The sequence below is a fragment of the Streptomyces sp. NPDC043870 genome (assembly GCF_056435785.1).
Map to the genome: position 1 here is coordinate 1 of NZ_JBWKDT010000044.1, position 52278 is coordinate 52278.

45 protein-coding genes and 4 tRNA genes are annotated in these 52278 nt (G+C 71.7%); 29 read left to right on the forward strand and 20 right to left on the reverse strand.

Going from position 1 to position 52278, the window contains the following annotated elements; all coding sequences use genetic code 11:
• Nucleotides 1-327: 327 nt before the first annotated feature.
• Both orn and AC0699_RS33420 read left to right on the forward strand, forming a co-directional pair.
• The gene (orn, locus tag AC0699_RS33415; protein ID WP_453659551.1) at nucleotides 328-930 is read left to right on the forward strand and encodes an oligoribonuclease; all 603 of its coding nucleotides are present in this window, start codon (nucleotides 328-330) and stop codon (nucleotides 928-930) included.
• A gap of 116 nt (nucleotides 931-1046) precedes the next feature.
• A tRNA-His gene (locus AC0699_RS33420) sits at nucleotides 1047-1119 on the forward strand.
• Nucleotides 1120-1520: 401 nt separating this feature from the next.
• On the opposite strand, the gene AC0699_RS33425 is transcribed toward AC0699_RS33420, so the two are convergent.
• Nucleotides 1521-2105, reverse strand: a complete 585-nt coding sequence (locus AC0699_RS33425; protein WP_478667874.1) for an HD domain-containing protein — start codon at nucleotides 2103-2105, stop codon at nucleotides 1521-1523.
• Nucleotides 2106-2118: 13 nt separating this feature from the next.
• Complete coding sequence (locus tag AC0699_RS33430; protein WP_478667875.1) at nucleotides 2119-3231, reverse strand: helix-turn-helix domain-containing protein; 1113 nt, start codon at nucleotides 3229-3231, stop codon at nucleotides 2119-2121.
• 441 nt (nucleotides 3232-3672) lie between these two features.
• On the opposite strand from AC0699_RS33430, the gene AC0699_RS33435 reads away from it, so the two are divergent.
• The 3 genes from AC0699_RS33435 (at nucleotide 3673) to AC0699_RS33445 (ending at nucleotide 5214) form a co-directional block, all read left to right on the forward strand.
• Nucleotides 3673-4011 (forward strand): DUF397 domain-containing protein, encoded by a 339-nt coding sequence (locus AC0699_RS33435; protein WP_478667876.1) that lies wholly within the window; start codon nucleotides 3673-3675, stop codon nucleotides 4009-4011.
• A 2-nt stretch (nucleotides 4012-4013) separates the two neighbouring features.
• Entirely contained in the window at nucleotides 4014-4190 is a 177-nt protein-coding gene (locus tag AC0699_RS33440) for a hypothetical protein (protein ID WP_478667877.1), read from the forward strand.
• A 295-nt stretch (nucleotides 4191-4485) separates the two neighbouring features.
• Nucleotides 4486-5214, forward strand: a complete 729-nt coding sequence (locus AC0699_RS33445) for a DUF6879 family protein (protein WP_478667878.1) — start codon at nucleotides 4486-4488, stop codon at nucleotides 5212-5214.
• Nucleotides 5215-5506: 292 nt separating this feature from the next.
• On the opposite strand, the gene AC0699_RS33450 is transcribed toward AC0699_RS33445, so the two are convergent.
• Nucleotides 5507-6622: a LacI family DNA-binding transcriptional regulator gene (locus tag AC0699_RS33450; protein ID WP_478667879.1), complete on the reverse strand. Its 1116-nt coding sequence runs from the start codon at nucleotides 6620-6622 to the stop codon at nucleotides 5507-5509.
• 223 nt (nucleotides 6623-6845) lie between these two features.
• On the opposite strand from AC0699_RS33450, the gene AC0699_RS33455 reads away from it, so the two are divergent.
• The 5 genes from AC0699_RS33455 to AC0699_RS33475 all read left to right on the forward strand — a co-directional run bounded on the left by AC0699_RS33455 (nucleotide 6846) and on the right by AC0699_RS33475 (nucleotide 12439).
• The gene (locus AC0699_RS33455) at nucleotides 6846-8159 is read left to right on the forward strand and encodes an ABC transporter substrate-binding protein (protein ID WP_478667880.1); all 1314 of its coding nucleotides are present in this window, start codon (nucleotides 6846-6848) and stop codon (nucleotides 8157-8159) included.
• 14 nt (nucleotides 8160-8173) lie between these two features.
• Nucleotides 8174-9205 (forward strand): carbohydrate ABC transporter permease, encoded by a 1032-nt coding sequence (locus tag AC0699_RS33460; protein WP_478667881.1) that lies wholly within the window; start codon nucleotides 8174-8176, stop codon nucleotides 9203-9205.
• A 69-nt stretch (nucleotides 9206-9274) separates the two neighbouring features.
• Complete coding sequence (locus AC0699_RS33465) at nucleotides 9275-10141, forward strand: carbohydrate ABC transporter permease (RefSeq protein WP_478667909.1); 867 nt, start codon at nucleotides 9275-9277, stop codon at nucleotides 10139-10141.
• 70 nt (nucleotides 10142-10211) lie between these two features.
• Nucleotides 10212-11630: a GH1 family beta-glucosidase gene (locus tag AC0699_RS33470; RefSeq protein ID WP_478667882.1), complete on the forward strand. Its 1419-nt coding sequence runs from the start codon at nucleotides 10212-10214 to the stop codon at nucleotides 11628-11630.
• Nucleotides 11615-12439: an alpha/beta fold hydrolase gene (locus AC0699_RS33475; protein WP_478667883.1), complete on the forward strand. Its 825-nt coding sequence runs from the start codon at nucleotides 11615-11617 to the stop codon at nucleotides 12437-12439. The genes AC0699_RS33470 and AC0699_RS33475 overlap by 16 nt, the downstream gene beginning before the upstream one ends.
• A 176-nt stretch (nucleotides 12440-12615) precedes the next feature.
• On the opposite strand, the gene AC0699_RS33480 is transcribed toward AC0699_RS33475, so the two are convergent.
• The 4 genes from AC0699_RS33480 to AC0699_RS33495 all read right to left on the reverse strand — a co-directional run bounded on the left by AC0699_RS33480 (nucleotide 12616) and on the right by AC0699_RS33495 (nucleotide 16474).
• Nucleotides 12616-14100, reverse strand: coding sequence for a glycoside hydrolase family 18 protein (locus tag AC0699_RS33480; RefSeq protein ID WP_478667884.1), 1485 nt, complete (start codon nucleotides 14098-14100; stop codon nucleotides 12616-12618).
• Nucleotides 14101-14238: 138 nt separating this feature from the next.
• Nucleotides 14239-15645 carry a sensor histidine kinase gene (locus AC0699_RS33485; protein WP_478667885.1) on the reverse strand — a complete coding sequence of 469 codons (1407 nt, stop codon included), beginning with the start codon at nucleotides 15643-15645 and terminating at the stop codon, nucleotides 14239-14241.
• Entirely contained in the window at nucleotides 15642-15788 is a 147-nt protein-coding gene (locus AC0699_RS33490) for a hypothetical protein (RefSeq protein WP_453659541.1), read from the reverse strand. Before AC0699_RS33490 ends, AC0699_RS33485 begins: the two co-directional genes overlap by 4 nt.
• A complete protein-coding gene (locus tag AC0699_RS33495) occupies nucleotides 15785-16474 on the reverse strand; it encodes a response regulator transcription factor (protein ID WP_469769949.1) in 690 nt (229 codons plus the stop codon). The genes AC0699_RS33490 and AC0699_RS33495 overlap by 4 nt, the downstream gene beginning before the upstream one ends.
• 69 nt (nucleotides 16475-16543) lie before the next feature.
• On the opposite strand from AC0699_RS33495, the gene AC0699_RS33500 reads away from it, so the two are divergent.
• Complete coding sequence (locus AC0699_RS33500) at nucleotides 16544-17098, forward strand: hypothetical protein (RefSeq protein WP_478667886.1); 555 nt, start codon at nucleotides 16544-16546, stop codon at nucleotides 17096-17098.
• A gap of 129 nt (nucleotides 17099-17227) precedes the next feature.
• Here AC0699_RS33500 and AC0699_RS33505 read toward each other — a convergent pair whose 3' ends face one another.
• Together AC0699_RS33505 and AC0699_RS33510 are read right to left on the reverse strand one after the other, a co-directional pair.
• A complete protein-coding gene (locus tag AC0699_RS33505) occupies nucleotides 17228-18094 on the reverse strand; it encodes a spermidine synthase (protein WP_478667887.1) in 867 nt (288 codons plus the stop codon).
• Between the two features lie 80 nt (nucleotides 18095-18174).
• Nucleotides 18175-18654, reverse strand: a complete 480-nt coding sequence (locus AC0699_RS33510; protein ID WP_478667888.1) for a hypothetical protein — start codon at nucleotides 18652-18654, stop codon at nucleotides 18175-18177.
• Between the two features lie 272 nt (nucleotides 18655-18926).
• Here AC0699_RS33510 and AC0699_RS33515 point away from each other — a divergent pair, with 272 nt between their 5' ends.
• A complete protein-coding gene (locus tag AC0699_RS33515) occupies nucleotides 18927-20375 on the forward strand; it encodes a tetratricopeptide repeat protein (RefSeq protein WP_478667889.1) in 1449 nt (482 codons plus the stop codon).
• Between the two features lie 183 nt (nucleotides 20376-20558).
• Here AC0699_RS33515 and AC0699_RS33520 read toward each other — a convergent pair whose 3' ends face one another.
• Complete coding sequence (locus tag AC0699_RS33520) at nucleotides 20559-21155, reverse strand: histidine phosphatase family protein (protein ID WP_478667890.1); 597 nt, start codon at nucleotides 21153-21155, stop codon at nucleotides 20559-20561.
• Nucleotides 21156-21284: 129 nt separating this feature from the next.
• Here AC0699_RS33520 and AC0699_RS33525 point away from each other — a divergent pair, with 129 nt between their 5' ends.
• The 7 genes from AC0699_RS33525 to AC0699_RS33555 all read left to right on the forward strand — a co-directional run bounded on the left by AC0699_RS33525 (nucleotide 21285) and on the right by AC0699_RS33555 (nucleotide 28460).
• Complete coding sequence (locus AC0699_RS33525) at nucleotides 21285-22310, forward strand: phosphatase PAP2 family protein (protein WP_478667891.1); 1026 nt, start codon at nucleotides 21285-21287, stop codon at nucleotides 22308-22310.
• Nucleotides 22240-23382 carry a hypothetical protein gene (locus AC0699_RS33530; RefSeq protein ID WP_478667892.1) on the forward strand — a complete coding sequence of 381 codons (1143 nt, stop codon included), beginning with the start codon at nucleotides 22240-22242 and terminating at the stop codon, nucleotides 23380-23382. The genes AC0699_RS33525 and AC0699_RS33530 overlap by 71 nt, the downstream gene beginning before the upstream one ends.
• A gap of 187 nt (nucleotides 23383-23569) precedes the next feature.
• Nucleotides 23570-25159, forward strand: a complete 1590-nt coding sequence (locus AC0699_RS33535; protein ID WP_478667893.1) for a hypothetical protein — start codon at nucleotides 23570-23572, stop codon at nucleotides 25157-25159.
• Nucleotides 25160-25301: 142 nt separating this feature from the next.
• On the forward strand, nucleotides 25302-26639 hold the full coding sequence (locus tag AC0699_RS33540; protein ID WP_478667910.1) for an AAA domain-containing protein: 1338 nt from the start codon (nucleotides 25302-25304) through the stop codon (nucleotides 26637-26639).
• A 213-nt stretch (nucleotides 26640-26852) separates the two neighbouring features.
• On the forward strand, nucleotides 26853-27206 hold the full coding sequence (locus AC0699_RS33545; protein ID WP_469769958.1) for a hypothetical protein: 354 nt from the start codon (nucleotides 26853-26855) through the stop codon (nucleotides 27204-27206).
• A gap of 521 nt (nucleotides 27207-27727) precedes the next feature.
• Complete coding sequence (locus AC0699_RS33550; RefSeq protein WP_478667894.1) at nucleotides 27728-28396, forward strand: bifunctional DNA primase/polymerase; 669 nt, start codon at nucleotides 27728-27730, stop codon at nucleotides 28394-28396.
• A tRNA-Lys gene (locus tag AC0699_RS33555) sits at nucleotides 28387-28460 on the forward strand. Before AC0699_RS33550 ends, AC0699_RS33555 begins: the two co-directional genes overlap by 10 nt.
• Before the next feature lie 56 nt (nucleotides 28461-28516).
• On the opposite strand, the gene AC0699_RS33560 is transcribed toward AC0699_RS33555, so the two are convergent.
• Nucleotides 28517-29776 carry a M6 family metalloprotease domain-containing protein gene (locus AC0699_RS33560; protein ID WP_478667911.1) on the reverse strand — a complete coding sequence of 420 codons (1260 nt, stop codon included), beginning with the start codon at nucleotides 29774-29776 and terminating at the stop codon, nucleotides 28517-28519.
• 315 nt (nucleotides 29777-30091) lie between these two features.
• Between AC0699_RS33560 and AC0699_RS33565 the strand changes: the two genes are divergently transcribed.
• Nucleotides 30092-32083 carry a putative bifunctional diguanylate cyclase/phosphodiesterase gene (locus tag AC0699_RS33565; RefSeq protein WP_478667895.1) on the forward strand — a complete coding sequence of 664 codons (1992 nt, stop codon included), beginning with the start codon at nucleotides 30092-30094 and terminating at the stop codon, nucleotides 32081-32083.
• 279 nt (nucleotides 32084-32362) lie between these two features.
• On the opposite strand, the gene AC0699_RS33570 is transcribed toward AC0699_RS33565, so the two are convergent.
• From AC0699_RS33570 to AC0699_RS33580, 3 genes are all read right to left on the reverse strand, one after another.
• Nucleotides 32363-33454: an LLM class flavin-dependent oxidoreductase gene (locus tag AC0699_RS33570; protein WP_478667896.1), complete on the reverse strand. Its 1092-nt coding sequence runs from the start codon at nucleotides 33452-33454 to the stop codon at nucleotides 32363-32365.
• A 104-nt stretch (nucleotides 33455-33558) separates the two neighbouring features.
• Complete coding sequence (locus AC0699_RS33575) at nucleotides 33559-34308, reverse strand: maleate cis-trans isomerase family protein (protein ID WP_478667912.1); 750 nt, start codon at nucleotides 34306-34308, stop codon at nucleotides 33559-33561.
• Nucleotides 34305-35108, reverse strand: a complete 804-nt coding sequence (locus AC0699_RS33580) for a maleate cis-trans isomerase family protein (protein ID WP_478667913.1) — start codon at nucleotides 35106-35108, stop codon at nucleotides 34305-34307. The genes AC0699_RS33575 and AC0699_RS33580 overlap by 4 nt, the downstream gene beginning before the upstream one ends.
• Before the next feature lie 102 nt (nucleotides 35109-35210).
• On the opposite strand from AC0699_RS33580, the gene AC0699_RS33585 reads away from it, so the two are divergent.
• Together AC0699_RS33585 and AC0699_RS33590 are read left to right on the forward strand one after the other, a co-directional pair.
• The gene (locus tag AC0699_RS33585; RefSeq protein ID WP_478667897.1) at nucleotides 35211-36164 is read left to right on the forward strand and encodes a D-2-hydroxyacid dehydrogenase; all 954 of its coding nucleotides are present in this window, start codon (nucleotides 35211-35213) and stop codon (nucleotides 36162-36164) included.
• Nucleotides 36154-37593 carry an amidase gene (locus AC0699_RS33590; RefSeq protein WP_478667898.1) on the forward strand — a complete coding sequence of 480 codons (1440 nt, stop codon included), beginning with the start codon at nucleotides 36154-36156 and terminating at the stop codon, nucleotides 37591-37593. Before AC0699_RS33585 ends, AC0699_RS33590 begins: the two co-directional genes overlap by 11 nt.
• A gap of 166 nt (nucleotides 37594-37759) precedes the next feature.
• Here the strand turns inward: AC0699_RS33590 and AC0699_RS33595 are convergent, their stop codons facing one another.
• On the reverse strand, nucleotides 37760-38251 hold the full coding sequence (locus AC0699_RS33595; RefSeq protein ID WP_478667899.1) for a DUF3830 family protein: 492 nt from the start codon (nucleotides 38249-38251) through the stop codon (nucleotides 37760-37762).
• A 42-nt stretch (nucleotides 38252-38293) separates the two neighbouring features.
• Between AC0699_RS33595 and ehuB the strand changes: the two genes are divergently transcribed.
• The 6 genes from ehuB (at nucleotide 38294) to AC0699_RS33625 (ending at nucleotide 42440) form a co-directional block, all read left to right on the forward strand.
• A complete protein-coding gene (gene ehuB / locus AC0699_RS33600; RefSeq protein ID WP_478667900.1) occupies nucleotides 38294-39169 on the forward strand; it encodes an ectoine/hydroxyectoine ABC transporter substrate-binding protein EhuB in 876 nt (291 codons plus the stop codon).
• On the forward strand, nucleotides 39166-39933 hold the full coding sequence (ehuC, locus tag AC0699_RS33605) for an ectoine/hydroxyectoine ABC transporter permease subunit EhuC (RefSeq protein ID WP_478667901.1): 768 nt from the start codon (nucleotides 39166-39168) through the stop codon (nucleotides 39931-39933). The genes ehuB and ehuC overlap by 4 nt, the downstream gene beginning before the upstream one ends.
• Nucleotides 39930-40580 carry an ectoine/hydroxyectoine ABC transporter permease subunit EhuD gene (gene ehuD / locus AC0699_RS33610; RefSeq protein WP_478667902.1) on the forward strand — a complete coding sequence of 217 codons (651 nt, stop codon included), beginning with the start codon at nucleotides 39930-39932 and terminating at the stop codon, nucleotides 40578-40580. Before ehuC ends, ehuD begins: the two co-directional genes overlap by 4 nt.
• Nucleotides 40570-41325, forward strand: coding sequence for an ectoine/hydroxyectoine ABC transporter ATP-binding protein EhuA (ehuA, locus tag AC0699_RS33615; protein ID WP_478667903.1), 756 nt, complete (start codon nucleotides 40570-40572; stop codon nucleotides 41323-41325). Before ehuD ends, ehuA begins: the two co-directional genes overlap by 11 nt.
• A gap of 167 nt (nucleotides 41326-41492) precedes the next feature.
• Nucleotides 41493-42251 (forward strand): IclR family transcriptional regulator, encoded by a 759-nt coding sequence (locus AC0699_RS33620; RefSeq protein ID WP_478667904.1) that lies wholly within the window; start codon nucleotides 41493-41495, stop codon nucleotides 42249-42251.
• Nucleotides 42252-42366: 115 nt separating this feature from the next.
• Nucleotides 42367-42440, forward strand: a tRNA-Lys gene (locus AC0699_RS33625).
• Between the two features lie 109 nt (nucleotides 42441-42549).
• Here AC0699_RS33625 and AC0699_RS33630 read toward each other — a convergent pair.
• The 5 genes from AC0699_RS33630 to AC0699_RS33650 form a co-directional block, all read right to left on the reverse strand.
• The gene (locus AC0699_RS33630) at nucleotides 42550-45732 is read right to left on the reverse strand and encodes an amidohydrolase family protein (protein WP_478667914.1); all 3183 of its coding nucleotides are present in this window, start codon (nucleotides 45730-45732) and stop codon (nucleotides 42550-42552) included.
• Between the two features lie 182 nt (nucleotides 45733-45914).
• Nucleotides 45915-47594: an AMP-binding protein gene (locus AC0699_RS33635; protein ID WP_478667905.1), complete on the reverse strand. Its 1680-nt coding sequence runs from the start codon at nucleotides 47592-47594 to the stop codon at nucleotides 45915-45917.
• 47 nt (nucleotides 47595-47641) lie between these two features.
• Entirely contained in the window at nucleotides 47642-48229 is a 588-nt protein-coding gene (locus tag AC0699_RS33640) for a lytic polysaccharide monooxygenase auxiliary activity family 9 protein (RefSeq protein ID WP_478667906.1), read from the reverse strand.
• 123 nt (nucleotides 48230-48352) lie between these two features.
• On the reverse strand, nucleotides 48353-50191 hold the full coding sequence (locus tag AC0699_RS33645) for an SPFH domain-containing protein (protein ID WP_478667907.1): 1839 nt from the start codon (nucleotides 50189-50191) through the stop codon (nucleotides 48353-48355).
• A gap of 44 nt (nucleotides 50192-50235) precedes the next feature.
• Nucleotides 50236-51816 carry a peptidoglycan-binding protein gene (locus AC0699_RS33650; RefSeq protein ID WP_478667908.1) on the reverse strand — a complete coding sequence of 527 codons (1581 nt, stop codon included), beginning with the start codon at nucleotides 51814-51816 and terminating at the stop codon, nucleotides 50236-50238.
• Nucleotides 51817-51969: 153 nt separating this feature from the next.
• Here AC0699_RS33650 and AC0699_RS33655 point away from each other — a divergent pair.
• Nucleotides 51970-52043 (forward strand) — tRNA-Lys (locus AC0699_RS33655).
• The last annotated feature ends 235 nt before the right edge of the window (nucleotides 52044-52278 follow it).

The window sequence follows — 52278 nt, forward strand, 5'->3', positions numbered from 1 at the left end:
CAGGAACGGAAACAACCCTCCCCCTACCCCTACCCCCACGCCCCCACCCCTCCCCCGGCCCACCTCACCCCCCCTCATTTTTGTCCTCCCTCCCCCCGCCCCCCCCCCCCCCCCCCCCCCCCCCCCCCACTTCCCGCATCACCGGACACCTCTGTGCCGGAGACCTCTGTGCCGGACACCTCCGTACCGGAGACCTCTGTGCCGGACACCACCGCACCGGACACCTCCTGGACCGGCCGACGTGGTGGATGCGAGTGAGGGAGCCGGGCGAAAGCCATCGGCACGCGACGTCACCCCCCGATCGCCGGTCGGCCTAAGGTAGGACGCATGAACGATCGCATGGTGTGGATCGACTGCGAGATGACCGGGCTCTCGCTGGCCGACGACGCACTCATCGAGGTGGCCGCGCTGGTCACCGACTCGGAGCTGAACGTGCTCGGTGAAGGGGTGGACATCGTGATCCGCCCGCCCGACGCGGCCCTGGAGACCATGCCCGAGGTGGTGCGGCAGATGCACACCACATCGGGCCTCCTCGACGAGCTCGCGGGCGGCACGACGCTCGCCGACGCCGAGGAGCAGGTCCTCGCATACGTGCGTGAACACGTCAAGGAGCCCGGCAAGGCGCCGCTGTGCGGAAACTCGGTCGGCACCGACCGGGGCTTCCTGCTCCGCGACATGCCGAAGGTGGAGGAGTACCTCCACTACCGGATCGTCGATGTCTCCTCGGTCAAGGAACTGGCCCGCCGCTGGTACCCGAGGGCGTACTTCAACAGTCCGGAGAAGAACGGCAACCACCGGGCTCTCGCCGACATCCGCGAATCCATCGCCGAGCTGCGCTACTACCGCGAGGCGATCTTCGTCCCGCAGCCCGGCCCCGACTCGGACACCGCGAAGTCGATCGCGGCGCGCCACGTCCTGCCCGCGCAGTAGGCCCGGGGCGTGCCTTGTGCGCCACGCCCGCGACAGGGGGACGTAAACGCGGGCGCGAGCACCCTCTCGGACCCTGTACACTTTTTCTCGGCCGGTCGGGAAAGCGACCGGTCATGGTGGGTGTAGCTCAGCTGGCAGAGCACCTGGTTGTGGTCCAGGATGTCGCGGGTTCAAGTCCCGTCACTCACCCTGATTGATCAGCCGGTGACCTGCGAAAGCAGATCACCGGCTGATCTTGTTTCGTTTCGGGTCGGCCATCGGCCAAACCGCCGTGTCAGAACGCGCGGAGCCCGCAGGGTAAGCCGGGGGAGCCGGGAGCGGCAGTGACGGCCACCGGACCGCAGGGCGCGCAGGAGCCGACCGGGCCGACGGGGCGGGCTGCCCGGCCGGCTACAGCGGGCACGTCCCCGCCGATGGTCCGGACGCTCTCGTGTGCCGCCGTGACGGGGCCCCGCGGCCGTCACCCGAACCCTCACAGCGTTGCGGACTGCTGACCCCAGGACTCGACCCGTACCGCCGTCAGTACCCGTGACACGATGCGCCCCCTGCCTGATCCCTTACGGGGTCGGGCAGAGGGCGTCTTCGTGCGTTCAGGCTCCCGGCTTCTCACCCAGGGCTGCACGCAACCAGTCCAGTGGCCCCTGGCTCAGCAGCTCATCCGCCAGCCGCCGGCCCGTCTCCGTGACGATGCGGCTCCGGCTGTTGTCGATCCACCTCTGGGCGCTCTCGTAGCCCTGTGCCCGGTACTCAAGGCCCTGCAGCATGCACTCCAGCTTGTCCGCATCCCGCGCGCAGATCGCCTCGGGCGATTCCTTGGCCTCGTACTCCGCGACCAACTCCCGCACTGTCGAGGCCAGCTGCTCCGGCATACCCGCCACTTGGTCCGCTGTCACCGCCTGCGGGTCCGTTTCCTCGGAGTACTTCTTCCCCAGGTGGTTGACGTCGCCCGTGCGCGTTTCCTGCGAGTCGTGCCACACCGCGAGGAAGGCGGCGCGAGCCGGGTCGGCGCCTTCCAGTCTGGCGATGATCGACGCGATCAGCGAGGTTCGCCAGGCATGCTCGGCGACGGATTCGGGGTCACGTACCCCGGCCATCCACCAGCCCGTGCGGCGCGTGTGCTTGAGCGTGCCCGCCTCGTACAGGAAGTGCGCCACCGCGGACAGGTCGTCAGCCACAGCTGCTCTCCTCTCACGCCTCGGAAAGGCGGATCGCGTACCGGATGTTCTCGAGCTCGCGGCGAGCCCTCGCCGACAGCTCGCCGCTATCCAACATCACAGGGAGTCGATCACGTAAGGCGCGCCCGGCTCCGCTGGACCGGAGGAGGTTCGACCGGGCTGCGAGAAGTGTCCACATCGTGTGGACGTTGAGGTCGAAGAACCCGTGCTCGGGGGTAAGACCGCGCACCAGGTGGTGCAGCAGCCTGTCGCCGGGCCAGTTGCGAGGATCCTCGATGGCGATGAAGTCGTCTGACAGCTGTACGTGGGGCGCCTCACCGATCCAGTACGCCCAGTAGTTGAGGTTCGCGGCCTCGCTCGCGTCGTCGCCGTCCAGGGTGCCGATGAAGTACGCCATGTGCTCACGGTCCCCTTGCCGCGCCGCGACTGCGGCCACGGAGCGGGCGTTCAGCCACTGCGTCAGCCAGTCGTCGGGCCGGTCCGTGCGCTGCTGGTGGGCAAGCCACTCGCCGGTATCTGGGGCGGAGTCGTACCCAGCCAGATAGAGAGCCTGGCGGCGGAGCAGGAACTGGTGGGGGCCGCGGGCGGTCTCGGCGGTCCGCCGCATGCGGGAGAAGAACCGACTGCGGTCGCCGACCGACAGCTCCGGGCCCTTGGGCACCGGCCCCCGGCGCGGCCGGGAGGGCTCGGGCAGGTCCCGCAGCGGGGTGGGGGTAACCCCGTTGAGGGGCCAAGTGAGGACCTCGACGAGGTCGCGCTGCATCACCCACGCGCCCAGCGGGTCCTCATCGGCCGGCGCCTCCTCGCCCAGTGCGCTCGCCAGCAGTACGTCGGCCTCCATTGCTCGTTCGAGGGCGAGGAGGAGAGTCGGCGCGGCGCCGAGCTGGAGCAGTCGATGGCGGTGGACGAGCATCTGGCCCAGGGGTACAGCGGTGAGAGGCCGGCGCCCTGACTCCCACCCGGCAACCGTGTCGGCGGCGACCCTCATGTACTCGGCGAGGCCTTCCTGGGTGAAGCCGAGTTGTTCGCGGACCAGACGCAGAACATGGCCGGAGACGATGCCGCTGCGATGGCGCGCGGCTGTTCCCTGACTGCCAGTCGGGGTGGATCGCTTACTGCCGCCCATTGCGCTCCCCTTGGCCCGTCAGCAGCGGAGGGATACCCGTACCCGCGGTCACTACTTCCGGACAGCTCCGCTTTCTACCGTCTTAGTCAGTGACAGCGAGCAACTCAGCGTAGTCGAAGGAGGGGCAGGCGTGAACGAGAAGACGCTGCCGTACACCACGGACGACCGGGTCGCCATCCCCTGCTACTGCTGGATCAAGAAGCCCCGCACATGGACCCCGCTGCACCGAGGACCCGGGCCACGACGGCGACCACTACGACTGGGCCTCTGGGCAGAGGTGGCCGAACCGCGGCCCGGAACCCCAGTGAACTCCCGCCCGCTGCCATTGCGGCGGCTTGGGCAGCGGGCGGGGCGCAAGACCCCGCCTCCGCACCCCCACCCTGGACAGGTCGAGTGCGGAGGCGGGTTTCACATCCACACCCATATCAGGAGGCACCAGCCGTGGGAACCATCAGCAACGGCCGGACGACGAAGGCCTACGAGAACCTGACCGCTCCCGGTCTGGACTGGCGCAAGGCAAGCCGGACGGACCTGGACCCGATCCTCAAGGACTGCGTCATCCTCGCCGAAGCGCCGGACGCCAAGGACCACCCGCACCCGCACATCCCGGACGGCACCCGCATGGTCGCACTGTCCGACGACAAGGACCCCGCCAGCCCGGTCCTGTACTTCACCCGCGCCGAGATCGGGAAGTTCTTCGAGGGCGTGAAGGCCGGCGAGTTCGACGACCTCATGCCGACCCACGGGGAGATGGTGCAGGCCGCCGCCGTGGCGCGCTGACCATGAACGCCCGGCAGGTCAACACGGCGTTCGCGCACGTGCAGAAGCAGTACAACCGCACCCCGTGCCGGGAATGCCGAGGCCGGAACACCGTCGCCCTGGTCTATGAGGGCGCGGTCGTCGTCTCCTGCGAGGACTGCGGCGGCGCAACGCGCAAGGGCCAGCTCGTGCACCGCTGACCCGCCCCACGAACCGCCCCACGAACCGCCCCGGCCCGCCGTCCCCCGTCGGCCGGCCGGGGCTCTTTCATCTGGCCAGAAAGTGTCGGCTCGTCGCGACGGGCGGACTGTCCTGCCGCGTAGAGCATGTGCGGCTGTCTCACGAGGTCTGCGAGCTTCAAGCTCCGGCAGAGGCGCCGCCGTCCCTCTCGCGCTGCGTGCGCGGGAGCGGACCTCTCGTGCGTTCGCGCCCTGTTGTGCGCCAGGCTCGCACGGTTACGGTGCGCCGCACACATCGACCCGCGAAGGGGGACCCATGGCCAGGCAACTGCGCAAGGTTGGCACCAACTCGGGCAACAACGGCTGCCTCACGCTGTACCGGATCGAAGGCACCGACACGTGGCTGATCCAGGGAGACCGCGTCACCGACCCCGACGAGCTCGCCCAGCTCGAGAACCTCACCGTCGAGGAGGGCGCCGCCACGGTGCCGCGTGAGCTCCTTGCCAACTTCGGCCCCAGGGAGCCCGTGCACGTGCCCGAGATGATCACCTTCGACGAGTTCGACGGCATGTTCATCGCCTTGAAGCACTCCGCGTGGCGGCTGGAGTCCCGCCGCCGCTACGCCTCCGACGAGGCCGCCGATACCTACGCCCGGTTCGCCCGGGGCGAGACGGTCGAGTGGGACCTCGCCGACCCGTGGTGCGTGGAGCGTCGTGAACAGACCGCACTCGGGAGGCGGTTCGAGCGCGTCCGGATCCTCGACGAGCCGGCCACCGAGGGGCAGCGGTACCTCCTCGACACCGCCCGCCGGAACGCGGCGGTGGGCGAGGACATCCGCACCCTGACCCGCGGGAAGGCCGAAGAGCTGCGGCTGCCCGCCGAAGACTTCTGGATCTTCGACGGTCGCGTTGTCGCGCGGCTCCACTTCGACGCCGACGACCGGATGACCGGTGTCGAGCTCATCACCAATCCGGCCGAGGTCCTGCCGTACTTGCAGGCCCGCGAGGCCGCCTGGCACTACGCCGCCCCGTACGACCAGGCGTAGCCGGTGCCGTCCGTGGGGTGAGCACCGATTGCCGGCAGTCCAGGGTGTTCCAGGGTGTAGCTCGGCGCGCGGCCAAGAGAGCTGCGCGCCGGGCTCACCGGACGGGACGCGTGCGTCGCCTGCGGCAAGCCGTTGACGCGCGGCGCCGTACCCCGAGACAAGGCCCCTCGCCGACAAGGTGCCCACGTCCTCGATGCCGAGGTGTGGGCCTGCCCGTGAACCGCGCCCGCGCGTCGGCGTCGGCGCGGGCGCGGGGCGCGTGGCGCGGGCCGCATGACGGCGCCGACCGCGTTCACGACGACTCGCGCACCACCAGCTCGGTCGGCAGAACGATCCTCGGCCGTTCCGGTCGCTCCCGCCGGTCCCGCCCGCTCCGGTCCGCTATCTCCTGGAGCAGGACGCCCGCCATCGTGCGGCCCATCTCCTCGATCGGCTGGCGCACACTGGTGAGCGCCGGGTCCATGTGGCGGGCCACGGCGGAGTCGTCGAAGCCGACCAGGGCGACGTCGTCGGGGATGCGGCGGCCCGTCTCGCGCAGGACCTGGCGGGCGCCGGCCGCCATGACGTCGGAGGCGGCGAAGACCGCGTCCAGAGCGGGCCGGCGGTCCAGCAGTTCGCGCATGGCCCGGCGGCCGCCCTCCTCGGTGAAGTCGGCGGGTGCGACTAGCTGTTCGACGGGGGCGACGCCCGCCGCGGCGAGGGCCTTCCGGTAGCCGTCGAGGCGGCACTGCGCACCGTAGACGTCGAGGCGGCCCGTGATCGTCGCGATGGTGCGGCGGCCCCGGGACAGCAGGTGTTCGACGGCCGCGCAGGCGCCCGCGGTGTTGTCGGAGTCGACGGCGGCGAGGGGTTCGTCCGCTGAGCGGCGGCCGCTGATGACGGCCGGGATCGCGAGCTGTTCGAGGAGGTCGGGCAGCGGGTCGTCGGCGTGCACGGACACCAGCAGGACGCCGTCCACGCGGTCGGCGGTCAGGTACTGGGCGAGCCTGCGGCGTCCCCGGTCCGAGCCGGCGAAGGTCAGCAGCAGCTGCATGTCGGTGTCGGCGAGGGCCGCGCCGACACCGCGCACGATGTCGGAGAAGTACGGCTCCGCGAAGAACCGTGCCTCGGGCTCGGGGACGACGAGGGCGATGGCGTCGGTGCGGTTCGCGGCGAGTGCGCGCGCCGCGCGGTTGGGCACGTATCCGAGCTCGGCGACGGCCGCCTCGACGGCGGCCCGGGTCTCGTCGCTCACCCGCGGCGAGCCGTTGATCACCCTGGAGACCGTGCCGCGGCCGACTCCGGCGCGCGCGGCGACCTCTTCGAGGGTCGGTCTGCCTCCGCTGCGGCCGGACGTCCTGGCTCCGCCGCGTGTTCCGCCGCGGGCGGCACCGGCCGCCCGGGCACCGGCGTTCCGGCGATCCACCATGATCCGCCTCCCGTGCTCCGCTGGCCGAGAACATTACGCGTCGAGTGCCTTGACACCCCTCCGGGGAGCCGCGAACCTTCAACACATCACGTATGGGAGCGCTCCCACCGTACCTGACTCATACAGAACCCGCACGTTCCCCGCCCGAGCCGCAGCTTCAACGAACGGGCGCACCACGACAGTTGGCCGGGGGGTCGGCACGTCAGGGCACAAGGAGGACGCAATGCGCAGGACCGTAATCCTCGCGGTCGTCGCCGCGCTCGGCGCCGGGCTGCTGGCCGGCTGTGCCGAGGACAGCGACGAGCCCGCCGGCGGCAGCTCGAAGGGCGGGGGCGGCGGACAGGGCAGGACCACGATCACGGTGGGGGTCTTCGGAGCCTTCGGACTCAAGGAGGCCGGGCTCTACGACGAGTACATGAAGCTCAACAAGAACGTCGAGATCAAGCAGACCTCGATCGAGCGCAACGAGAACTACTACCCGCAGCTGCTCACCCACCTGGGCAGCGGCAGCGGCCTCGCCGACATCCAGGCCGTCGAGGTCAACAACATCGCCGAGATCACCGCCACCCAGGCGGACAAGCTGGTCGACCTGGGCAAGGCGGAGGGGGTCAGCAAGGACAGCTTCCTGCCCTGGAAGTGGGCGCAGGCCACGAACAAGGACGGGAAGACGATCGGGCTCGGCACCGACATCGGCCCGCAGGGCATCTGCTACCGCAAGGACCTGTTCGCCAAGGCCGGGCTGCCCACCGACCGTGAGGCCGTCGGCAAGCTCTGGGCGGGCGACTGGAACAAGTATCTCGCGGCGGGCAAGCAGTTCAAGGCGAAGGCCCCCAAGGGCACGGCCTTCGTGGACTCCGCGACCGGCGTGATGAGCGCGATCACCGGCAGCAGCGCCAAGCGGTTCTACGACGAGAACGGCGAGGTCGTCTACAAGACCAACCCGGCCGTGAAAGAGGCCTGGGACATCGCCGCCTCCTTCGCGACCGAGGGACTGACCGGCAAGCTCCAGCAGTTCACGCCCGCCTGGGACCAGGGGTACGCCAACGGCACCTTCGCCACCGTCTCCTGTCCGGCCTGGATGCTCGGCTACATCCAGGACAAGGCGGGAGCGGCCGGAAAGGACAAGTGGGATGTCGCATCGGCGCCGAAGCCCAGCAACTGGGGCGGCTCGTTCCTGATCGTCCCCGAGGCCGGCAGGAACAAGACCGAGGCGGCCAGGCTCGCGGCCTGGCTGACCGCCCCCGAGCAGCAGGCGAAGCTCTTCGAGAAGCGCGGCAGCTTCCCGAGCGCGTCCGCCGCGTACGCGCTGCCCGCCGTGTCCGGCGCCAAGCACGAGTACTTCGCGAACGCCCCGATCGGACAGATCTTCTCGCAGGCCGCCAAGGGCATCCCGGTGACCATCGTCGGCCCGAAGGACCTGGTCATCGCCCAGAACCTGGGAGACATCGGCATGCTCCAGGTCGACCAGAAGGGCAAGTCCTCGAAGGAGGGCTGGGAGGCCGCGGTGAAGGCCATCGACAACGCACTGGACCAGTGACAGGGACCGGACCATTGACCGGTACGGCACGTGACGCCAACGCCGCCGCGCCCTCCCGGGGGGAGGAGGGCGCGGCCCGGGCGCGACGATCCCCTTCGGCAGATGCGGCGGACCCCGTCGCGGCCGAACGGCGCCGCGCGCGGCGCAGCCGCTGGTACCGGCGGGACGTGCGGTGGAGCCCGTACGCCTTCGTCGCGCCGTTCTTCGTGTTCTTCGCGGCCTTCGGGCTCTTCCCGCTGCTCTACACCGGCTGGGCCTCGTTGCACCGCGTGGAGCTGACCGCGCCGAACGACATGGAGTGGGTGGGGCTGCGCAACTTCACCCGGCTGCTGGAGGACGAGTTCTTCTGGAACGCACTGAAGAACACCTTCACCATCGGGCTGATCTCCACGGTGCCTCAGCTGCTCATGGCACTGGTCATCGCCCACCTGCTCAACTACCGGCTACGCGGCTCGATGTTCTTCCGGGTCGCGGCGCTCACTCCGTATGCCACGTCGGTGGCCGCGGCGACGCTCGTGTTCGTGCTGCTCTTCGGGCGCGACTACGGAATGGTCAACTGGGCGCTGGGCCTGGCCGGGATCGATCCCGTCGACTGGCAGAACGGCACATGGACCTCGCAGATCGCGGTCTCGACGATCGTCATCTGGCGCTGGACGGGCTACAACGCGCTGATCTATCTGGCGGCGATGCAGGCCATTCCCAACGACCTGTACGAGTCCGCCGCACTGGACGGGGCCTCGCGCCGGCAGCAGTTCGTCCATGTCACCATCCCCTCGCTGCGGCCGACCATCCTCTTCACCTGTGTCGTGTCGACGATCGGCGCGACCCAGCTCTTCGGCGAGCCGCTGCTCTTCAACGGGAGCGCGGGCGCGACGGGTGGCGCGGACCACCAGTTCCAGACGCTCGGGCTCTATCTGTACGAGCAGGGCTGGGTGAATCTGCATCTCGGCCGGGCCTCAGCGATCGCCTGGACGATGTTCCTGATCCTGCTGGTGATCGGCGCGGTGAACTGGCTGTTCGTGCGCCGGCTCCGCAAGAGCGTGTAGGGGGCTGATGTGCTGACGACGAAACGGCCGACCGTTCCGGCGACGAAGCAGCCGACGGCGGAGCAGCCGGTGGCGGAGCAGCTGGTGGCGAGGCGGACGCGACGCGGCGCCGGACGGCAGCTGCACGGCGGACGGATCACCTACGCGGTACTGGTGGTCTTCACCATCGGCTCGCTGTTCCCCCTGGTGTGGACGGCGATCGCGGCGTCCCGCAACAACACCCGGCTCGCGCAGACTCCCCCGCCCTTCTGGTTCGGCGGCAATCTCTTCAGGAATCTGGAGATCGCCTGGACCGACGCCAACATGGGCACGGCACTGCTCAACACGACCGTCGTCGCGGGCTCGATCGCGGCGGGCACGGTCGTCTTCTCCACGCTCGCCGGCTTCGCCTTCGCCAAACTCCGCTTCCGCTTCAAGAACCTCCTCCTGCTGCTGGTGATCGGCACGATGATGGTGCCGCCGCAGCTCAGCGTCGTACCGCTGTACATGCTGATCGCCGAGCTGTCCTGGACCGACCAGCTGCAGTCCGTCATCCTCCCCACGCTCGTCAGCGCCTTCGGCGTCTTCTTCATGCGGCAGTACCTGAGCGAGGCGCTGCCGACCGAGCTGATCGAGGCGGCCCGGGTGGACGGGGCGAGCAGCTGGCGCGTGGTGTGGCATGTCGTCTTCCCGGCCGCGCGGCCGGCGATGGCGGTGCTCGGCATGCTGACCTTCGTGATGGCCTGGAACGACTTCTTCTGGCCGATCATCGCGCTGACCCAGAACGGCAGCCCCACCGTGCAGGTGGCGCTGACCGGGCTCGGCCGCGGCTATATCCCCGACCAGTCGGTGATCATGGCCGGCGCGCTGCTGGGCACGCTGCCGCTGCTGCTCGCCTTCGTGATCTTCGGGAAGCAGATCGTCGGCGGCATCATGCAGGGCGCGGTCAAGGGCTGACACCTCCTCGCCTCGTCACCTCCTCGTCTCTTCGCCCCCTCTTTCGTACGCATACGTTGGGAGCTTCTCCATGTCTGTCAGCTTTCCGCCCGGATTCCTGTGGGGCACCGCCACTGCCGCGTACCAGATCGAGGGCGCCGTACGGGAGGGCGGCCGCACGCCGTCGATCTGGGACACCTTCAGCCACACGCCCGGCAAGGTGGAGAACGGGGACACGGGCGATGTGGCCGTCGACCACTTCCACCGCCGCGCCGAGGACGTCCGGCTCGTGGCGGACCTCGGCGTCAACGCGTACCGCTTCTCGGTCTCCTGGCCGCGCGTCCAGCCCACCGGCCGGGGCCCTGCCGTCCAGCGCGGCCTCGACTTCTACCGCGCCCTCGTCGACGACCTGCTGGAGCACTGCATCACGCCCCTGCTCACCCTCTACCACTGGGATCTTCCCCAGGAGCTGGAGACCACCGGGGGCTGGCCCGAGCGGGACACCGCGAGCCGCTTCGCCGACTACGCCCGTATCGTCGCGGAGGCGCTGGGTGACCGGGTGGAGCGGTGGACCACCCTCAACGAGCCCTGGTGCAGCGCCTTTCTCGGGTACGGATCCGGTGTGCACGCACCCGGCCGCACCGACCCGGTGGCCGCGCTGCGTGCGGCGCACCATCTCAATCTGGGCCACGGGCTGGCCGCCCAGGCGCTGCGCTCCACCCTGCCCGCCCGCGCCCAGGTGTCCGTGAGCATCAATCCCAGTGCCGTCAGGGCCCGTACGCGGTCGGCCGCCGATCTGGACGCCCAGCGCAGGATCGACGCGCTGGCCAACCGCATCTTCACGGACCCGATGCTGCACGGCACGTACCCCGCGGATCTCCTCACGGACACGGCGAACCTCACCGACTGGTCGTTCGTCCACAGCGACGATCCGGCCGTCATCCGGCACCCCCTCGACTCGCTCGGCATCAACTACTACTCACCCGCTGTTGTATCAGCAGCCACTGACAGTGACGGTCGGGCCGCCGAACGCAACGACGGTCATGGCGCGAGCGAGCACTCTCCCTGGCCCGGTGCCGACTCGGTTGCCTTCCACCAGCCGCCCGGCGACGTCACCGAGATGGGCTGGGCGATCGACCCGACCGGGCTCCACGACCTGCTGATGCGCTACAGCCGTGAGGCGCCACGCCTGCCGCTCGTGGTCACCGAGAACGGAGCGGCGTACCCCGACAAACCGGCCGCCGACGGCAGCGTCCACGACCCCGAGCGGATCCGCTATCTGCACGGTCATCTCTCCGCAGTGCACCGCGCGATCGCCGACGGAGCGGACGTCCGGGGCTACTTCCTGTGGTCCCTGATGGACAACTTCGAGTGGGCGTACGGTTACGGCAAGCGCTTCGGCGCCGTGTACGTCGACTACGACACTCAGGTCCGCACCCTCAAGTCCAGCGCCCGCTGGTACCGGGAGCTGGCCAGGACGGGGGTGCTACCCGATTGCTCCACCACCTGACGACGGACGACGGGGTGCGGCTGTGGGCCGAGCGGACCGGAGCGGGCGAGCCCCTGGTCCTGTGCCACGGCGGTCCCGGGCTGTGGGACATGTTCCGCGAGGTGGCCGCGGCGCTCGCCGATGACGCCGCGGTGCACCGCTGGGACCAGCGCGGCTGCGGACGGTCCGAGCGCCGCGGCCCGTATTCCCTGGCCTGTTCGGTCGCCGATCTGGAGGCCGTACGACAGCACTTCGGGCTGGAGCGGATGGCGCTGCTCGGCCACTCCTGGGGTGCGACGCTGGCCCTGCGGTACGCACTCGACCATCCGGAGCGCGTGTCGCGGCTGGTGTACGTGTCGGGGACCGGAATCGGCCCCGATTCCGAGTGGCACGCCGCGTACCGCGACAACAGGGACCGTGCGCTCGGCCCGCACCGGGCACGCTGGATGGAGCTGCGGGGGCGGGCCCGTACGGAGGCGGAGGACAGGGAGTTCTGCGTGCTGCAGTGGTCGGCGGAGTTCCCGGACCGCAACCGGGCGCTCCAGCAGGCCGCGCGCATGGCCACCCCCTGGTTCGGGGTGAACCTCGACTGCAACAGCGCCATCAACGCCGAGCTGACCGAGACCATGGGCACCGGGCGGTGGCACGCCGAGTGCGCCGCGCTGGAGGTGCCCGTCGTGATCGTGGACGGCGAGCTGGACATCCGCCCCCGTACGGCGGTCGACTCCCTGGAGCAGGCACTCCCCCAGGTCGAACGGGTCGTGCTCAAGGGCGCGGGCCATCAGCCGTGGGCCGAGGACCCCGAGGGGTTCCGGGCCGCGGTGCTGTAGCGGCCGGGCAGGCGCGTGCCCCGGCCGGGTGGGGGGAAGTCCGGCCGGGACACGCTTGTGGGGGTGGAGGGGCTGCGTACAGCCGTGGCCGGCGCCTGGCGACCGACGCCTGACGGCCGGCGGCAGCCGACGGCCGGCGGCAGCCGACGGCCGGCTCTTGCGCCGGCCGTCGGCGGCTACTTGTAGGCGGCGAACGCCTTGGTGAAGGCCAGCGGCTCCTGGAGGATCGAGCTGCAGGTCGCGTCGGCCGAGTTCTGCGCGCCGCCTGGGCACTGCTTGTCACGGGTCGAGGACCACATCGCCAGCCAGCCGATGCCCTTCGACCTCGCGAAGTCGACCAGCTGGGTCGCGTCGTCGACCTTGAAGATCTCCGTCGTGACGTCGTTGACGCCGATCATCGGGGTGACGGCGACGGTCTTCCAGGCCGCCGCGTCCGAGAGGCCGAGCACGCCCTTGATCTGCGCCTGCGTGGCGGTGGCGGCCTGGATCGCATAGGTGCCCATGTCGCCGCTGTACGCCGGTCCGTAGTCCATCGCCATGATGTTGACGGCGTCGGTCCGGACGCCGTTCTTCTTGGCGTCCGCGAGCAGATCGACACCGGGCTGCGTCAGGCCCTCCGGCATGACCGGCAGGGTGAAGGAGACGTCGAGGCCCGGGTGTTCCTTCTGGAGCTGCGCGATGGCCTGCGAGCGGCGCGTGTTGGCGGCGGTGTCCGGCAGCGCGGCGCCCTCGATGTCGAAGTCGACCTTGGTGAGCTTGTACTCGTCGATGACCTTGCCGTAGGCCTTGGCGAGATCGCCGGCCGAGGAGCAGTTGAGGGCCAGCTCGTGGCCGGCGGCGCCGCCGAAGGAGACCCGGACGTCACCGCCCTTGGCGCGCAGGGCGGATATCTGCGCGGCGACCTTGTCGTTCGCGAGGTCGGTGACACCGCCCCAGAGCGGGGCGCAACTGCCGCCGGAGGTGATGAAGGCGAGGGTGAAGTCCTTCACTCCGGTCTTCGCGGCGGTGTCGAGCATGTCGTACGCCGGGTAGAGGGACGTGTCGATGTACGGCGCGAACTTGCCGCCGCCGCCCGTCGGGGCCGTGGGCGTTGCGGTGGCGGTCGGCTGCGGGGTGGCCGTCTGGGTCGGCGTCCCTGTGGGGCCGGGGGTCGCGGTCGCCGTCGCCGTCGGCGTGGGGGTGGGCTGATCCGTCGGGCGGCCGCTCGGCTGCGGCGTGCCGCCTTCGTCGATCGAGCAGGTGACCTTGTTGATGAGACAGCCGGACGGATCGCCCGCCGCGCCGCTCGCAGAGGTCACGAAGCCGACGGTGACGGAGGCGCCGGGCGCCAGCTCCTTGTTCCAGCTCGCCGGCTTCACGGTGATGTGCTGCCCGCTGACGGTGTGGTCGCCGTTCCAGAGGGAGCCGATCTTCGTGCCGGCGGGCAGATCGAATTCGAGGGTCCAGTCCGACTGGGCCTTGCCGGTGTCGTTGGTGATGACGTATTGGCCGGTGTAGCCACCGTCCCAGGAGCTGGTCCTGGTGTACGCGGCGCCCACCGAGGCCGCCTGTGCCGTCCCGGTGAACGCGAACGCCGCGCCGCCGATGACCGCGGCGGCCACCACCGCGCCGATCGCCTTCGTCCTGCCGCTCGCCCTGCGCCGGTGCGTGCTGGTGCCCATCGCGTGCCTGCCTCTGCGTTACGGAAGTGGGGGTGCGGCAGCACGCTAGCGATACCGAAACGGACAAATAACAGGATCCGGACGCCGGTTGATGTTCTTAGGGCACGCTTAAGGACCCCATCGGGGGCGATTAATGGTTCAGACCTCTGCGCCTCTGCGGCTTCCCGGACCGCTCTTCTTGCGCCGCCCCATCCGGTGCCCGAGACGCCCCTGCGAGCGCTGGGCGCCGCCCAGCCCGATCCAGATCCGGACCTCGGTACCGCCGAGCACCGAGTGCCCGATGCGTACGTCGCCCCCGGTCGACTCGGCGACCCGGCGCACGATGTCCAGGCCGAGCCCCGTCGAACCGTCCCTGGCCCCGCTGTTGCCCCTGGCCAGCGCCGCCTCCGGGTCGGCGATCCCGGGACCCGCGTCCGACACGAGCACGATCACCGCGTCGTCGCCGTTGTGCACGTCCACCGAGAAGGCGGTGCCCTCCGGGGTGTGGCGGAAGACGTTTCCGAGCAATGCGTCCAGCGCGGCGGCCAGTTCGGGCCTGGCCACCGGAATCCGCACCGGGCGGTCCACGCCCGCGAGCCGCACCTTGCGCGCCTCGTCCTCCGCCAGCGCCGACCAGAACTCCATGCGCTCGCGCACGACTTCGGAGACGTCGCAGCCCGCACCGGGACCGGTCGCCTGCGTCTGCGGCTTCGCCTCCCGTGCCGTACGGATGATCGTGTCGACCTCGCGTTCCAGCTGCGCGACGGCGGCCCTGGTCTGATCGGCGGCGGGGCCCGTGCCCAGCGAGGCCGCGTTGAGCCGGAGCACGGTCAGCGGCGTACGCAGCCGGTGCGAGAGGTCGGCGGCCAGCTCCCGCTCATTGGCGAGCAGCTGGACCACCTGGTCCGCCATGGAGTTGAAGGCGATCGCGGCCGACCGCAGCTCCGTGGGGCCCTCCTCCGGGACCCGGGCCCCGAGCCTGCCCTCGCCGAGGTCGTGCGCGGCGCCCGCGAGCCGCTGGGCCGGCTGGATCATCCGTACGCCCAGCCGGTCGGCGACCGCGACCGAGCCGACGATCAGCGCCATGCCGACCCCCGCCAGCACCAGCCAGGCGGTGGTCACACCGTTGCTGACCTCGCCCTCCGGGACGAACACCTCGACGACCGCGATCTTCCCCGAGCTGAGCGCGGTGGGCTGGAGCAGCGCGGAGCCGTCGGTGACCTCGGTGATGGAGGCGCGGCCGATGCGCTGGGTGGTGGCGAGGTCCTTCACTGCGGCCCGCCGGGTGCCGATCTCCAGATCCTGGCCGCCGGTCTCGTCGGTCGCGGGCACGTGCACGGCCATCCGGCCCGCCGCACCGGCCTGGGTGGAGGCCACGGCCCGCTCCAACTGGCCGCGGTCGGTGGTGATGGAGAGCGTGGGGCCGATGGCGGCGGCCTGCCGTTCCGCGTTGGAGAAGGCCCGGTCCCTGGCCATCTCCTGGATGACGAGCCCGAGCGGTACGGCGAAGGCGACCACGACCATCGCCGTGACCGCCAGGCAGACCTTGACCAGCGCCCATCTCATCTTCTTCTGCTCTCCCCCAGAGCCACCGCCTGGGCGGTGCCCCCATCTCCGCCCGCGCGCCGCAGCTGTGCGGGCATCGTCGTCATCTGCAGCCCGGCGGCCGCCCCGCCGCGGTAGCGGCTGATGTCACGGCCGCCGCTCACTGCGGCGGCTCCAGTTTCACACCGACGCCCCGAAGGGTGTGCAGATAGCGGGGGCGAGCGGCGGTCTCCCCCAACTTCCGTCTCAACCAGGACAGATGCACATCAATGGTCTGGTCGTCGCCGTACGACTGCTGCCACACCTCGGCGAGCAGTTCCTTGCGCGGCACGACGACACCCGGCCGTCCGGCGAGGAAGGCGAGCAGGTCGAACTCCCGCCGGGTCAGATCGAGCCGGCTCCCGTCCAGTGCGGCCTGACGGCGCAGCGGGTCGATCGAGAGGCCGCCGACCTGGATGACCCTGCTGGGCGGCGCCTCGCCCGCCGTGGCCCGGGAACGGCGCAGTACGGCCGCCATCCGGGCGGACAGGTGCTCGACGGAGAACGGCTTGGTGAGGTAGTCGTCGGCGCCGTCGTTGAGGAGCCGCACGATCTCCGTCTCGTCGTCCCGCGCGGTCGCGATGATGACCGGTACGTCGGTGATGCCGCGCAGCATCTTCAGCGCCTCGGCCCCGTCGAGATCGGGCAGCCCGAGGTCGAGAATGACCACGTCGAAGCGGAAATGGGCCACCTCGCGCAGCGCCTCCAGGGCCGTCCCGACGCTCCGTACGGTGTGGGAGGCCTCGGTCAAGTGCCGGATGAGGGCGGAGCGCACGAACTGGTCGTCCTCGACCACGAGCACACTTGCCATGGGCGGCACCGTACGCCATCCGGAGTAGGACGGTCCCCCTCGGGACAGACGGGACACGCGTGGTGCAGTATGGCCCGGATGCGGAGAGGACTCGTACACGCCATGGCGTGGTCGCTCGCCACGGGCGCGGCGGTCACGCTCTCGTGGTGGGGTGTGCACACGGTGATGGCGGGCACGGCGTACGACCGGCCGCGCGCGCTGCCGATCACGACGGACGCGCGGACGACGCAGGGCGCCCCGCCCCAGTCGTCCTCGACCCGGCACCCCGAGTCCCCGTTGCCCTCGGCGACCTCGGGCACGAAGCCGGACAACACCCGCAAGCCCTCGGCGACATCGTCGGACGACGACGAGCCGAGCAGCGGTCCGAGCCGGACCGAGCCCCCTTCCTCGTCTCCGCCGTCGGGAAATGTGAAGAGCTACACGGTCGAGGGCGGCCGGGTCGCCTTCGACATCGGGCCCGCGTCGGCGGAGCTGGTCTCGGCGACCCCGTCCGGCAGCTGGACGATGCAGATCTGGAAGCAACCCACTTACATCCGGGTGACGTTCTCCCAGAGCGGCCGGGAGATCGACGTGTTCTGCACCTGGCACGACACGGCTCCGCGCGTCGAGATCGAAGAGCGCTGAGCGCCGACTTACGCCTGCCTGCTTACGTCTGCCTACTCTCGCTTGCTTACTTGCGCCTGCCGAGGGCCGACTGCCGACTCACGCCTGACGACTGCCGAGCGCCGACTACCGAGCGCCGGAGGCTGAGCGCTACCGGAAGGCCGACGGCGGCGGTACGGGCGAGGGCCTGGCGCTCGCGTCCGTCACCACGGCCGCGCCGCCCGTGAAGTCCGCCAGAGCCTTGCCGTGTTCGACCCGTCCGGCGTGCGGGTCGCTCGCGACCCGGCGGGTCAGTTCCGCTACGGGCAGCGGCTGATCGGAGCCCAGCAGTACGGCGTTGCCGAAACGGCGGCCGCGCAGCACGGTCGGGTCCGCGGCGAGGGCGAGTTCGGGAAAGACGGTCGCGGCGGTGGCGATCTGACCGCGCAGATGGGCGAGCGGCGGGCCGTCGGCGAGGTTGGCGGCGTAGTGACCGCCCGGCTTCAGCACCCGGCGCACCTCTGCGAGGAACTCCGTGGTGGTGAGGTGCGCCGGGGTGCGGGCGCCGCTGAAGACGTCCGCTATGACCAGGTCCGCCCAGCCGTCCGGAAGTTTGCCGAGACCGGCGCGGGCGTCGGTGGAGCGGACCCGTATCCGGGCGCCCGGGTCGAGCGGGAGGCGGGCGCGGACGAGCTGGACGAGCGGTCCGTCCACCTCGACGATCTGCTGGGTGGAGCGCGGCCGGGTCGCGGCGACGTACCTCGCGAGGGTGAATGCGCCGCCGCCGAGGTGGACGGCGTTCACCGGCCGGCCCGCGGGCGCGACGAGATCGGCGACGTGGCCGAGGCGGCGCTGGTACTCGAAGGTCAGCAGGGCGGGGTCGTCGAGGTCGACATGGGACTGGGGTGCGCCGTCGATCAGCAGCGTCCAGCCGCGGGGCCGCTCCCGGTCGGGGACGAGCTCGGCGAGCCCGCCGTCCACGGTCTCGACGACGGCCTCGGGTGCCGCGGACCGCCCGCGCTGCCTGTTCCTTGCCACCAGGCCATTATCCCGGGGCGCGACCGGCCCTGCGCCGCCCGGCACCGCCCCCCGTCGCCCCGTCGCCCCCGCGCCGGTCCTTACGGGAGCTGGATGCTGTCCGCCGCCTCGATCAGGCGGGCCGCCTCTCCGAGGGCCTCGCGGAGCACGACCGGGTCGGTGACCGGACCGGTGTCACCGGGCGGCAGCAGCCAGCCGCTGCCGCTGACCGGGGGCTCCGCCGGCACTGCCGGGGCGCCGGGCGCCCCGTGCTCGACGGGCAGGCGCAGTCCGCGGCCCGACGTCTGCGTACAGGCACTGCCGGGCATGTCCCAGCCGGCCGCCGTGCCGGGCGGCACCAGGAAGCCGAGCGTGTCGCAGCTGCCGTCGTGGAGCACGGGCCCGACGGCCGGGGCCCCGCCGCGACGCAGGATGTCCACCGCTTCCAGACCCTGCCTGGCCGGTACCGTCACCAGGTCGCAGGGCCCCTCGGGGCCCGGGGGCATCGACGCCGGTGTCGCGCTGTACTCCTCGGTGGGCAGGTGCTGAGCACTCGTCCGCGAGCCACCGCTGGTCTCCATGCCGACCTCCAACAAGGGAACCCTCCTCGCCGAGTAGGGACACGTATCGCGTCCCTGCAGGGTTCAACGCCCGCCCGCGTCAACGGCTACGGCGGCACGCCGCCGCAAAGGATGGCAGTTCATGGCGGATCGTGGGTGAGATATCCCGTTTGTAGCCAAACGCTGCGTACCCGACCCGTCACAGCAGGTACGTTCTTGCCCCGCCGGCGCAAGGAATCTCACCGTCCGAAGACCTGAGAAGGCGTCGGCTCGTACCAGGAGAGGGCTCGGCCATGGCGTCGTCACGGGCAGTTCCCAACCTCATGTTCCGGCGGCTGCGCGGACAGCGCTCACCGGGAGAGTTCGCGGCGCTCGTACGCAGGGCCGCGCGGGAGATCGGCGAGCAGGTCGCCTGTGACGCCCGCTACATCGGGCGGGTTGAGGCGGGTGAGATCCGCTGCCCCAACTACGCCTACGAACGGGTCTTTTTGCATATGTTCCCCGGTCTGACACTGGCGGATCTGGGGTTCTCGGCCCGCGAGGCGGTACGGGGCCGGGGAGCCCGGGACCGAACGCCGCGGCCCTCAGATCCGTACAACAGCAGCAACGGCACCAACGGCACCCCCAGCGCCGAGAGCACCAACTGCACTGACTGCAACGACTGCACCAACAGCACCAACAGCACCTATAGCAACGAGGAGAGCGACGTGCTGCGTCGCGCATTCATGACGAACGGCACCGTCGGCGTGGCGGCCGCAACCCTGGGCCTCGGTTCACTGCCCGGGACCGAAGCGCTCCGTTCCGACGTTCCCCGGCAGCGGATCGGCGAGTCGGAGGTGCGCGCGGTCGAGGAGGCCGTACGACAGATCCGGCTGCTCGACGACCGGCACGGCGCGGACGGGCTCTACCGGCGCGCCTCACAACCGCTGCGCACGGCGTACGCGCTGCTCGACGCCGGTGCCACGACCCGGGGTTCGACCGCCGGACGGCTCGCCGCGGGGGCGGGCGAACTGGCCATCTCGGTCGGCTGGCTGGCCCATGACTCGGGCCGCTTCGAGGACGCTCGCTCGCACTACGCGGAAGCCCTGGCGACGGCGCGGGTCGCCGGGGACCCGGGCCTCGAGGCGCACGCCTTCAGCAACACGTCGTTCCTCGCCAGGGACGCGGGCCGGCACCGGGAAGCGGTACGTGCCGCGCAGGCCGGGCAGCGCGCGGCCGGACAGCTGGCGTCGGCCAGGCTGCTGGCCCTCCTCACGCTGCGCGAGGCGGGCGGCTGGGCCGGTCTCGGCGACCGCAGTGGCTGCGAGCGGGCGCTGTACCGGGCCCATACGCTCTTCGGCCGCGGGCCCTCGGACACGGATCCGGAGTGGATGTCCTTCTTCGGCGAGCCGGAGCTCCAGGCTCTGGAGGCGCAGTGCTGGTCGGCCCTGGGCGACTGGTCCCGCGCCGCCCGTCACGCGCATCGCGCGACGGCCCTCCAGGACCCGCACTTCGCACGCAACCTCGCCCTGTACCGGGCACAGCTCGCCTCCGACCTGGCCCGCGCCGGTGCCCTCGCCGAGGCCGCCGTGGCCGGCGAGCAGGTCCTCGACCTCCTGGACGGCCAGGTCCAGTCCTCCCGTATCCGCGCGATGCTCGCCGACACCGCCCGGCTGCTCACGCCCCGTCGGCAGGCAGCCGGGGTGGCCGGGTTCCTGGACCGTTACGCGGCGACGGCGAAGGCGGCCGCGGCGGTGCACTGACGCGCACGCCGACGCGGGTACGGAGGGGTCACTGCGGCACCGCGGGTACCGCAGTGGGTCTGCGGTACCGCCGGGTGCGACGCAGGGATTACCGCGGCATCGCGGGTACGCAGGCGCTACTGCGGTACTGCGGCTACGCAGGGGCTACTGCGGTACCGCTCCACTGCGGGTACGAAGGCGCGCTCAGGTGCCCAGGTGGCCCGTGTCGTTCCACCGCTCGATCGCCGGGGCTCCATAGGCCCAGCCCAGTGCCGACAGACTGGTGGGGTCGAGCTTGATGCGGGCGGCGAAGGACACGTCCTCGCCGATCCAGCGGGCACCCAGGACACGCAGGATGTGGCCGTGCGCGAAGAACAGGCAGTCGCGGTCGGCCGAGCGCGCCCACTCGATGACCCCGTCCGCGCGGGCGGCGAGCTGGGCCTTGGTCTCCCCCTCGGGAACGCCGTCGCGCCAGATGAACCAGTCGGGGTCGACGGCGTGGATCTCAGCCTGGGTCATGCCCTCGTACGCGCCGTAGTCCCACTCCATCAGCGCGTCCCACGGCTGCGCACGGTCGGCGAATCCGGCGAGTTCGCAGGTCTCGCGGGCGCGGATCAGCGGGCTGGTGCGGATCTCCGCGTCCGGGAGGCCGTCCCAGGGCGACTTGTGCAGCCGCTCCCCCAGCAGCTTCGCGCCACGCCGCCCCTCGTCGAGGAGGGGGATGTCCGTCCGGCCGGTGTGCTTGCCGAGCAGGGACCACTCCGTCTGTCCGTGCCGGGCGAGGAATATCCGCGGTGCCATAGGTCCATCATCACCCATCTGAACGCGGCGTGAACCACGAGCAACCCCCGGCCCTCTCCACGCGTCCCGTACACCGTACAGTCTTCCGGTGGCCGACGGCCGCACCAACATCGGATGGAGAGCGTCCGGATGCCGCAGACCGCGCATACGAGCCGACACCCCCGGCTTCGCTGGTGGACCGAGCTGCCACTCGTCCTCGTGGTCTACGTCGCGTACTCGGCAGGCCGGCTGCTCGCGCGCGGCGACGAGTCGACGGCGGTCGGACACGGTCTGGGAATACTGGGCATCGAGCGGGATCTCCGGCTGAACCTGGAGCATCCGCTCAACAGACTGTTCACCAGCACCCCCGCGCTCGGCATACCCGCCGACTTCGCGTACGCCTCACTGCACTACCTCGTCACCCCGGCGATCCTGATCTGGCTGTTCCGCCGGCGCCCCGCCCACTACCGGGCGGCCAGGACCTGGCTGATGACTTCCACCCTCCTCGGGCTGATCGGCTTCACGCTCATGCCGACCTGCCCGCCCCGGCTGCTGGACGCCGGGCACGGATTCGTCGACACGATGGCGCAGTACAGCTCGTACGGCTGGTGGGGCGGCGAGGCGAGCGCACCGCGCGGTCTCGGCGGGATGACGAACCAGTTCGCCGCGATGCCGAGCCTGCACGTGGGCTGGGCGCTGTGGTGCGGGGTGATCCTGTGGCGGTACGGCCGCGGCCCGCTGGCGAAGGCGGCGGGTGTCGCGTATCCGCTGGTCACCGCGCTCGTGGTGATGGGGACGGCGAACCACTACTTCCTGGACGCGGTCGCCGGGGTCGCCGTGATGAGCGTGGGCCTGCTGCTCACGCGGCCGGCGATGCGGCTCACGGACGGGGTCAGGGCCCGCTTCGCCGGGGCCGGGGCGGGGGCCGGGGCAGGGGCCGAGGCCGGGGCCGGGGCCGGGGATGCGGTCGAGGAATCGGCCAGGGTTTCGGTCGGGGCCTCGATCGAGGAGTCGGCCGGGGAATCGGCCGGGGCTTCAGCCGGGGAAGGGGTCGGAGTGGACGACAAGTCCCCGATTGTCAGTGACGGATGCAAGACTTCCGCGGGTGAGCACATCCCTGCACAGCGGACTTCCTCCACAGGCGTCGGCGACAGCACTCCGGCAGCGACTCGCTGAGCTGCGCGGCCCGTCCACCGCGCCGCATCCGCTCGACGCCCGCGCGCTGGCGGCCCTCGCCGCCAACCCCGGGTGCAAGCGGCGCGCGCTGCTGGACGGCGCCGGGGTGGACAAGGCCGCGCTCGCACGGGCGCTGGGTTCGCCGGCTCCGTTCGGCCAGTCCCAGTTCGCCTTCATGCGGGGAAACGCGTTCGAGGCCCGGGTCAAGGCCGACGGCGGTACGGAGCTGCTGCGGCTGCTCGGCGTCGCCGACCCGCAGCAGGCACGGGTCCCCGATCTCACGGCGGCCGGCCCCCAAGGGCGTGCGGCACGCACGGCGCTGGCCCTGCGGGAGGCCACCGGCGCGGGAGCGTGGACACTGCTGGACCATCCGATGCTGGCGCTGGAGGTGGCGGGCTCACCCGCGTATCTGGAGCCGGACGCGGTCGTGGTGCATCCCGACGGCCGGTGGACGGTCGTGGAGATCAAGTCCTTCCCGATGATCGACAGTTCGGCGGACGCGTCGAAGGTGGGCGCGGCGGCGCGCCAGGCCGCGGTGTACGTGCTGGCGCTGGAGCGGGTCGCGGCGCTGACGGAGGGGGCGTCGGTGGCCCACTCGGTGCTGCTGGTCTGCCCGAAGGACTTCTCCAATCTGCCGGCCGCGTCGGTCGTCGACGTACGCAAGCAGCTGTCGGTGACACGGCGGCAGCTGGCCCGGCTGACCCGGATCGAGGACATCGCATCGGCGCTGCCGGACGGGGTCAGCTTCGATGTGGAGTCCTGCTCGTCCGGCGAACTGACCGCGGCGGTCGAGGCGGTCCCTTCGGCGTACGCCCCTGAGTGCCTGTCCTCCTGCGAGCTGGCCTTCCACTGCCGCGAGCGGGCGCGCGACGCGGGCGCGGTCGAGTCCCTGGGACGGGCGGTCCGGGGTGAACTGGGCGGTCTGACGGAGGTCGCCGAGGTCCTGTCGGCCGCCCGCGGCGAGTCGGGTGACCCGGCGGACCCCACGGTCGCCACGCTGCGTCGGGCGGCGGCACTGCGGGCCGAGGCGCTCGGCGCGGGGGCCTGCGGCGCCGGGCGGGGGGCGGCGTGACGTCGACGGCTCGCGCCGCGCGCGGCGGGCGGCAGCCGGCGGTGACGACCGGCCTCGCGCCCCGCGCCCTCGGGGGCGCGCCGAAGATTTGCGCGGATGCCATCACCCTCGGGGGCGCGCCGAAGACCTGCGCGGATGCCATCGCGTCGCCGGCGGCCGGTGCCGTGAGCCGCGGGAGGTGGGAGTCGTGTCGCTGATCGCCACCCTCGCGCGGCTGGAGGCCGTCGAGAGCGGGCGGGCGCAGCCGCTGGCCACGGTGCGGCACCGGCATCTCTCGGAACGGCCGCTCGTGTTCGTGCCGCTCACCACCGCCGGGGAGGCGGGCGCGCCGCTCGGGGCGCTCGTCGGTACGGAGCGGGACGCGCCGCGGCTGCTGGCCGTGGCGCAGCCGCGAGACCGGGACCTGCGGTTCGCGTTTCTCGCGGAGCTGGCCGAGGCGGTGCTGCCGTATCTGGACGGATACGCGGACGAGGTCGAGGCCGCCGAGCGGAACGAGACGGATCCGGAGACCGGGAAGAGGGTCAAGGTCGAGGTCGAGCTGTGTGCGGACGCGCCGCAGCTGATCGTGCCGAGCCGGCCGGGTGTCGACTTCGTACGGCTGCTGGGCCGGTCGATGCGGTTCCGGCGGACTGCGGAGCAGGACCCGGACACCCCGTATCCGGCACCGCCGCGCGTGCCGCTGCTGGGGCGGTGGCTGACGCACTACGGGGAGCGGGCGCGGGTGCCCGGCTCCTCGCTGCTGCTGGCGATGACGGACCTGCTGGGGCGGCACTGGGCGACCGGGCAGTCGCATCTGGAGGACCAGCACCTGGGTGCGCTGCTCGCGTGGATCGCTCCCCCCGACGGCGAGTCGGGCGCGGAGGCGGCCCTGCGGGCGGAGCTCGCGCGGGACGCGGGCGGCCAGCTGGTGTGCCCACCGGCGGGCCCGGCCACGGACCCGGCGTTCGACAACAGGCTGCTGGCGCCCGCGATCGAGCGGTACGACCGGGCCCGCCAGGCCCTCGCCGCGGCGGAGGACGGCGGCGCCGCGGACGAGCAGCTGGGCCGGCTGACGGCGGCCGAGCGGGAGATCCGGACGCTGCTGGAGTCGGTGCTGCGGCCGACCTGGGACGCGGTGTGGCACGGCCTGGATCTGCTGCGGGAACTGCCCGAGGGGCCGCGGGCCGCCGACCGCTGGACCCGCGACCGCTGGTCGTTCACCGGGCACCGCGACCGGGTACGCGCGGGCGAGCCCCCGCAGCCGCGCCGCGACGACGCGGTGACCGCCGCGCAGAAGCTCGCTGCGCGCGAGACGGCGCAGGCGCAGCTGGAGGCGCAGGAGGCGCTGGACGATCCGCTGGTGCTGGCCGGCCGGCGGCTCTCGGGCGAGGCGTTCGTCGGCGAGGTCACCGAAGTGGTGATGGCCTGGTCGGAGTCGAAACGGCCCTCGCCCCGGCCGCTGGTGACCGTGCGCACGGACGACCGGCCGCATCTCGGCGTGGGCGTGAAGGCGTACCGCTCGCTGGAGGGCAAGCCGCAGTCCGGGGAGTTCGTCCGGTACGAGCAGGACGGCTCGCTCGTACTGCGGCTGCTGGACCGGATGGGCCGGTCCAAGGACCCTGCGGAAGGTTCCGTTCCGGAGAAGGGCGAGCGGATCGCCTGGACGCTGTTCGAGCACGACCAGCGGGGCGGGCCGAAGCTGCCGGAGCCGGAGGAGACGCCGTGGACGCACGGCGGCCCGCCGCGGTCCGACGCGGCGGAGAGCCCGGACCCCGTGACCCCAGAGGATCTGCTGTGACGGGCACCGGTACCAGCACCGGCCCTGTGGCCTCCGCAAGATCTGCCGTCACCGGCACCAGCACCGGCCCTGTGGCCCCCGGAAGATCTGCCGTCACCGGCACCAGCACCGTGACCCCGGAGGATCTGTTGTGACCGGCACTGTGACCGCGCTGTTCGACCCGGGCGCGGAGGCCGCCCGCGCCACGGAGGCGATCCTCGCCGACACCCTGCACGGGGACGCGCGCGGCATTGTCGTGGACTCGCCGCCCGGTGCGGGCAAGTCGACGCTCGTCGTGCGGGCGGCGCTCGAACTGGCCGCGGCGGGACGGCCGTTGATGGTCGTCGCGCAGACCAACGCACAGGTCGACGATCTGGTGCTGCGGCTCGCCGAGAAAGAGCCGGAGCTGCCGGTCGGCCGACTGCACAGCAATGACCCGGACCCGTACGACAAGGCGCTCGACGAGCTGGGGAACGTACGCAAGTCGGCGAAGGCGGGCGACCTCGCGGGGCTCGACGTGGTCATCTCGACGGCCGCGAAGTGGGCGCATGTGAAGGGCGTCGAGCCGTGGGAGCACGCGATCGTGGACGAGGCGTACCAGATGCGTTCCGACGCGCTGCTCGCCGTCGCCGGGCTCTTCGAGCGGGCGCTGTTCGTGGGCGATCCCGGCCAGCTCGACCCGTTCTCGGTGGTGGGAGCCGAGCAGTGGGCGGGGCTTTCGTACGACCCGTCGGCGAGCGCGGTCTCCACACTGCTCGCGCACAACCCGGAGCTGCCGCAGCACCGGCTGCCGGTGTCCTGGCGGCTGCCGGCCTCGGCGGCGCCGCTGGTCTCCGCCGCGTTCTATCCGTACACGCCGTTCCGCAGCGGCACGGGGACGGGCGACCGGCGGCTCGCCTTCGGGGTGCCGTCGGACGGGTCGGGGCCCGACCGGGTCCTGGACGAGGCGGCGGAGTCGGGCTGGGGCCTGCTGGAGCTGCCCGCCCGCCACACGCCGCGCACCGACCCGGAGGCGGTACGGGCCGTGGCCCTGGTGGTCCGCCGGCTGCTGGACCGCGGCGGTGCGGCGGTCTCGGAGCGGTCGGCGGACCCGGTGCCCCTCACCGCGGACCGGATCGCCGTCGGCACGGCCCACCGCGACCAGGCCGCGGCGGTCCGGGCGGCGCTCACGGAGCTGGGGGTGAGCGGCGTCGCGGTGGACACGGCGAACCGGCTGCAGGGACGGGAGTTCGACGTGACGGTCGTCCTGCACCCGCTCTCCGGCCGACCGGACGCCACGGCCTTCCACCTGGAGACGGGCCGCCTCTGTGTCCTGGCCTCCCGCCATCGTCACGCCTGCATCGTGGTGTGCCGCGCGGGCGTCGCGGACCTGCTGGACGAGCATCCGTCGACGGAGCCGGTGCAACTGGGAGTCACGGTGAAGTTCCCGGACGGGTGGGAGGCGAACCACGCGGTCCTCTCCCATCTTGCGGAGCACCGGGTGGTGTGGGCAGGGCGGTAGTTGGTACGGGGGAGACGGTCTGCTCAGGTACCGGGTGGCGGGCCCGACGGCCCGGCCCGGGCGGCCCGGGAGACCGCCCGTATGAGCACCCGGGTGACCGCCCGGCATCGAAGGCGGCGGCTACGGCGCGCTGACGACACTCCCCCTCCCGGGGTGCACTTGTGCGGGGCGGGACAATGGGGGGTGGTCGGGTTGCACGAGGAGGAGACACGCATGACGGAGTCGTCGGGGCGGAGTGAGCGGCGGGTGCGGCCTTCGCCGCTGATCTTCGAGCCTTCTGAGGCCGCCTCCGACCCGGAGCACTTCTTCGATCTGGAGTCCATCGAGGACCCCCGCCGGCTGCTGGCCCGCGCGACGGAGCTGGCGCTGGCCTTCCAGGCGGCGACGGACCGGGCCCTGGAGTTCCAGGCCATCGCGGCCGCGCAGCTCGCGGACCCGCGGCGCTTCGACCGCCTGACGACGGCGGACATCGCCCGGCAGGCGGAGTGGAGCGAGGACTACGCGAAACGCATGATCGACTTCGGCCGGGGTCTTCTCCGGGGGCCGGACCCGCAGACGACGCCGTAGCCCTCCGGGGTGCGGGGCGCCTCCGGCGGGTGCGGGGGTGCGACGTGTGTGCCCGGTACCGCGGGCGTGCCCGGTGTGTCCGTCCTCAAGCTCCCCCAGAGCTTCGCCTGGGGGTACCCCCAACGGGCTCGGGGCGCGCCGGTGGGTGGTGGTGCGCAGCCCCTCCGGGCTCGACTCCTCGGGACCTGCGGGTTGCCCGGTACCGCGGGACCGTCCGGTACTTCCGCCGGTCCCTGCGGGGCCGACCCTGCACGGGCCCCGCCCCTGGCCGTCTCCCGACTGCGGGCTGTGGGGTGGTGGGACCGCTTCGGCCCAGCCCTGGCCCTCGCCGGGTGCGTGCCGTGGGCGCCGGGGCCGTCGCCGGGCCCGGTCGTGCGTTGGGCAGGAGACCAGTGGCCCACCGACGGGTGATGGGCAGGCGGCATATGCCGGGGCGCAAGATACTCCCTCCCACCTCACCCTGTCCCCGTTTCCGGCAACCCCCGGAAACGGGAAGGTGACTCTCGATAGATGTAAGCGCCATGAGTACTTGGCTGCGAGACGAGACCCCCCTGAGCCCCGCCGGCGACAGCGACGAGCAGCGGCACGACGTCTTCGAGCTCCTCCGGGACGAAGGACGGCACCACACCGCACGGATCACCGCCTCCGGCGCGGACTGGCTCGCGTCCGCGAGCGCGTACCCGCGGTCCACGCTCGCGCTCTGGGAGGCCCGGCCGACCGCGCCCGCCGTCGTGACCTGCGGGCGCGCCTTCGATGTCGTGAACGCGCCCGCGATCTTCGGCCGCAGGATGCTCGACCGGCTGTGGTCGGAGGGTCCCGGCTCCGGCCCGGTGGCCTTCCACCGCGGCCGGATGCTGCTGTTCGCCGTCCCCGGCACGGCCCAGCGGTTACCGTCCCTGCTCGAGTGGGAGGAGTGGGGCAGCTCCGTACCGACCCTGCTCTGCCACGGCGCCGGGGACGCGATCACCGCCCCGCCGCTCACCCCGCCGCCCGGCGCCCCCGCCCCCGTCCCCGGACCGCGCTGGGTGGTCGCCCCCGACACCCGGCATCCATGGCTGCCCGGGCCCGAGGTGCTGCTCTGGGCGTGTGTGCGGGCGGCCCGCGCGACCTCCGCCACGGCGGTCCGTATATCGATTTTTCCTCCCGCCGATCAGGATGCTAAGGTCTACGACGTCAGCAGGCGCCGCTAGCTCAGTTGGTTAGAGCAGCTGACTCTTAATCAGCGGGTCCGGGGTTCGAGTCCCTGGCGGCGCACAGACAGAAGAAGCCCTTCGCGAGAGCGAGGGGCTTCTTCGTTTGCGTGACCGGCCTCACAAAACCGGTGTGATCTTGACCGTCCACGCCCCCGTACGCGTACGGTCCACCACCTCCACCTTCGTCCGCTCCCCCGGAACCGTGAAGGCCTCCCCGACCCCCAGCGGCGCGTCCGCCAGCGGTGGGTAGACGGAATGGTCCCAGCACGCCTCGGACTCCGGATGAGTGTCGATCACCTCGAGCGGTCCGCCACCGGACACCTCCTCGGTCTGTACGCGGTAGATCAGCACACCCTCCGAACAGGTGTCGGCGTCGTTGCCGGTCGCGCTCCGTGCCTCGATCGCCAGCGCGGTGTTCTCGCCCGTCCTGACCACCGCGAGCCGGGTGCCGGCCGTGCCCCCGCGGACCGGCGCGGCGGCGACCGGCTCCAGGGTCAGCAGCCGGTCGGCCGCCCCGGACACGCAGCGCACCTGGCGCGGGCCCAGCCAGCCGAGCTTCCACTTGTGCCAGCCGAAGGGCTCGGGTGCGAGCCCGAACTGGCTGCCCATCACGTCCCAGTCGCCTACGTACGTGTCCCAGTCGCCCTTGCCGTCCACCGGCCGGTGATAGAGGTCAGGCAGGTCGAAGACATGACCGGTCTCGTGGGCCAGCACATTGCGGTCCGGCGGATGCCGCTCGAACACCGTGACGGCCCGCTTGATGTCGGTGCCGTCCGCGCTCACCGGCTGCTCGAAGTTGACCACCTTGGTGGCGTCGGAGTCCACGCCCGGCGCGTCCGGATCGGCGACCAGATAGACGACGTCGTAGCGCGAGAAGTCGACCAACGGATCCGCGGCCGTGACGGCGTCCCGCAGATAGGCGGCGCGCCGCCCGGGCTCCCAGTCGCGCTTCATCCGGTACGCCGTCGATGCCTGTGGCATCTCGATCCACCGCGGGACGGGATGCGCGCGCAGGTTGAACTTCCCGTACGACGCCCGATGGAAGAAGTCGCTGGTCGCGGGGAAGTGGTCCGCGGCGAGTTCCTGGGGGGTCGTGAGCGGCCTGGCGTCCGGGAAGGACAGGAAGACCAGGACCGCGTCGAGGGCGCGGTCGGGGCGTGGGTACGAGGAGTTCCAGGTGTCCAGGCCCAGCGAGTGGTGCGCCGCGGTGCGGGGCAGCGCGCAGGGGCCCGCGGAGGTGTCGGCGACAGCGGGTCCTGCCACGAGGGAGGTGGCCACGACGGCCACCAAGGAGGTGAACGCGGCCGCGGCGGCGCGCAGGTTCGGCCGCCGCTCCACCCCCTCGGGTGTTTCCTCATCCGTCTGCTGACCCTCCACGTCGACCTCCGGCTGCGGAATGCGTGACGCCTCACCCAGCTTGTGGTCTTTTAAGAGGATTCGTCCTGTTCCGCTGCCCCAGCCGGGTGAGGCGGCGGCGACACCCCGGTGACTCACAGAAAGTCACAACCGATCGCGAGAGCTCCGGCGAGGGCCACAGCCGTGCAGAAACGATCGGTCCGGACCTTCGAGTGCTCCTGCTCACCACCGAGAAGCTGGAACGGCCGCCCGGCCAGCCTCTATGATCGGCACACTTTCCCCGTTTTCCGGCCCCGACCGGACCTGAACGACACGACTGCACTGCGGGAGCGAGCGGTGAGCGGAAACACGAAAGGACCGGGCCCAGCGGCAGTCGCGGCGCCCGTGACCGCCCGACCGCCGGTCACGGAGCGTCATCCGGCCGCCGCGCCGAACGCTGCGACCGGCCTTCCGCAGGCCGTCGTCACGCACCCGTCGGTCCGTACGCCGGACGACGCCACGCACGCGTCGGACCGTGCGCCGGACGACGCCACGCACGCGTCGGACCGTACGCCGGCCGGCGCCCCCGAGGCCGTCGCGCGCACCGCCGCCCGCAGACCGTCCCCCGCCGAACTCGCCGACTACCGCGCGGCGTTCAACACCGCCCAGCTCCCCATGGCCGTCGTCGACCACGAGGGCGTCGTGGTCACCGCGAACGACGCCCTCGCCGCCCTGCTGGGCACCGAGCCCGCCGCCCTGTACGAGCAGCCCGCCGCCGACCTCGTCGACCTCGCGTCCGACGGCCGCACGTGGCACGCGTACCGCGAGGTGCTGCGCGGCCGGCGCTCCCGGTTCCGCTGCACCCGCCGGCTCAAACACGCCGACGGGCGCACGCTCTGGGCCGAAGTCACCGTCGCGCCCGTGCCGGACAGCCGCCGCGTCCTGCTCTCCATCGCGGACATCAGCGACCGCCGCGAACTGCAGGCGCGGCTGCGCCATCTCCAGATGCACGACCCGGTGACCCGGCTGCCCAACCGCACGCTGTTCTTCGAGCGGCTCTCGGCCGCGCTGGAGAGCTCGTCGTACGAGCACGGCGGCACGGGCCGGATCGGGCTCTGCTACCTCGACCTCGACGGCTTCAAGGCCGTCAACGACACCCTCGGCCACCGGATCGGCGACCGGCTGCTGGCCGCCGTGGCGGACCGGCTCACCGAGTGCGCGGACAGCGACGGTCACACCCGCAGCGGCGGCCACCTCGTGGCGCGGCTCGGCGGCGACGAGTTCGCGATCCTGGTCGAGGACTCCACCGGTACGGAACAACTCGCCGATCTGGCCCGTTCCGTGCTGGCCGCGCTCCAGCGCCCGTTCGACCTGGCCGGGCAGCGGCTGTCGGTCTCGGCCTCGATCGGGGTCGTCGAGCGCGCGGCGGACGGTACGAGCGCGACCGGTCTGATGCAGGACGCGGACACGACGCTGTACTGGGCGAAGGCGGACGGCAAGGCCCGCTGGACCCTCTTCGACCCGGAGCGCAACGCTCACCGGATGACCCGTCAGGCGCTGTCCTCGACGCTCCGGCCGGCCGTCGAGCGCGGGGAGTTCTCGCTGGAGTACCAGCCGCTGGTGTGCATGGCGGACGGCGCGGTGCGGGGTGTGGAGGCCCTGGTCCGCTGGAACCACCCGCAGTTCGGCACGCTGGCGCCGAATCGGTTCATCGGAATTGCTGAAGAGGACGGCTCGATCGTCCAGCTCGGTCGCTGGGTGCTGCGTACGGCCTGCCGGCAGGCCCGGCAGTGGCAGACCGACCACCCGGGCGAGGCGCCGATCTTCGTCAGCGTCAATGTCGCCGTACGCCAGGTCTGGGACTCCGACCTGGTCGCGGATGTCGCCGGCATCCTGGCCGAGACGGGCCTCGCGCCGCATCTTCTGCAGCTCGAACTCACCGAGTCCGCGGTCATGGGCTCGGCGGGCCGCCCGCTCCAGGCGCTCCAGTCGCTGAGCGACATGGGCGTCCGCATCGCGATCGACGACTTCGGGACGGGGTACTCCAACCTCGCCTATCTGAGCCGGCTTCCGGTATCCGTACTGAAACTCGACGGATCGTTTGTTCGCGGCTTCCGCTACGACGACGGGGCCCACCCCAACCCGGCCGACGAGACGATCGTCGAGGCGATGGTCCAACTCGCCCACCGGCTGGGCCTCACGGTCACCGCGGAGTGCGTCGAGACGGCGGGCCAGGCGGAACGTCTGCGCCGCATCGGCTGCGACACGGGCCAGGGCTGGCTCTACTCACGGGCGGTGACGCCGGAACGGATCGACGGGATGATCGGCGTCAGCCCGCTGGCGGTGTGAGGCCGGCGGTCAGCCGCTCGAGTTCGCGGGCGGCTTCGCGGACGTCGTACGTCTTCAGGGCGGGCTTCACCAGGAGCTGTGTGCGTGCGCCTGGCCATCAGGTCGCGTCTCCTGCACGGGCGTGAGGGCGAGGCGAGCCCCGTGCCCGCGCTGCCGCTTCGCCAGTCCACCCATACCCGATTCCGCCCGTTCGACCCGACTGTCAGATCGACGACGTGGGGAGCGTAGGGTCACCGTTCGCCTGGCGTGTCCGTATGCGAACTCCTCGTTCGCCCTCGTTCACAGCACCGGCAGTCCGTACGCGTCCGCGATCAGTTCGTACGACCGGACCCGTGCCTCACCGCCGTGCGCATTGGTCGTGATCATCAGCTCGTCCGCGCCCGTGCGCTTCTGCAGATCGTCCAGGCCCGTGCGGACCTCGTCCGCCGTACCGTGGATGACGTTGCCGAGCCAGCTGTCCACGAACTCCTGCTCCATGGGGCTGAATTCATACGTCTCGGCCTCCTGCGGCGTGGGGATCAGACCGGGACGGCCGGTGCGCAGCCGAAGCATCGACAGGGCGCCGGTCAGCACCTGGCGGCGGGCCTCCCGGGCGTCGTCGGACGCGAGGGCCGAGACGCCGATCAGGGCGTACGGCGCGTCGAGCACGGCCGACGGACGGAAGGTGTCGCGGTAGATGTCGAGCGCCGGGAGGGTGTTCTGCGCCGAGAAGTGGTGGGCGAAGGCGAACGGCAGACCGAGCATCGCGGCGAGCCGGGCGCTGAAGCCCGAGGAGCCGAGGAGCCAGATCGGCGGCCGGGCCGGGGACTGGACCCCGCCGGGCGCGGTGGCCTGCACCGGGCCGGGGACCGCGTGGATACGGGCGTACGGGTGGCCGTCGGGGAAGTCGTCGTCCAGGAAGCGGGTCAGCTCGGCGAGCTGCTGCGGGAAGTCGTCGGCGCCCTCGTTCAGCCGCTCGGTGCGCCGCAGCGCGGCCGCGGTCGCGCCGTCCGTGCCGGGCGCGCGGCCGAGGCCCAGGTCGATGCGGCCCGGCGCGAGAGCCTCCAGGGTGCCGAACTGTTCGGCGATCACCAGGGGGGCGTGGTTGGGGAGCATCACACCGCCCGAGCCGAGCCGGATGCGCTCGGTGTGCGCCGCGAGATGCGCGAGGATCACGGCGGGGGACGACGAGGCGACACCCGGCATGGAGTGATGCTCGGCGACCCAGTGGCGGTGGTAGCCGCGGCGCTCGGCGAGGCGGGCGATGTCCACGCTGGTGCGCAGGGCCTGGGTGGCGGTGCGGCCGCTGCCGACCGTGACCAGGTCCAGTACCGACAGGGGTACGGGGGCGGTTCCCGTCGCCGTGCCTCGGATGTCGTCGCCTGCGTCCACTGGTGGGCCCTCCTGCGCGTGTCGTACGTACCTCGACACACAACAGGAGGCTCTCTCCGCTTATTCCCGCCGCTCCGTTCCGCCGCTCCGTTCCCGCCGCGCTGTCACCGCTCGGGTTGCCACTCCGACCGGTCCCAGTCGGGGCGGGCGAACAGCGTGCCCAGCTCGTCCGCCCAAGCCCTGCGGTCGGCCAGCCGCAGCCCCTCCCACACCGTCACCTGGTTCGCCGTGAGCACCGGCTTGCCCAGGGCCGCCTCCAGCTCCTCCAGATGCGCCACGGTGTGCAGGGCGGTGTCCGGCATGAGCACCACCTCCGCCCGCGGGTCGTCCCCCGCCCGGGCCATCTCCAGCACCTGCTCGCGCTCCCACGTGCCGACCTCGGCCGCGGTCACGATCCCGCTCGCCCGCGTCGCGGTCACCTCCAGACCGGCCGCCCGGAGAAACTCCTCGAAGGACGCGGTGATGTCGTCCGGGTACGTCGCCGCGACCGCGACCCGCGCGGCGCCGAGCGCCCGCACCGCGTGGACGAACGCGAAGGACGTGCTCGACGCCGGCAGCCCCGCCGTCTGCGCCAGCTCCCGGATCTGCTGCTGCGCGCCCTCCCACCCGCGGATGAAACTCCCGCTGGTGCACGCCCACACCAGCGACTCCGCCCCGGCCAGCCGCAGCTGCTCGACTCCGGCCGCCAGCCGCCCCGCCGCCCCCATCTCGATCAGCGCGTCCTCCCGGTGCGCGTCCTCACCGATGTCGGTGTGGAAGAGCGGCAGCCGGATGTCGCTGTCGAGCAGGACCGCGATGCGGGGGTAGTCGTCCTCGGCGGAGTGCCCCGGGTAGAGGAGCCCGACGGTCGTCATGTCCATCCTTCCTGTTCCTCGGGAAGCCCCTGGGGCCGGTCGGCCTCGGGCGGCGGCCCGGCCGCGTCCATCAGCAGCGCCTGGTAGGGGCCGACCGCGTACACGCCGATCCGGCGCAGCGCCGCCCACATGGTGACCTGGTTCGCGGAGAGCACCGGCATGCGCAGTTCCGCCTCCAGCTGGGGTATCGCGTCGTACGTCGGCAGATTGGTGCAGCTGATGAAGAGCGCGTCGGCAGCGCCCACCACGGCCTGGCGCGCCATGTCCACCACGGACCGGTACGGCACCTTCCAGATGTGCCGGGTCAGCCCCAGGAAGGCGCGGCCCGTGACCGCTACCCCAGCTTCGCCCAGATACTCCTCCAGCGCCTGGGTCACCGACTCCGTATAGGGCGTGACCAGTGCGATACGGCGGGCGCCCAGCTCGTCGAGGGCTTCGAGCAGGGCGCCGGAGGTGGTGAGCGAGGTGACGTCCCCCGCCCGGGTCATCGCCTCGCACATGGCACGCTCCCCCGCGAGACCGCCGACGAAACTGCCCGAGGTGCAGGCGTAGGCGACGACCTCCGGCTCGGACGCGGCCAGCGCCCGGACCGCCTCGTCGAGCGTCTCGTGCTCGCTGACGAGCCGGGCCAGGTCGAGGGAGACCTCGACCGGTACGTACGGCGTACGGGTCAGACGCAGCGACACATCGTCGGGCACCCAGCGCCACAGCTCGCGGTCGAGCGCGAAATCGAAAGGGGCGACGACGCCGATACCGCGCTGCGGAGCGGGTCCGCCCAGCCAGGAAACATCGAGGGACAGATTCACCACAGGCCCCCTTAACGTCTTGTTGACGACGGTAGGTTCGGGTGGCAGCGTGGGTCAATCCGTACATGTCAGACGTTCAGAAACGGTTTCTGCGCGATGTCGGTCCCGATTCTTCTCGTACTGGAGACAGACCCTCCGCCCCGCCTCGGGGCGCTCACCGGCCGGGCCGAGATCCGGTACGCCGACGACCGCGGCCTGGCTGCCGAACTGCCCCACGCCGACGCGCTGCTGGTGTGGGACTTCGCCTCCGACGCGGTACGCCGCGCCTGGCCCGGCGGGGGCCCGCGGCCCCGCTGGGTGCACACCCCCAGCGCGGGCGTCGACCGGCTGCTCTGCCCCGAGTTCGCCGCCTCGGACACGGTCCTCACCAATGCCCGCGGGATCTTCGAGGAGCCCATCGCCGAGTATGTGGCCGCTCTGGTGCTGGCGATGGCCAAGGACCTCCCCGGCACGCTGGAACTCCAGCGACAGCGGCGCTGGCGGCACCGCGAGGGTCTGCCGGTCGCGGGCAGCCGGGCGGTGGTGGTCGGCGCGGGCCCAATCGGCCTGGCGATCGCGCGCACCCTGCGGGCGCTGGGCGTGGCGGCAGCGGTCACCGGGCGTACCGCCCGACCGGGTGTGCACGGCTCCGAGGAGCTCGACCGGCTGCTGACCCGAGCCGACTGGGTCGTCTGCGCCGCGCCGCTCACGGGCGCGACGCGCGGCATGTTCGACGCGCGCCGGTTCGCGCTGCTGCGGCCCTCGGCCCGGTTCATCAATGTGGGGCGGGGCGCGCTGGTCGTGGAGGACGCACTCGTCGAGGCGCTCACGGGGCGACGGCTCGCGGGCGCGGCCCTGGATGTGTTCGAGCACGAACCGCTGGGGCCGCACAGCCGGCTCTGGGACGTTCCGGGCCTGGTCGTCTCCCCGCACATGAGCGGTGACACGGTCGGCTGGCGGGACCGGCTGGCGGCACAGTTCGTCGAACTGTTCGAGCTGTGGGCGAGCGGTGAGCCGCTGCCGAACGTGGTCGACAAGAAACGTGGGTACGTCCCCTCCCATGACTCCTGAGCCGAAGGACCTGCCTGCCCTGTCCGAGCAGACCGGCCTGACTGCCCTGACCGCACGTCAACTCATCGCCGGCTACGAGCGGGGCGACTTCTCCCCGCTGGAGGTGGTCCGCGCGGTCCTCGACCGGGCCGAGGCGGCGCAGCGCCTCACCAACGCGTTCGTCCGGATCGACGGCGAGCAGGCGCTGGCGCAGGCGGAAGCGGCCACCGAACGCCGCCGCAGAAAGGAGCCGCTGGGCCTGCTCGACGGCGTGCCCGTGACGGTCAAGGACATCCTGCTGCAGGCCGGCGGGCCGACGCTGCGCGGCTCACGGACCGTGCGCGGTGCGGGGGCCTGGGACGAGGACGCCCCCGCCGTGGCGCGGCTGCGGGAGCACGGCGCGGTGCTCGTCGGAAAGACCACGACCCCGGAGTTCGGCTGGAAGGGCGTCACCGACTCCCCGCTGACCGGGGTCACCCGCAATCCGTACGACCCCTCCCGCACCGCGGGAGGCTTCAGCGGCGGCAGCGCGGCGGCCGTCGCGCTCGGCGCGGCCCCGCTGTCGATCGGTACGGACGGCGGTGGCTCGGTCCGTATCCCGGCGTCGTTCTGCGGGATCTTCGGGCTGAAGCCGACGTACGGCCGGATCCCGCTCTACCCGGCGAGTCCGTTCGGGACCCTGTCGCACGCCGGGCCGATGACCCGGGACGCCGCGGACGCGGCGCTGCTGCTGGACGTGATCAGCGGGCCGGACTGGCGGGACTGGTCGCAGCTCGCTCCCGCGCCCGCCACGAGCGGCGGCATCGGCGACGGCGTGAAGGGGCTGCGGATCGCGTACTCGCCGGCCTTCGGCGGCCAGGTCGCGGTGCGTCCCGCGGTGGCGGCGGCGGTGCGCGGGGCGGTGGGCCGGCTCGCGGAGCTGGGCGCGTACATCGAGGAGGCCGACCCGGACATCGCGGATCCGGTGGAGGCCTTCCACACGCTGTGGTTCAGCGGGGCGGCGCGGCTGGTGCAGCACTTCGGCAAGGAGCAGCGGGACCTGCTCGACCCGGGGCTGCGGGAGATCTGCGCGGCGGGCGCGCGGGCTTCCGCGCTGGACTATCTCGCGGCCGTGGACGTACGGATGGAGCTGGGCCGGCGGATGGGCCGCTTCCACACCTCGTACGACCTGCTGGTCACGCCGACGCTGCCACTCACGGCGTTCGAGGCGGGCACGGAGGTGCCGCGCGGCTCCGGGCACCGGCGCTGGACGGGGTGGACCCCGTTCACGTACCCCTTCAACCTCACCCAGCAGCCGGCGGCGACAGTGCCGTGCGGGGTGGACGGGGACGGCCTGCCGGTGGGAGTGCAGCTGATCGGGGCGCGGCACGCGGACGCGCTGGTGCTGCGTGCGGCGCACGCGCTGTACGAGTCGGGCGCGGCGACGATCCCGGCGCCGGCGGCGCCGTAGGGCTGGGCCGGGGCTTCGCCCGGACCCGTACGGCCGTCGGCCGTGTCCTCGATCTCCCCCGGAGCTTCGCCCGGGAAGACCGCCGGACGGGCTCCGTCGGAGCCCGTCCGGGGATCGAGGACGGACATACCGGCCGCGCTCACGGGGGCAGTGCGCGGGGCCCACCTCACGCACGACGGAACGTCAGCGATTCCCCGAGCGCCCCCGCGCGCCACAGGTCCTGGCAGGCCTCCGCCATCCGGTCGAGGCCGTCGACCACCTGGCCCCACACGATGCCGGGCACCCACCCCGTGTCGCCGTTCAGCAGCAGGTTGTTGCGCTCGTAGAAGAGCGCGAGATCCACCGTCACCGGCCGGGAGACGTCGCGGTCGTAGCCGTACGCCGCCGTCCCCAGTTCCGTACCGCTGAAGGTGAAGTAGCAGAGGTCGCCCGGGATGGGGGTCACCGTCGGGTTCTCCAGCGGTGGCTCCCGGTCGGCGAGCGCCGGGAAGAGGGCGTAGATCTCGTTGCGCGCGTACTTCGCGTGGTACACGTCGCCGCCGAGGGGCAGCGCGTCCCACACGGTCGCGCAGGTCACGGGCGCCCGGTCGTCGAGGAGTCGCGCGGTGCAGTGGACTCCGCGCTTTGCGAGCGAAACGTCGATGAAGCGATCGGCCATTGGTTACGCATACCCCGACTGGAGCCGGGTAGCCGCGCGCCCATGGCTCCACACACGGCTCCACACACCAGACATGCGATACGGCGGCGCACCCTGCTGCTCGGTACGGGAGGAGCACTCGTCGCCGCGGGCTGCGCGCGGGTTCCCTCCGGCGATGCGCTCGCCCGGCTGAGATCCCAGGGCACGGTGCGGCTCGGCATCGCGGGCGAGGTGCCGTACGGCTACATCGACGAGCAGGGCGAGTTCACGGGCGAGGCTCCCGAACTCGCCAAGGCGGTTTTCCAACGGCTCGGTGTCGGCAGCGTCCAGCCGGTCGCCACCGATTTCGCGTCCCTCATCCCCGGCCTGAACTCGCAGCAGTTCGATGTCGTATCGGCCGGAATGTACATCAACAAGGAACGCTGCGCGCAGGTCCTCTTCTCGGATCCCGAATACCAGATGCTGGACTCGTTCATCGTGCGCAAAGGCAATCCGAAGAATCTGCGCAATTACGAGGACGTCGTACGGACCAAGGCGAAGTTCGCGACCGGAACCGGTTATGCGGAGATCGACTACGCGGTCGCGGCCGGCTATCCGGAGAAGGACATCGTCATCCTGCAGGACCAGGTGGCCGGACTGAACGCCGTCGAGTCCGGGCGCGTCGACGTCTTCGCGGGAACCGCGCTCACCACCCGCGAGGTGGTGCGCAAGAGCGCCAGGGCGGAGTCGACCGAGCCGTTCGCGGCGGTCGTGGAGGGCAAGAAGAAGATCGACGGCGGCGGCTTCGCCTTCCGCCCGACCGACACGGGGCTGCGGGACGCCTTCAACGCCGAGATCCACAAGATGAAGAAGAGCGGTGAACTCTTCCGCATCCTGCGCCGGTTCGGCTTCACCGAGAGCGAGATGACGGAGCTCACGGCGAAGGAGCTGTGCCGATGACCGCCGGACTCTGGCAGAACTGGGTGCTCCCTGGGATCTGGATCACGGTCCAGCTCACCCTGTACAGCGCCGCGTTGGCCGCCCTCGTCGCGTTCGGTGTGGGCATGGCCAGAACTCATCGCTCGCGCTTCGTGCGCTTCCTCGCGGGGTTCTACACCGAGGTGTTCCGCGGGACTTCGGCGCTGGTGTTGATGTTCTGGCTGTTCTTCGTGCTGCCGCCGATGCTGGGCTGGCAGTTGGTGCCGATGTGGGCGGCGGTACTCGCCCTCGGTCTGTCGTACGGGGCCTACGGCGCCGAGATCGTGCGCGGCGCGCTGAACGCGGTGGCGCCGGCCCAGCGCGAGGCGGGGGTCGCGCTCAGCTTCACGCCCTGGCAGCGGATGCGGCTGATCCTGCTGCCGCAGGCCGTGCCCGAGATGATCCCGTCCTTCTGCAATCTGCTGGTGGAGCTGCTCAAGGGCACCGCGCTGGTGTCGCTGCTGGGTGTCGGCGATGTGTCGTTCGCGGCGTACCTGGTCCGGCTGGCGACCCAGGAGAGCGCGCAGATCTACACGGTGACGCTGGTGATCTACTTCGTGCTCGCGTTCCTGATCACCCGCTCCATGAAGGCGCTGGAGCGCCGCACCAAGGCGAACGTCGGACTGCATCTCCCGGGGGGCACCCCCCGGACCCCCGGCCTTTGGGGCAGGCGGCCCAGCGTCCCCGCCCAGCGGAACCGGCGGGCCGGCGCCACCGGCGGACTCGTGGAAGGTGATCTCCGATGACCTGGGACTGGTCCGCCGTCGCGGACTTCATGCCGCGCTTCTGGGAAGGCGTGCTCGTCACGCTGCAGATCCTGGTGCTGGGCTCGCTGCTGTCCTTCACGCTCGGCCTGGTCTGGGCGCTCGGGCTGCGCTCCGCCACGCGCTTCGTGCGCTGGCCGGTCGGGCTGATCACCGAGTTCATCCGGAACACCCCGCTGCTGGTGCAGCTGTTCTTCCTGTTCTTCGTGCTGCCGGAGTGGGGTGTGCAGTTCTCCGCGCTCACCACCGGCACACTCGCGATCGGGCTGCACTACTCGACCTACACCGCACAGGTCTACCGGGCCGGCATCGACGCCGTACCGGCCGGACAGTGGGAAGCCGCGACGGCGCTGAGTCTGCCCGCCCACCGGACCTGGCTCGCGGTGATCCTCCCCCAGGCGGTGCGCCGGATCGCTCCCGCGCTGGGCAACTACGTCATCGCGATGCTCAAGGACACACCGCTGCTCGCCGGGATCGGCGTGCTGGAGATGCTCCAGCAGTCCCGCCTGGAGAGCGCCGCGACCTTCCAGTACACGGAGCCGCTGACGGTCGTCGGCATCGCCTTCATCCTCATCGCCTACCCGGCTTCTCTGCTCGTACGAACCCTGGAGCGCCGCCTTGCCCGCTGACACGCAGAACGAAGAACTGATCCGCTTCACGAACGTCACCAAGCGCTTCGGGGACAACACCGTCCTCGACAACCTCTGCTTCTCGGTCCGGCCGGGCAGGCACGTCACGCTGATCGGGCCGTCCGGCTCCGGCAAGACGACGATCCTGCGGCTGCTGATGACGCTGGAGCGGCCCGACGAGGGCACGATCGACGTCAACGGCGGCCGGCTCCACCCGGCCGACGAGAAGCAGCGGCGCGAGGTGCGCAAGAAGATCGGCATGGTCTTCCAGCAGTTCAACCTCTTCCCCAACATGAGCGTGCTGCGGAACATCACCGAGGCGCCGGTGCGGGTGCTGGGGCTGTCCAAGGACGAGGCGGAGGAGCGCGCCCGCGAGCTCCTGGACCTGGTCGGGCTGGGCGACCGCTGCGACGCGCGGCCGACCCAGCTGTCCGGCGGCCAGCAGCAGCGGGTGGCGATCGCCCGCGCGCTGGCGATGCGGCCGCAGGTGCTGCTGTTGGACGAGGTGACGTCCGCGCTCGACCCGGAGCTGGTGGCCGGGGTGCTGGATGTACTCAGGGACATCGCCCGCACCACCGAGATCACGATGCTCTGTGTGACCCACGAGATGAACTTCGCCAGGGACATCTCGGATGAGGTGCTGATGTTCGACGCGGGGAAGGTCATCGAATCCGGATCGCCGGAGAAAATCTTCTCCGCTCCGGAGCAAGAACGTACTCGCGAGTTTCTCAGCGCGGTGCTCTGACCTCTCACTCCATGCACAAAGTGTGACTCTGGCATATGCCAATGTCGTGCGCCCCAGGATATGGCACTGGGGCGCACGTTAATTCTCGCCAACAGCCGCCCCGTTCAGGGTTCTTGGCAGCTATCGTGGTACGGAAGCTTGCGGTCACAACCTGGTAGGGGGAAACCGTGGCGCTGATGCCCGAGCCGACCGCACCGTTCCACTCGGTGCAATACGCCCTGCGCGTACTGGAGACGATCTCCAAGCACGGTGGCGGTGTGAGCGATGTCCAGATCGCCCGCGAGACCGGACTGCCCACCGGTCACCTGGCGTCGATGCTGCTGATGCTGCGCCGCGAAGGCTACGTGGAGCAGGTCGGCGACGGCGCGTACGTGATCGGCGACTCCCTCGTCCTGCTGGGCTCCGGCGCCACCCGGCGCGAGGCCCTGGAGCGCAAGCTGCAGGAGACCCTCACCGAGCTGCGCGACTCGGTGGGCGCGGCGGTCTACATCAGCCGGTACATCGACGGCGAGGTCAAGATCACGCAGTTCGCCGACAGTCCGCGCACACCCAAGGTCAACGAGTGGGTCGACTTCCGCTCCGCGGCGCACGCCAGCGCGGTGGGCAAGTGCCTGCTCACCCAGCTCGACCAGAACGGCCGCCGCGATCATCTGTCGCGCCACAAGATCGCCCGGCTCACGTCCCGGACGATCACGAACGAGAAGATCCTCTTCTCGAAGCTGGACGCCCAGCCGCCCACGGTCCCCGTGCTGGATCTTCAGGAGTACGCGGTGGGGACGGTCTGCGCGGCGGTTCCGCTGACGGCCGGCTCCGCGGTCGGCTGCCTGGCGCTCTCCCTCCCGATCGAGCATGCCCACCGGCTGCGCGCGGCGGCGGACACACTGAACCGCAGGGCGGCTCCGGTGGTGCTGTCGCTGGCGCTCTAGGGGCCGTCCGGCGGGCCGGCGGCCGGGCCTGGTCCGGGGTGGTCAGGAACACCTCCCGGGACCAGGTAGTATTACTTCTGTCGTCAGCCGCCGAGAGCGGCAGGAACGGCAGCCCGCGCCGCTAGCTCAGTTGGTTAGAGCAGCTGACTCTTAATCAGCGGGTCCGGGGTTCGAGTCCCTGGCGGCGCACAACCTCACGAGAGGCCCTCGCAACTGCGAGGGCCTCTCGTGGTTTTCCGGGACTCAGCCGGTTTCCGCCACTCGGCCGGTGCGTGCCGCTGACCCGGTCGCCCGGCGCTCAGCCGCAGCAGCCGTCGCGGCGCATCTGCTCGGCGACCGCGCGCCACTGCGCCGGCTCTGCGCCCGCCCGTACCGAGGACCGCCGCCGGCCGGGACCGACGTAGGGGTCCTCCAGCGTCTTGCGGTCATGAATCCGGCCGCCGACCGTGACCTGCGTCACCTTCGCCAGATCGTCGATGCCGGTGAGCGGGTCCCCGGCGACGATCGTCAGATCCGCGAGCTTGCCCGGCTCGACCGTGCCCAGGTCCCGCTCTGCACCGAAGACCCGGGCCGCGTTCGCCGTGGCCGTCAGCAGCGCCTCCGCCGGGGTGAAGCCGTTCCGTACGAGAGCGCGCAGCCCCAGATGGAGGTGGATGCCGACCGGCGTGATCGGGGTGTCCGTGCCCAGGGCGAGCAGACCGCCGGAGGCGAGCACGGTACGGCAGGTGTCGACCTCCCTGCGCAGGGCGAGCCGCTCGACGGCGGTCTGCGGCACGGTGGCGCGGTCGCGGATCGCCTCGGCGTCCCAGGGCGGCATCATCGCGGTGACCCGGGGATCGTCCACCAGGTCCGGTGTCTCGGCGAGCAGGGTGATCGCCGTGAACGGGGTCTCAAGAAGATGGAAGCCGCCGGTGGCGTACGTGGCCACGGTGTCGTGATGGGTGTGGCCCTCGGCGGTGGCGCCGTGCCCGTACTCCGCCCGCTCGGTGGCGATCAGGTGGGATGTCAGGTCCTGGCCGGTCTGGATGCCCTGTGCGCACAGATGTGATCCCGAGCGGACCCCGAGACGGTCATGGCCGAAAGCGGCCGCCTCTTCCATGATCCAGACGGGAGCCCGGACGTAGGTCTTCACGAAGTCCCAGTCGAGGGCGGCGCCACGGGCGAGGGAGCGCCGCAGTCCGGCGCGGGTGCGGTGGGCGCGGCCCATGCTGTAGGCGACGCGGGAGCCGTCGAGGAGTTCGCCGGTGGTGAGCAGACGCGGCCCGGCCAGCCGGCCCGCGATGATGTCCTCGCGGAGCCGGGCCAGTTCGTAGGAGAAGCCGGCGAGGGCGACGGTGGTGGTGACGCCGTAGGCGAGTTCGAGGGCGGTCTGGCGGGCCCCGTACGTGTACTGCCAGGGGTGTGTGTGGGTGTCCCAGAGGCCCGGCAGGACGGTCTGCCCGGTGGCGTCCACCGTGCGGGAGGCCCGGCGGCCGGACCGGCGCGGCTCGACGGCGGCGATCCGGCCGTCCCGGATCAGGATGTCGACGTCTTCGCGCGGGTCGGAGCCGGTACCGTCCCAGAGGCGGCCCGCGCGGACGACGGTGTCCACGGGCGTAGGACGGCGGTAGCTGAGATCGACGGGAACGGTACGTACGGAGCCGTCGAGGCCGAGCAGCCGCAGCCGGGCGTTCGAGAGATACAGCAGCGCCCGGGAGTCGCCCGCCCAGCTCGGGTGGTCGGCCGCCTCGTCGGTGAGGCGGCGCGGCTCACCGGCCGGGCTGCCGTCCGGGCGCACCGGCAGCAGCCACAGCGCCGACTCGCTGACACAGGCCATCCAGCGCCCGTCCGGTGACCAGACGGGCCCGGAGGCGTAGCGGTCGGACAGCGAGACGTGCGGGGCGAGAGCGTGCAGCCGGGCCGTGCCCGTGGTGGTGTCGACGACGCGGATCAGGTTGTAGCCCTCGCGGAACCGGAGGTTGAGCCGGTTGCGGTCGCAGTAGGCGAGACAACGGCCGTCCGGCGACCAGCTGGGCGGGCCCGGCAGTCCGCCACCGCCGAGCGGTGCGGCGAGGCTCTTCTCCTTGCCTGATGCGAGGTCGCGTACGACCAGAGTTCCCGAGACGTCGAGGCTCGCGAGCCGGGTGCCGTCCGGGGAGAGCACGGGGTGGGCGCGGCCGCCGGACGCCAGCAGGGTGTCGGCGCCGCTCTCCAGGTCGTACCGGCGCACCGAGTTGAGGCCGCCGTCGCGGTCGTCGACGTACAGCAGCGCCCGCCCGTCCGGAGTCCAGGAGGGGCTCTGGAGGTAGGTGTCCGGCGCGGCCGCGACGACCTTGCGGGGCCGTCCCCTGCCGGATGTGGGCACGGTCCACAGGGAGTTGAGCGCCACGAACGCGGCGGTGCGCCCGTCCGGGGAGAGCGCGGGCAGATGGATGCCCCGCACGGGGCGGGGACCGCGCGGCTCGAAGTCGTAGCTCTTTACCCGGTAGTGGGGCCGCCGGAGCGGAAGCTCGCCGAGGAACGCGACCGTCTCAGGGGGGTCCTGGCGGTGCGGGCGGACGATACGGAACTGGCCGCCGACCGTGAGCAGCAGCCGCTCGTCGTCCAGCCAGCGCGGCGGTACGGGCGCGATCTCGCCGTCCACGGAAACCGGTTCGCCGTCCACGACGAGAACGACCTGTTCGTACCGGACGGTCGAGGGGACCGTGCGCAGCCAGGCCCGCCGCCCGGCGGGAGCGAGGGCGGGCGTCAGCAGATTCCCCGGCTCGGTCTCGGTGTGCACGGCGGTCACCGGGCCGGCCGCGCCGGCCGGTACGGAGGCGAGGGTGCGGGAGCGCAGTGCGCTGCCGTCGTGTCCGGCCCGAACGAAGACGACGCTGTCGCCGCCCGGTGCCCAGACGGGGTCGAGGTCCTCCCAGGGGCCGGTCTGTACGGGGCCGTTCTGGCCGGGCAGCCCGGTGAGGCGGGTCAGCCGGCCGTCACGGACGTCGACGGTCCAGATGCGGTAGGGGCTGCCCTTGACCGGATCGCCGCCGCGTTCGGAGGAGAAGACGATCCGGGTGGAGTCCGGGGACCAGGCCGGGGCGCGGTCGTCCCACGGCCCGTCGGTGAGCTGCCGCAGACCCGAACCGTCCGTGTCCATCACCCAGATGTGGAACTGGCCGCCCTTGAAGCAGGCCATCGCGATCCGGCGCCCGTCGGGCGAGCACACCGGGCGGCTGGGCTCCAGGTCGGGCGTGGTGAGGGCGGTGGCGGGCGAGCCGTCGCGCGGGATCCGCCAGACGATGTTCTGCACCTCGGCGACGAGCGGGGCGGCCGGTCCTGGGCCGGTGGGGGTGGCGGCGCCGTTGGTGGCGGCGGTGAGGCGCAGCCGCGTGGCGCTCTGCGGCGCTGCCCGCGCCGGCGCTTCGGCGGGTACGGGGACGGCGGCCGCGGGAATAGGAATCGCGGCTGCCGCGACGGCGGTTCCGGCGGCGGTCTGCAGAAAATGTCTGCGCGGCATCGACGACACGGGCGTCCCCCCTGGATCTCGTGGGTCACATTTCTTCCCACTCGTACCTGGGTGGGGCACGGCCGTCACCAGGGCATGCCTGGAGCGGGAGCAGATCCGGCCATCCGGCGGCAGGGACGGGGCGGTGAAGGTCCGCTGGTCGCCTCAGCGGTCCGGCACGTCGCCGCGTCCGTTCAGCGGTCCAGCACGTCGCGGCGTCCGTGGTGTGCGTACCGGCGGAGCAGCTCGGCCGTGTCGCGCGAGGTCAGGGGGCGGTAGGCGGCGGCGCCCGGCGGGCGCCACCACACCGGGTCCGGGCAGCGGAAGGCCTCGCGGCGCAGGGCGGCGCGGTGGATCTTGTTGGTGGCGGTGAGCGGGAGGCGGGGGACGATACGGACGAAGCGGGGCGGCATCTTGGTGCCGAGGTCGGGCTGGGCGGCGAGGAAGGACGCGAAGGCGGAGGGGTCGAAGACGGTGCCTTCGCGGAGTGACAGTGCGCACATCACCTGGTCGCCGGCGACCGGGTCGGGGACGGCGTAGACCGCGACGCCCGCCGCGGCCTCCCAGCGGGCCAGGATGTTCTCGATGACCGCGGCGGCGAGGTTCTCGCTGTCGACCCGCAGGCGGTCGTCACCGCGGCCCGCGAAGTACAGGAAGCCGTCGGGGTCACGGAAGAACAGGTCGCCGGTCCAGTACCAGCCTCCGCGCCGCCGGTCGGCGTCGGCACCGGGGTTGCGCCAGTAGCCTTCGAACGGGTTGCGGCCCCGGTTGACCAGCTCGCCTATCGCGCGGTCGCCGTTGAGCAGGCGGCCCTCGCCCGAGAACCGCGCGGCCTCGCACTCCTCGCCGCTCGACGGGTCCACGACCGCGAGGTCGTCCCCGGGCGCGGCACGGCCGATCGCGCCGCGCGGTGTGTCCGGGGTGCGCTGGATCGCCGCGCCGCCCTCCGAGGAGCCGTACCCCTCCACCAGCCGCACCCCGAAGCGGGCCTCGAAGCGGGCGGCGTCCACCGCCCCCGCCTCCGTACCGAAGCCGAGCCGCAGCGGATGATCGCGGTCGTCGGGGTGCTCGGGCGTGGCGAGCAGATACTGCACAGCGCGCCCGACGTAGGTGAAGTACGTGGCGCCGTAGGCCCGTACGTCGTCGAGGAACCCGGACGCCGAGAAGCGGCGCCGCAGGGCGACCGAGGCCCCGGCCACGAGCGCGGGTGCCCAGTCCGCGATCACGGCGTTCCCGTGGAACATGGGCATGCAGATGTAGTGCACGTCCTCCGGTCGCACTCCGAAGTGGCCGACGAGTGACTCCCCCGCCGCCGCGAGCCGCCCCTGGCTGCAGATCGCGGCCTTGGGCGCACCGGTCGAGCCGGAGGTGAAGTAGAGCAGCAGCCGACTGCCGGGCCGCACGGTGGAGACGGTCGCCTCGCCGGGCTTCGCGCCGTCGTACGGCGCGAGGAGGTCGGCGTAGGCGTCGCTGTCGGTCACCAGCACCCGCACGCCCGGCAGTTCGAGACCGTCGAGCAGGGGAAGGTGCGCGCGCTCGGTGACCAGCACCCGGCAGTCGGTGTGCAGGATGTCGCGGACCAGTTCGGCGCCGCGGCGGGTCGGGTTGATGCCGGCGACGGCGGCCCCGGCGAGGGCCGCCGCGCTGAGCCAGAGCGGGAATTCGGCGGTGTTGTCGAGCAGGATCCCGAGGTGCGGCTCGGCTCCCCGGGGGAGCAGCTCCGTGAGCAGCGCGGCCCGCGCGGCGGCGCCTGCGGCGACCTGGTGGTGGCTGAGGACGAGATCCTCGTGTCTCAGCCCCACCCGGTGGTCGCCCCATTGGCGCTGTACGAGCTCCGCGACGGTCGCAGCGCTCGCGGCACTTGCCCTTCCCATCGCCCTTCCCATGACGCCCATGGCGCCGCACGGTACCTGACTATCCGTCAGAACTGAACGTCCGAGCAGGCGTAGAAGGCGTTCGGGGTGTCATTGATGGTCCACACCGCCAGGATCAGATGGCGGCCGGACTTCGACGGGAGAGTGCCGGAGTGGCTGAGCGTGGCCGGCGGCCGCTGGCCGTTGTAGGGCATGGTCAGGAACGGCTGCGGGTCGAGGGCCGCCCGGGTGAGCGGCTGGCTCGGGTTCCAGCCGTTCCTGGTGATGTAGTACTTGAAGTCGGTCGTCGCGTGATTGGCCGTGAACTGCCAGCGGAAGGTGTAGTTCTGGCCCGACGAGACCTTGGTCGTGGGCCATGCGCCGCCGCGCGGGTCGTCGAGCTGCGCGAAGCGGCTGTTGCCGCCGGCGCAGATCCTTCCGTCGGCAGGACCCGCCGCCGGGAAGCCCTTGGGCCCCTCGACGCTCTGGGGTTCCCACTGGATCTCACCGCAGTTGGTCACCGTGCCGTTGGCACAGAGTTTCTGACGGCTGATCGGGGAGTCGGTGTAGCCGTGGCTGCTGGCACTGCCGGTGGCGAGCAGGGACGTGCCCGCCACCACGAGGCCGACCATGGCCGCGCCTATTCGCTTTCGCATCCTGTCGCTCCTGGAGAACGTGGGGGAGTTCCGTGAGCCGTGCTGCGCGCTTGTGCGGTCGTGCGGATTCCGGTCTAGACCAAGTCTCAGATTATTGACGAACGTTGAACATGTCCAGACCAATCACGAGGGCTCTGCACCGCCTGCCCTGGCAGTGCAGAACGCGACGGTGAGATCCCGTACCAGCGCCTTCCGCTCGTAGTCGTCGAGTTCCACGAGGCCTCGCCTGGTGAGCCGCTGGACGGTGTCGTCCACGGCGTCCACCACCGAGGTGAGCACGGTGTCGCGCTGCTCGGCCTCGATCACGGCGATACGGCGGCGGCGCATCGCGGCGGCGACCTCGGGCGCGTACTCGATACGCGTCGGCTGCGCGGAGAAGACGTCGATGCCGACCGGGGCACACTCCGCCGACAGAGTCTTCGTCAGCGAGTCACCGACGGCTTCGGCATTGCGCAGAGTGGGGATCGGCCCGGAGAAGCCCGAGGTGGCGGGATCCTGGAAGGTGTCGGCGGGGAGCTGGGACAGCACCCGGGCCGTCGCCGCCTCCACCTGCTCCCGCAGATACGCCTCGTGGTCGGCGACACCGAGCACGGCGCGGGCCGTGTCGCGGATCCGCCACACCACGAGGACGACCACCTGCAGCGCCGTGCCGTTCGAGTCGACCGCGGACATCGGCTCGCTGCGCCAGTGCCGCAGCCGCACGTCGATCCTTCGGCGCAGCAGCAGCGGACTGACCCACATCAGACCGGTGCGCCGCACACTCCCCCGGTACTCGCCGTACAGCGTCAGCACCCAGGCATGGCCGGCCCGGCCTCGACCGAGCCCGCCCAGCGAGAAAAGCACGAACGTCACGCCGAGCGCGAGCAGCGCCCACTGGCCGAACCCGAGGGCGTGGTACGGCCGCTCGGCCAGCCCGAACAGCTCGGTCACCTCCCCGGGGAAGCCCCCGGCCCAGTGCAGCACGGCCGCGCATCCGGTCATGGCGGCGACCCCGGTGAGCAGGGCCGCCCAGCCGGGCAGGACCGGTCCCGGCCGTTCGTTCAGCCGTGGGTCCGCGGGCGGTGCGGGCCGCCGGCTGGGCGCGACGACGGTCGTCGCGGCCCGTCGTCCGGTGGGCAGGGACACCCGCGCCATCGCGACGGTGTCGGGTCCCCCGTCGCCTCCGTCCGCCTTGCCGGCCTTGCCGGCCCAGTCGGCCCATTCGCCGCCGTCGGCGGAGTTGTCGGCCGGCCCGGCGGCGGAACCGTCGGGAGTACTGGCGGAATCACGGAAGAGCAGATGCACGGGAATCGACCCGGTGGTCTCACTCCCGATCACGACAGCCCGCCGCCCGCCCACCCCGCTGAGCTGCCGCTCGAAGACACTGGGCCCCGGCACGCCGTCGTTCACACCGGCAGCCCGCAGATCGCCGGCCTCCGTCTTGGCCTCCGTGTCGGCCTCGTCCTCGGTCCCGACCGCGATTTCGGCTGCGGCCTTGGTCCCGGTCCCGGTCCCGGTCTCGGCCTCGGTCTCGGTCTCGGTCTCGGTCAGGTGCTTGGTCAGGAGCTCGGTCCTGGTCAGGGGCTCGGTCGTGCCGACGGCCTCCGCGGCGACGCCGACACCGACCCCGGCGTCGGCGTCGGCGTCGGCGTCGGCTTTGGCGCCGGGGCAGGGCAGCCCGGCTTCCACACCGGCGCCCGCCTGACCCGCGAGCACGCCGTACACGCCGACGGCCGCGTACGGCCCGCGCGCGTACGCATCCGACGGAGCATCGAGCGTGTCGAACGGGTCGAACGTGTCGAGTGCGTCGAACGTCTCGGACGGACCGCCGGAGCCGGCGGAGTCACCGGGCCCGGTCGGATCACCGGGCGCCCCCGAGGCCGGAAGTCCCGCCTGGTGCACGGAGACCGAAGCGGCTCTGAGCCGGGTGAGCGGGAGGGACCGACGCGGAGGGTCCTCGGAGTAGGGAGTCGTGGGAGTCACCGGAGCCGCCTCCTCGCGGGATTGGTGCGCATCGAGGTCGTGGTTCATGAGAAGAGCCGCCGCCATGTCTCAGGGCCGGGGTAGCCGTCGGCCGCTCCGCCGCGCCAGCCCTGGGCGCGCTGGAACGCCTCGACACCGCGGCGGTCCGCCTCGGTCCAGTGCCGGCTGGGAGGGGATGTGTAGTGCTTGCCGAAGCCCCGCTTCACCAGCTGCCGGCCGAGCTTCTCGACGTACGGGTTCGACTGGCCGGGGCGGAAGTGCGCGCGCCCCGGGTAGCCCGGTACGGAAACGGCCGGTCCGGCCGCCGGCACGCGCGGGACGTTCCCGCTCGCGCCGTTCACGAGCCGGCGCCAGGTGTCCAGTCCGGGCAGACCGTCCGCCTTCGTGCCCGTCCAGCCCTGCGCACGCTGGAACTCCTGCGTCGCCCGCCGGTCCGCCTCGCTCCAGCGCAGTCCCGGGCCGGATGTGTAGTGCTTGCCGAAGCCCTGCTCCACGAGCAACCTCCCGAGCTGGTTGACGTACGTGTTCTCGGTGCCGGGCCCGAACAGGCCGGCGCCCGGGAACGGGGCCGGGAGCGTGCCCGGGAGCGTGCCCGGGGGCATGCCCGGGAGCGGGGCCGGGAGCGGGGCCGGGAGCGCGCCCGGGAACAGGTCCGGGAGCGCGCCCGGGCTCTGCGCGTTCACGGTGGTGTCGTCCGTGAGCTCCTTGTAGCGGTAGGCCGCATAGCGGTCGGAGTTGCTCCAGTACGCCATCGGCGTGGCCCGCTGCCGGGCGTGCGGCTTCGCTTGTTCGTAGGCGAAGTAGTGGGTGTGCGTGTAGTCCGTCCAGCCGCCGAAGATCGTGACGTGCGACCCATTGGACGGATTGTCCGTGTTGTGGAACAGCAGGATGTCACCGGGCTGCAGATCCTTGCGGTCGATCCGCACACCGAACTGGGCCAGACTTCCGGTCCATTCGTTGCCCGGCAGGTTCCACGCCATCGAGACGAAGCCCGAGCAGTCCTGCCGGTAACCGTCCGACCAGTACTTGCTCATCGAGTACGGCACCTTGGCGTCCACCCAGAGCTTGGCGCGGCTCATGATGTCGGCGCGCGCCATTTTGCGCAGGTTCGACGTCCCGGCCTGGCCGGGCGCCGGGCGGCCGTGCAGGGGCTCCTGTCCACCTTGCGGGGTCTCCGGCTCCGGTTCCTTGACCTGCTCCGGCTCCTTGGCGGACTCCGGTTCCTTGGCCTGCTCCGGCTCCAATTCCTTGACCTGCTGCGGCTCCTTGGCCTGCTCCCGCTCCGGCTCCGGTTCCTTCTGCGACCCCTCCTCCGGCCCCTTCTCCACGGCGGGACCCCCCGGCCGGACCGCGCCCGCCGGACCAGTTGTCGCCGGTGCTGCCGCTTCGGGTTCCGCGGGCGGGGAGCCGTTGTCCCCCGGGGGAGCCAGCGCGCTCGCTGCCCCGCCGCTCAGCACCGCGCCCGCCGCGGTGACCAGCACGAGAGCGCGACGGGCACCGTGCGCGGCGGGGTGCCCGCCGGCCGCCACCGGCAGCGCGCGGGCCAGGGCCCGCCGCTGCTGGGCGCAGCCCGAGCAGGCGCAGTCGGCAGCGGGCTCGTACTCCTCGAACACCGGAACGCTCATCCGTTGCCCCTCCACACTCACCAGACTCATTCGTCATGACAAAGTGCATTTTGACGGAGCAAAGATAAAAAACGACCATCCGACAGGCCGGAACGTGCAAGGAAATGGTCGGGAGCACCCGCGGAGGTCGGGTAAAGTTCTCCAGGTCAGCAGGCGCCGCTAGCTCAGTTGGTTAGAGCAGCTGACTCTTAATCAGCGGGTCCGGGGTTCGAGTCCCTGGCGGCGCACTAGCGATTAGGTCGCTGACCTGGGCGTTCTCGGCTTCCGAGGACGCCCTTTCGCGTTAGCCCGGGATAGACTCGACCTCACCCGTACGCGTCAACCCGTCGCTAGCAGGAGAGAATCCTCCCGTGGCCAATGCACTGCAGGTTTTGGTGAAGAGCCGACTGGAGCAGCAGGGCTGGTCCTACGGTGACGTGGCCCGGCGCGGCGGTATCCCGCGTTCCACGGTGCATCACCTGG

What these genes read in the sequence shown, in the direction of transcription:
- AC0699_RS33510 (WP_478667888.1), bottom strand. Translation starts at nt 18,654, where the DNA reads ATGGAGACCAGCGGTGGCTCGCGGACGAGTGCTCAGCACCTGCCCACC.
- ehuC (WP_478667901.1), top strand. Translation starts at nt 39,166, where the DNA reads ATGACCGCCGGACTCTGGCAGAACTGGGTGCTCCCTGGGATCTGGATC.
- AC0699_RS33635 (WP_478667905.1), bottom strand. Translation starts at nt 47,594, where the DNA reads ATGGGAAGGGCAAGTGCCGCGAGCGCTGCGACCGTCGCGGAGCTCGTA.
- AC0699_RS33575 (WP_478667912.1), bottom strand. Translation starts at nt 34,308, where the DNA reads ATGACGACCGTCGGGCTCCTCTACCCGGGGCACTCCGCCGAGGACGAC.
- orn (WP_453659551.1), top strand. Translation starts at nt 328, where the DNA reads ATGAACGATCGCATGGTGTGGATCGACTGCGAGATGACCGGGCTCTCG.
- AC0699_RS33640 (WP_478667906.1), bottom strand. Translation starts at nt 48,229, where the DNA reads ATGCGAAAGCGAATAGGCGCGGCCATGGTCGGCCTCGTGGTGGCGGGC.
- AC0699_RS33545 (WP_469769958.1), top strand. Translation starts at nt 26,853, where the DNA reads ATGACGGAGTCGTCGGGGCGGAGTGAGCGGCGGGTGCGGCCTTCGCCG.
- AC0699_RS33485 (WP_478667885.1), bottom strand. Translation starts at nt 15,645, where the DNA reads ATGAGATGGGCGCTGGTCAAGGTCTGCCTGGCGGTCACGGCGATGGTC.
- ehuB (WP_478667900.1), top strand. Translation starts at nt 38,294, where the DNA reads ATGGCTCCACACACGGCTCCACACACCAGACATGCGATACGGCGGCGC.
- AC0699_RS33515 (WP_478667889.1), top strand. Translation starts at nt 18,927, where the DNA reads ATGGCGTCGTCACGGGCAGTTCCCAACCTCATGTTCCGGCGGCTGCGC.
- AC0699_RS33590 (WP_478667898.1), top strand. Translation starts at nt 36,154, where the DNA reads ATGACTCCTGAGCCGAAGGACCTGCCTGCCCTGTCCGAGCAGACCGGC.
- AC0699_RS33450 (WP_478667879.1), bottom strand. Translation starts at nt 6,622, where the DNA reads ATGGTGGATCGCCGGAACGCCGGTGCCCGGGCGGCCGGTGCCGCCCGC.
- AC0699_RS33470 (WP_478667882.1), top strand. Translation starts at nt 10,212, where the DNA reads ATGTCTGTCAGCTTTCCGCCCGGATTCCTGTGGGGCACCGCCACTGCC.
- AC0699_RS33650 (WP_478667908.1), bottom strand. Translation starts at nt 51,816, where the DNA reads ATGAGCGTTCCGGTGTTCGAGGAGTACGAGCCCGCTGCCGACTGCGCC.
- AC0699_RS33440 (WP_478667877.1), top strand. Translation starts at nt 4,014, where the DNA reads ATGAACGCCCGGCAGGTCAACACGGCGTTCGCGCACGTGCAGAAGCAG.
- AC0699_RS33445 (WP_478667878.1), top strand. Translation starts at nt 4,486, where the DNA reads ATGGCCAGGCAACTGCGCAAGGTTGGCACCAACTCGGGCAACAACGGC.
- AC0699_RS33525 (WP_478667891.1), top strand. Translation starts at nt 21,285, where the DNA reads ATGCCGCAGACCGCGCATACGAGCCGACACCCCCGGCTTCGCTGGTGG.
- AC0699_RS33430 (WP_478667875.1), bottom strand. Translation starts at nt 3,231, where the DNA reads ATGGGCGGCAGTAAGCGATCCACCCCGACTGGCAGTCAGGGAACAGCC.
- AC0699_RS33495 (WP_469769949.1), bottom strand. Translation starts at nt 16,474, where the DNA reads ATGGCAAGTGTGCTCGTGGTCGAGGACGACCAGTTCGTGCGCTCCGCC.
- AC0699_RS33550 (WP_478667894.1), top strand. Translation starts at nt 27,728, where the DNA reads ATGAGTACTTGGCTGCGAGACGAGACCCCCCTGAGCCCCGCCGGCGAC.
- ehuD (WP_478667902.1), top strand. Translation starts at nt 39,930, where the DNA reads ATGACCTGGGACTGGTCCGCCGTCGCGGACTTCATGCCGCGCTTCTGG.
- AC0699_RS33455 (WP_478667880.1), top strand. Translation starts at nt 6,846, where the DNA reads ATGCGCAGGACCGTAATCCTCGCGGTCGTCGCCGCGCTCGGCGCCGGG.
- AC0699_RS33500 (WP_478667886.1), top strand. Translation starts at nt 16,544, where the DNA reads ATGGCCCGGATGCGGAGAGGACTCGTACACGCCATGGCGTGGTCGCTC.
- AC0699_RS33595 (WP_478667899.1), bottom strand. Translation starts at nt 38,251, where the DNA reads ATGGCCGATCGCTTCATCGACGTTTCGCTCGCAAAGCGCGGAGTCCAC.
- AC0699_RS33520 (WP_478667890.1), bottom strand. Translation starts at nt 21,155, where the DNA reads ATGGCACCGCGGATATTCCTCGCCCGGCACGGACAGACGGAGTGGTCC.
- AC0699_RS33630 (WP_478667914.1), bottom strand. Translation starts at nt 45,732, where the DNA reads ATGCCGCGCAGACATTTTCTGCAGACCGCCGCCGGAACCGCCGTCGCG.
- AC0699_RS33480 (WP_478667884.1), bottom strand. Translation starts at nt 14,100, where the DNA reads ATGGGCACCAGCACGCACCGGCGCAGGGCGAGCGGCAGGACGAAGGCG.
- AC0699_RS33585 (WP_478667897.1), top strand. Translation starts at nt 35,211, where the DNA reads ATGTCGGTCCCGATTCTTCTCGTACTGGAGACAGACCCTCCGCCCCGC.